Origin of the sequence: Enterobacter cloacae complex sp. 277I4 (assembly GCF_050031465.1) — a bacterium.
Taxonomy (GTDB): domain Bacteria; phylum Pseudomonadota; class Gammaproteobacteria; order Enterobacterales; family Enterobacteriaceae; genus Enterobacter; species Enterobacter cloacae.
In genome coordinates this window covers 1-56,340 of the sequence record NZ_JBLGWC010000001.1, presented here as the reverse complement: position 1 = coordinate 56,340, position 56,340 = coordinate 1, and the positions used below count along the sequence as shown (strand labels likewise).

At 56.8% G+C, this 56,340-nt stretch carries 55 protein-coding genes and 1 other annotated feature (1 of these 56 only partly in view); of the genes, 19 read left to right on the top strand and 36 right to left on the bottom strand.

The genetic code is table 11. The features are described from left to right. From ACQG19_RS00275 to ACQG19_RS00265, 3 genes are all read left to right on the top strand, one after another. Positions 1–1,027 carry the 3' portion of an efflux RND transporter permease subunit gene (locus ACQG19_RS00275; protein WP_029881863.1) on the top strand. Its footprint begins 2,084 nt before the window's first position, so only the last 1,027 of its 3,111 coding nucleotides appear in the window; its start codon lies off the left edge, out of view; the stop codon is at positions 1,025–1,027. Then, positions 1,027–2,391, top strand: a complete 1,365-nt coding sequence (locus ACQG19_RS00270) for an efflux transporter outer membrane subunit (protein ID WP_038418274.1) — start codon at positions 1,027–1,029, stop codon at positions 2,389–2,391. Before ACQG19_RS00275 ends, ACQG19_RS00270 begins: the two co-directional genes overlap by 1 nt. Before the next feature lie 119 nt (positions 2,392–2,510). After that, positions 2,511–2,807 (top strand): YicS family protein, encoded by a 297-nt coding sequence (locus ACQG19_RS00265; RefSeq protein ID WP_013094824.1) that lies wholly within the window; start codon positions 2,511–2,513, stop codon positions 2,805–2,807. 61 nt (positions 2,808–2,868) lie between these two features. On the opposite strand, the gene ACQG19_RS00260 is transcribed toward ACQG19_RS00265, so the two are convergent. Beyond that, positions 2,869–3,819: a LacI family DNA-binding transcriptional regulator gene (locus ACQG19_RS00260; RefSeq protein WP_013094823.1), complete on the bottom strand. Its 951-nt coding sequence runs from the start codon at positions 3,817–3,819 to the stop codon at positions 2,869–2,871. 293 nt (positions 3,820–4,112) lie between these two features. Here ACQG19_RS00260 and ACQG19_RS00255 point away from each other — a divergent pair, with 293 nt between their 5' ends. The 6 genes from ACQG19_RS00255 (at position 4,113) to ACQG19_RS00230 (ending at position 10,033) form a co-directional block, all read left to right on the top strand. Continuing rightward, positions 4,113–4,427 (top strand): PTS sugar transporter subunit IIB, encoded by a 315-nt coding sequence (locus ACQG19_RS00255; protein ID WP_013094822.1) that lies wholly within the window; start codon positions 4,113–4,115, stop codon positions 4,425–4,427. An 11-nt stretch (positions 4,428–4,438) separates the two neighbouring features. Beyond that, positions 4,439–5,764 carry a PTS cellobiose transporter subunit IIC gene (locus tag ACQG19_RS00250; RefSeq protein ID WP_013094821.1) on the top strand — a complete coding sequence of 442 codons (1,326 nt, stop codon included), beginning with the start codon at positions 4,439–4,441 and terminating at the stop codon, positions 5,762–5,764. A 17-nt stretch (positions 5,765–5,781) separates the two neighbouring features. Then, positions 5,782–7,155 carry a glycoside hydrolase family 1 protein gene (locus tag ACQG19_RS00245; RefSeq protein ID WP_013094820.1) on the top strand — a complete coding sequence of 458 codons (1,374 nt, stop codon included), beginning with the start codon at positions 5,782–5,784 and terminating at the stop codon, positions 7,153–7,155. Between the two features lie 11 nt (positions 7,156–7,166). Next, entirely contained in the window at positions 7,167–7,469 is a 303-nt protein-coding gene (locus tag ACQG19_RS00240) for a PTS lactose/cellobiose transporter subunit IIA (protein ID WP_008500136.1), read from the top strand. 134 nt (positions 7,470–7,603) lie between these two features. After that, positions 7,604–8,983 carry a carbohydrate porin gene (locus ACQG19_RS00235; RefSeq protein WP_013094819.1) on the top strand — a complete coding sequence of 460 codons (1,380 nt, stop codon included), beginning with the start codon at positions 7,604–7,606 and terminating at the stop codon, positions 8,981–8,983. Positions 8,984–9,127: 144 nt separating this feature from the next. Continuing rightward, a complete protein-coding gene (locus ACQG19_RS00230) occupies positions 9,128–10,033 on the top strand; it encodes an EamA family transporter (protein WP_023620617.1) in 906 nt (301 codons plus the stop codon). A 48-nt stretch (positions 10,034–10,081) separates the two neighbouring features. Here ACQG19_RS00230 and nepI read toward each other — a convergent pair whose 3' ends face one another. The 3 genes from nepI to ACQG19_RS00215 form a co-directional block, all read right to left on the bottom strand. Next, positions 10,082–11,272: a purine ribonucleoside efflux pump NepI gene (nepI, locus tag ACQG19_RS00225; RefSeq protein ID WP_023620618.1), complete on the bottom strand. Its 1,191-nt coding sequence runs from the start codon at positions 11,270–11,272 to the stop codon at positions 10,082–10,084. A gap of 64 nt (positions 11,273–11,336) precedes the next feature. Further along, positions 11,337–11,864: an SRPBCC domain-containing protein gene (locus tag ACQG19_RS00220; protein ID WP_048972217.1), complete on the bottom strand. Its 528-nt coding sequence runs from the start codon at positions 11,862–11,864 to the stop codon at positions 11,337–11,339. Positions 11,865–11,960: 96 nt separating this feature from the next. Then, positions 11,961–12,413 carry a DUF1198 domain-containing protein gene (locus tag ACQG19_RS00215; protein WP_014830062.1) on the bottom strand — a complete coding sequence of 151 codons (453 nt, stop codon included), beginning with the start codon at positions 12,411–12,413 and terminating at the stop codon, positions 11,961–11,963. A 99-nt stretch (positions 12,414–12,512) separates the two neighbouring features. On the opposite strand from ACQG19_RS00215, the gene ACQG19_RS00210 reads away from it, so the two are divergent. After that, positions 12,513–13,415: a LysR family transcriptional regulator gene (locus ACQG19_RS00210; protein ID WP_222168986.1), complete on the top strand. Its 903-nt coding sequence runs from the start codon at positions 12,513–12,515 to the stop codon at positions 13,413–13,415. Here ACQG19_RS00210 and ACQG19_RS00205 read toward each other — a convergent pair. The 10 genes from ACQG19_RS00205 to ACQG19_RS00160 form a co-directional block, all read right to left on the bottom strand. Next, positions 13,403–14,407 (bottom strand): alpha/beta fold hydrolase, encoded by a 1,005-nt coding sequence (locus tag ACQG19_RS00205; RefSeq protein WP_222168987.1) that lies wholly within the window; start codon positions 14,405–14,407, stop codon positions 13,403–13,405. The two genes, ACQG19_RS00210 and ACQG19_RS00205, sit on opposite strands and share 13 nt — an antisense overlap. 161 nt (positions 14,408–14,568) lie before the next feature. Next, positions 14,569–15,960, bottom strand: coding sequence for a hexose-6-phosphate:phosphate antiporter (gene uhpT / locus ACQG19_RS00200; protein ID WP_013094812.1), 1,392 nt, complete (start codon positions 15,958–15,960; stop codon positions 14,569–14,571). Between the two features lie 140 nt (positions 15,961–16,100). Next, a complete protein-coding gene (locus tag ACQG19_RS00195; RefSeq protein ID WP_246932288.1) occupies positions 16,101–17,420 on the bottom strand; it encodes an MFS transporter in 1,320 nt (439 codons plus the stop codon). Then, a complete protein-coding gene (uhpB, locus tag ACQG19_RS00190) occupies positions 17,413–18,918 on the bottom strand; it encodes a signal transduction histidine-protein kinase/phosphatase UhpB (protein WP_013094810.1) in 1,506 nt (501 codons plus the stop codon). The genes ACQG19_RS00195 and uhpB overlap by 8 nt, the downstream gene beginning before the upstream one ends. Next, entirely contained in the window at positions 18,915–19,508 is a 594-nt protein-coding gene (gene uhpA, locus ACQG19_RS00185; RefSeq protein ID WP_013094809.1) for a transcriptional regulator UhpA, read from the bottom strand. Before uhpA ends, uhpB begins: the two co-directional genes overlap by 4 nt. A gap of 82 nt (positions 19,509–19,590) precedes the next feature. Further along, positions 19,591–19,878, bottom strand: coding sequence for an acetolactate synthase small subunit (gene ilvN / locus ACQG19_RS00180; RefSeq protein WP_001171659.1), 288 nt, complete (start codon positions 19,876–19,878; stop codon positions 19,591–19,593). Positions 19,879–19,881: 3 nt separating this feature from the next. Continuing rightward, positions 19,882–21,570: an acetolactate synthase large subunit gene (gene ilvB, locus ACQG19_RS00175; RefSeq protein ID WP_222168988.1), complete on the bottom strand. Its 1,689-nt coding sequence runs from the start codon at positions 21,568–21,570 to the stop codon at positions 19,882–19,884. Between the two features lie 104 nt (positions 21,571–21,674). Then, on the bottom strand, positions 21,675–21,773 hold the full coding sequence (gene ivbL, locus ACQG19_RS00170; RefSeq protein WP_071830013.1) for an ilvB operon leader peptide IvbL: 99 nt from the start codon (positions 21,771–21,773) through the stop codon (positions 21,675–21,677). Positions 21,774–21,880: 107 nt separating this feature from the next. Continuing rightward, a complete protein-coding gene (locus tag ACQG19_RS00165) occupies positions 21,881–22,360 on the bottom strand; it encodes an Hcp family type VI secretion system effector (protein ID WP_013094807.1) in 480 nt (159 codons plus the stop codon). A 205-nt stretch (positions 22,361–22,565) separates the two neighbouring features. Further along, on the bottom strand, positions 22,566–23,270 hold the full coding sequence (locus ACQG19_RS00160; RefSeq protein ID WP_058683588.1) for a hypothetical protein: 705 nt from the start codon (positions 23,268–23,270) through the stop codon (positions 22,566–22,568). A gap of 625 nt (positions 23,271–23,895) precedes the next feature. Here ACQG19_RS00160 and tisB point away from each other — a divergent pair. From tisB to emrD, 4 genes are all read left to right on the top strand, one after another. Beyond that, complete coding sequence (tisB, locus tag ACQG19_RS00155) at positions 23,896–23,985, top strand: type I toxin-antitoxin system toxin TisB (RefSeq protein ID WP_020684667.1); 90 nt, start codon at positions 23,896–23,898, stop codon at positions 23,983–23,985. Positions 23,986–24,049: 64 nt separating this feature from the next. Next, positions 24,050–24,496 (top strand): GNAT family N-acetyltransferase, encoded by a 447-nt coding sequence (locus tag ACQG19_RS00150; RefSeq protein ID WP_013094803.1) that lies wholly within the window; start codon positions 24,050–24,052, stop codon positions 24,494–24,496. Between the two features lie 62 nt (positions 24,497–24,558). Next, positions 24,559–25,392 carry an EamA family transporter gene (locus tag ACQG19_RS00145; protein ID WP_102751821.1) on the top strand — a complete coding sequence of 278 codons (834 nt, stop codon included), beginning with the start codon at positions 24,559–24,561 and terminating at the stop codon, positions 25,390–25,392. A gap of 175 nt (positions 25,393–25,567) precedes the next feature. Next, a complete protein-coding gene (gene emrD, locus ACQG19_RS00140) occupies positions 25,568–26,752 on the top strand; it encodes a multidrug efflux MFS transporter EmrD (protein ID WP_246932289.1) in 1,185 nt (394 codons plus the stop codon). On the opposite strand, the gene ACQG19_RS00135 is transcribed toward emrD, so the two are convergent. Next, the gene (locus ACQG19_RS00135; RefSeq protein ID WP_095427758.1) at positions 26,655–27,743 is read right to left on the bottom strand and encodes a glycoside hydrolase family 5 protein; all 1,089 of its coding nucleotides are present in this window, start codon (positions 27,741–27,743) and stop codon (positions 26,655–26,657) included. The two genes, emrD and ACQG19_RS00135, sit on opposite strands and share 98 nt — an antisense overlap. Positions 27,744–27,827: 84 nt before the next feature. Further along, a complete protein-coding gene (gene dsdC / locus ACQG19_RS00130; protein ID WP_038418253.1) occupies positions 27,828–28,754 on the bottom strand; it encodes a DNA-binding transcriptional regulator DsdC in 927 nt (308 codons plus the stop codon). 204 nt (positions 28,755–28,958) lie between these two features. Here dsdC and dsdX point away from each other — a divergent pair, with 204 nt between their 5' ends. Both dsdX and dsdA read left to right on the top strand, forming a co-directional pair. Further along, positions 28,959–30,296 (top strand): D-serine transporter DsdX, encoded by a 1,338-nt coding sequence (gene dsdX, locus ACQG19_RS00125; RefSeq protein ID WP_029881850.1) that lies wholly within the window; start codon positions 28,959–28,961, stop codon positions 30,294–30,296. 17 nt (positions 30,297–30,313) lie between these two features. Beyond that, positions 30,314–31,600, top strand: coding sequence for a D-serine ammonia-lyase (gene dsdA / locus ACQG19_RS00120; RefSeq protein WP_222168989.1), 1,287 nt, complete (start codon positions 30,314–30,316; stop codon positions 31,598–31,600). A 32-nt stretch (positions 31,601–31,632) separates the two neighbouring features. On the opposite strand, the gene ACQG19_RS00115 is transcribed toward dsdA, so the two are convergent. From ACQG19_RS00115 to ACQG19_RS00100, 4 genes are all read right to left on the bottom strand, one after another. Continuing rightward, positions 31,633–31,980 carry a DUF202 domain-containing protein gene (locus tag ACQG19_RS00115; RefSeq protein ID WP_013094796.1) on the bottom strand — a complete coding sequence of 116 codons (348 nt, stop codon included), beginning with the start codon at positions 31,978–31,980 and terminating at the stop codon, positions 31,633–31,635. After that, complete coding sequence (locus tag ACQG19_RS00110; RefSeq protein WP_013094795.1) at positions 31,970–32,317, bottom strand: YidH family protein; 348 nt, start codon at positions 32,315–32,317, stop codon at positions 31,970–31,972. Before ACQG19_RS00110 ends, ACQG19_RS00115 begins: the two co-directional genes overlap by 11 nt. A gap of 92 nt (positions 32,318–32,409) precedes the next feature. After that, positions 32,410–33,732, bottom strand: a complete 1,323-nt coding sequence (locus tag ACQG19_RS00105; protein ID WP_246932291.1) for a 6-phospho-alpha-glucosidase — start codon at positions 33,730–33,732, stop codon at positions 32,410–32,412. Further along, positions 33,729–35,351, bottom strand: a complete 1,623-nt coding sequence (locus tag ACQG19_RS00100) for an alpha-glucoside-specific PTS transporter subunit IIBC (protein ID WP_013094793.1) — start codon at positions 35,349–35,351, stop codon at positions 33,729–33,731. The genes ACQG19_RS00105 and ACQG19_RS00100 overlap by 4 nt, the downstream gene beginning before the upstream one ends. A gap of 222 nt (positions 35,352–35,573) precedes the next feature. Here ACQG19_RS00100 and ACQG19_RS00095 point away from each other — a divergent pair, with 222 nt between their 5' ends. Then, entirely contained in the window at positions 35,574–36,320 is a 747-nt protein-coding gene (locus ACQG19_RS00095; protein WP_058678971.1) for a GntR family transcriptional regulator, read from the top strand. On the opposite strand, the gene ACQG19_RS00090 is transcribed toward ACQG19_RS00095, so the two are convergent. The 4 genes from ACQG19_RS00090 to ibpA form a co-directional block, all read right to left on the bottom strand. After that, positions 36,288–37,949, bottom strand: a complete 1,662-nt coding sequence (locus ACQG19_RS00090) for a putative transporter (protein WP_246932293.1) — start codon at positions 37,947–37,949, stop codon at positions 36,288–36,290. The genes ACQG19_RS00095 and ACQG19_RS00090 overlap by 33 nt on opposite strands. A 152-nt stretch (positions 37,950–38,101) precedes the next feature. After that, positions 38,102–39,277 carry an IS4 family transposase gene (locus ACQG19_RS00085; protein WP_038418736.1) on the bottom strand — a complete coding sequence of 392 codons (1,176 nt, stop codon included), beginning with the start codon at positions 39,275–39,277 and terminating at the stop codon, positions 38,102–38,104. A 125-nt stretch (positions 39,278–39,402) separates the two neighbouring features. Beyond that, positions 39,403–39,831 (bottom strand): small heat shock chaperone IbpB, encoded by a 429-nt coding sequence (gene ibpB / locus ACQG19_RS00080; protein WP_246932849.1) that lies wholly within the window; start codon positions 39,829–39,831, stop codon positions 39,403–39,405. 136 nt (positions 39,832–39,967) lie between these two features. Further along, positions 39,968–40,378, bottom strand: a complete 411-nt coding sequence (ibpA, locus tag ACQG19_RS00075) for a small heat shock chaperone IbpA (protein ID WP_006177605.1) — start codon at positions 40,376–40,378, stop codon at positions 39,968–39,970. Continuing rightward, positions 40,372–40,444, bottom strand: a sequence feature (ROSE (Repression Of Heat Shock gene Expression) occurs in the 5'-region of heat shock genes and acts as an RNA thermometer to modulate expression.). It overlaps the preceding gene by 7 nt. 248 nt (positions 40,445–40,692) lie before the next feature. On the opposite strand from ibpA, the gene ACQG19_RS00070 reads away from it, so the two are divergent. Further along, positions 40,693–41,025 carry a YceK/YidQ family lipoprotein gene (locus ACQG19_RS00070; protein ID WP_029883588.1) on the top strand — a complete coding sequence of 111 codons (333 nt, stop codon included), beginning with the start codon at positions 40,693–40,695 and terminating at the stop codon, positions 41,023–41,025. On the opposite strand, the gene ACQG19_RS00065 is transcribed toward ACQG19_RS00070, so the two are convergent. The 8 genes from ACQG19_RS00065 to ACQG19_RS00030 all read right to left on the bottom strand — a co-directional run bounded on the left by ACQG19_RS00065 (position 41,022) and on the right by ACQG19_RS00030 (position 49,245). Further along, complete coding sequence (locus ACQG19_RS00065; protein WP_129253041.1) at positions 41,022–42,251, bottom strand: DUF3748 domain-containing protein; 1,230 nt, start codon at positions 42,249–42,251, stop codon at positions 41,022–41,024. The genes ACQG19_RS00070 and ACQG19_RS00065 overlap by 4 nt on opposite strands. A 50-nt stretch (positions 42,252–42,301) precedes the next feature. After that, complete coding sequence (locus ACQG19_RS00060; RefSeq protein ID WP_161496901.1) at positions 42,302–43,639, bottom strand: MFS transporter; 1,338 nt, start codon at positions 43,637–43,639, stop codon at positions 42,302–42,304. Positions 43,640–43,755: 116 nt separating this feature from the next. Further along, positions 43,756–44,904 carry a galactonate dehydratase gene (gene dgoD / locus ACQG19_RS00055; RefSeq protein WP_013094786.1) on the bottom strand — a complete coding sequence of 383 codons (1,149 nt, stop codon included), beginning with the start codon at positions 44,902–44,904 and terminating at the stop codon, positions 43,756–43,758. Beyond that, a complete protein-coding gene (locus ACQG19_RS00050; RefSeq protein WP_013094785.1) occupies positions 44,901–45,518 on the bottom strand; it encodes a 2-dehydro-3-deoxy-6-phosphogalactonate aldolase in 618 nt (205 codons plus the stop codon). Before ACQG19_RS00050 ends, dgoD begins: the two co-directional genes overlap by 4 nt. Continuing rightward, a complete protein-coding gene (locus ACQG19_RS00045; RefSeq protein WP_222168993.1) occupies positions 45,502–46,380 on the bottom strand; it encodes a 2-dehydro-3-deoxygalactonokinase in 879 nt (292 codons plus the stop codon). Before ACQG19_RS00045 ends, ACQG19_RS00050 begins: the two co-directional genes overlap by 17 nt. Then, positions 46,377–47,066 carry a D-galactonate utilization transcriptional regulator DgoR gene (gene dgoR, locus ACQG19_RS00040; RefSeq protein WP_003861109.1) on the bottom strand — a complete coding sequence of 230 codons (690 nt, stop codon included), beginning with the start codon at positions 47,064–47,066 and terminating at the stop codon, positions 46,377–46,379. Before dgoR ends, ACQG19_RS00045 begins: the two co-directional genes overlap by 4 nt. Positions 47,067–47,292: 226 nt before the next feature. Then, positions 47,293–48,105: a sugar-phosphatase gene (yidA, locus tag ACQG19_RS00035; RefSeq protein ID WP_013094783.1), complete on the bottom strand. Its 813-nt coding sequence runs from the start codon at positions 48,103–48,105 to the stop codon at positions 47,293–47,295. A 114-nt stretch (positions 48,106–48,219) separates the two neighbouring features. Next, entirely contained in the window at positions 48,220–49,245 is a 1,026-nt protein-coding gene (locus tag ACQG19_RS00030) for a zinc-dependent alcohol dehydrogenase family protein (RefSeq protein WP_013094782.1), read from the bottom strand. Between the two features lie 110 nt (positions 49,246–49,355). On the opposite strand from ACQG19_RS00030, the gene ACQG19_RS00025 reads away from it, so the two are divergent. Then, positions 49,356–50,291: a LysR family transcriptional regulator gene (locus ACQG19_RS00025; protein WP_029883595.1), complete on the top strand. Its 936-nt coding sequence runs from the start codon at positions 49,356–49,358 to the stop codon at positions 50,289–50,291. 33 nt (positions 50,292–50,324) lie between these two features. Here ACQG19_RS00025 and gyrB read toward each other — a convergent pair whose 3' ends face one another. The 4 genes from gyrB to dnaA all read right to left on the bottom strand — a co-directional run. Then, positions 50,325–52,736 carry a DNA topoisomerase (ATP-hydrolyzing) subunit B gene (gene gyrB / locus ACQG19_RS00020; protein ID WP_013094780.1) on the bottom strand — a complete coding sequence of 804 codons (2,412 nt, stop codon included), beginning with the start codon at positions 52,734–52,736 and terminating at the stop codon, positions 50,325–50,327. Positions 52,737–52,764: 28 nt separating this feature from the next. Beyond that, entirely contained in the window at positions 52,765–53,838 is a 1,074-nt protein-coding gene (gene recF / locus ACQG19_RS00015; protein ID WP_013094779.1) for a DNA replication/repair protein RecF, read from the bottom strand. Beyond that, a complete protein-coding gene (dnaN, locus tag ACQG19_RS00010; protein WP_246932851.1) occupies positions 53,838–54,938 on the bottom strand; it encodes a DNA polymerase III subunit beta in 1,101 nt (366 codons plus the stop codon). Before dnaN ends, recF begins: the two co-directional genes overlap by 1 nt. Positions 54,939–54,942: 4 nt before the next feature. Continuing rightward, the coding region (gene dnaA, locus ACQG19_RS00005; protein ID WP_235172482.1) for a chromosomal replication initiator protein DnaA at positions 54,943–56,340 on the bottom strand (1,398 nt) is incomplete at its 5' end.

Here is a 56,340-nt window from a genome sequence, read left to right as displayed (position 1 = left end):
TAACCAGCTGATTGGCGAGGCGAATCAGGATGCCTCCCTGCACGCGGTTCGCGCCAACGATCTGCCGCAGATGCCGCAGCTTCAGGTGGATATCGACAACAATAAAGCCGTGTCGCTGGGGCTCTCCCTGAGCGACGTCACCGACACCCTCTCCAGCGCATGGGGCGGCACCTATGTGAACGACTTTATCGATCGCGGCCGCGTGAAGAAGGTCTATATCCAGGGCGACAGCGACTATCGCGCCGTGCCGTCCGATCTCAACAAATGGTATGTACGCGGTAGCGACAGCACCATGACCCCGTTCTCCGCCTTTGCCACCACCCGCTGGGAGTATGGCCCGGAAAGCCTGGTGCGCTACAACGGCTCGGCGGCGTATGAAATTCAGGGCGAGAACGCCAGTGGCGCCAGTTCCGGTACGGCGATGAGCAAAATGGAGCAGCTGGCGAATAATTTGCCGTCCGGCAGCACCTGGGCGTGGAGCGGGTTGTCCTTACAGGAAAAACTGGCGAGCGGCCAGGCCATGAGCCTGTATGCCCTCTCGATCCTGGTGGTGTTCCTGTGTCTGGCGGCGCTGTACGAGAGCTGGTCGGTACCGATTTCCGTCATCCTGGTGATCCCGCTTGGGGTGCTGGGCGCGGCGATTGCCGCCTCCCTGCGCGGCCTGAACAATGATGTCTACTTCCAGGTGGCACTGCTGACCACCATCGGCCTGTCGTCGAAGAACGCCATTCTGATTGTTGAATTTGCCGAGGCGAAAGTCGCCGAAGGCTACTCCCTGACACGTGCGGCGCTGCGTGCTGCCCAGACGCGTCTGCGCCCCATCATCATGACCTCGCTGGCGTTTATTGCAGGCGTGACGCCGCTGGCGATTGCCACCGGTGCAGGGGCCAACAGCCGGGTGGCGATCGGTACCGGCATTATTGGTGGGACGCTGGCCGCCACGCTGCTGGCGATCTTCTTCGTTCCGTTATTCTTTGTACTGGTGAAACGTCTGTTCTCCGGTAAACACAGCAACCGGAGGTCATAATGTTTCGTTTATCTGTTTTCGTGTTAGCGCTGATGAGCGCGGGCTGCGTCTCTTTAGATCCCACGTATCAGCGCCCGGCTGCGCCCGTCCCGGCGACGTTGCCGGGTGCGCACGGCGAAGCCACCGCCGTGGTGAGCCAGTGGCAACAGGTGATGAACGATGCGCGCCTGAAAGGCGTAGTGACGATGGCGCTCAACAGCAACCGCGACCTGCAAAAAGCGATTGCCGATATTGACGCCGCGCGCGCCCAGTACGGCGAAACGCGATCGTCCCTGTTCCCGACGGTGGACGCGGAGCTGAGCCACACCCGCAGCCGCACGCTGGCAAGCGGTGTCGCGACCAGCGATGAGGCCAACGGCACGGTCTCCAGCTTCGAGCTGGATCTGTTTGGCCGCAACCAGAGCCTGTCGCGCGCAGCACGTGAAACCTGGCTTGCCAGTGAATTTACCGCGCAGAACACGCGCCTGACGATGGTCAGCGAACTGACCACCGCCTGGGTGACCCTGGCGGCCGATAACAGCAACCTGGCGCTGGCAAAATCGACGATGGAGAGCGCCGCCAGCTCGCTCAGGATAGTGAAGCGTCAGCAGCAGGTCGGCGTGGCGGCAGCAACGGACGTTAGCGAGGCGATGGCGGTTTACCAGCAGGCGCGAGCCAGCGTGGCGAGCTATCAAACGCAGGTAATGCAGGACAAAAACGCCCTTAATCTGCTGGCGGGTGACACGGTGCCGGACACTCTGCTGCCGGGTACGCTGGAGAGCCTGAGCGATAACGCCATCACGCTGATCCCGGCGGGTGTCAGTTCCAGCGCGCTGCTGCGTCGCCCGGATATTAAGGAGGCGGAGCACAACCTGCTGAGCGCCAACGCCAATATCGGTGCCGCGCGCGCCAACTTCTTCCCGACCATTTCACTGACCGCCAGTGCGGGCGTCGGCAGCGATTCGCTTTCGTCCCTGTTCAGCCACGGGATGAAGGTGTGGTCATTCGCACCGTCCATCACCCTGCCGCTGTTCAGCGGCGGCAACAATCTGGCCCAGCTGCGCTACGCGGAAGCGGAGAAGAAGGGATTGATCGCCACCTACGAGAAAACCATCCAGAGCGCGTTTAAAGACGTGGCCGATGCGCTGGCACGCCGTGAAACGCTCAGCGAGCAGCTTGATGCCCAGCGTGAATACGTTGCGGCCGAGCAAAAAACGCTGGATGTGGCGACCCGCAGCTATCAGGCGGGTGCCGGGGATTATCTGACGGTACTGACCGCGCAGCGGTCGCTGTGGTCGGCGCAGGAATCACTGATATCGCTGCAGCAAACCGACCTGGAAAACCGCATCACGCTGTGGCAGTCGCTGGGGGGTGGGATTGAGTAACGCTTGCGGGGCAATCCGGATATGCGGTGAAGAGAAAATTCATACTTTCGGCTGGCGTCGCTACACTGAATGTAACGATATATTTCTGGGGAAGCATGTGTCTCTTAATGGAGGTTTCGATGAAATCTGCACACCTGGTTTGTCTGCTGGTCTGCCTGCTGTTCGCCGCGTTTGCCCATGCTCAGGAAAAGGACGACCCGGCGCGGGAGGCTCAAATCAAGCAGCAGGTACTCAAAGATGTGAAAAAAGCCTGCACGCCCCAGAAAAAACAGAGCGATAAAGCCTGGCAGGCCATGATTTTATCGTCCGAGGCCAACCAGTTGCTGATTAAAAACGCCATCACGGCCGTGAAGCGTGACAACCTGGAGGCCTACTGGGACGCGGTGAGTCAGGTGGATTGTATGGAGGATTATTGAGGGCTGGAAACGTGCTTCTCGCCGGGTGGCGGCTGCGCCTTACCCGGCCTGCACAACATTTTTAACGCTTACGCACATCCGGAATGATCAAATCCCCGCGCAGCACGTACGACCCGAGCATCTGTGTTTTTTCCGTCAACCAGCTCACGATGCGCGCCGCCATGGCATCCATGGAATACTCAATGGCCGGGATCACCGGAATGCCTGGCAGATGCAGCGATCCGGCAAGGCTGAAGACCATGATGTCCTCCGGCACCGATTTATTAAACGCCTGCAACTGCGGGATCACCCGCTGCGCTTCCTGCTCGTCCGCAACCAGTAATGCGTTGAAATTCAGCGTGCTGGCGTTATTCAGCAGCTCCTGCAGCGCCACGGACGAGGAGGTCGCATCCATAAACACGAGGTTGCGGTTGAAGGGCAGGAAATTTTTTTCCAGCGCATGTTTGTAGCCCAGCAGCACCTGATCGGCAAAGCCGCTACCGTGCGGATGGATCAGGGCAATCTGGCGGCGTCCCTGGCTGGTAAGGTAGTTACAGGCGGTTTCGGCGGCGAAGGCGTGATCGAACTGGATGCTGTTGGGATTTTCTGAGCCCATACAGTCAACCAGGATGACGTTATCCATGTCGATATCCAGTGGAAAACGCGCGCCAATCACCAGAATGTCATCGCAAAGCCCACAGGAGAGCTCTTCCAGGGCGTGCAGCACGTCCGCTTTGCTATGGGCGAAGCGCAGCAGCAGGTGTTTTTGATGCTGGCTGAGCTGTTTTTCCAGCGCGTACAGATAACCGGTCGTCTGGTTAATATTCTCCTGCGCGCAAATCACCCCGATACACCCCGTCGACTGGCTCAGCAGCGACTGCGCAATCACATTGGGCCGGTAGTTCAGTTCATCTACCGCTTTCAGAACGGCCTGACGGCTGGCTTCCTTTACGCCACGCGACCCACTCAACACTCGCGATACCGTGGCTTTCGACACCCCGGCAAGACGTGATACATCATTGATTGTCGACATCTTTTTCCCCTGACAGGCTTACCTCGCGCCTGCAAATTCCATTACCGCTACGGCTCACATTATAGCCAGTAAGGAGTATATCCGTTTCCGTTTCCCATGGAAACCGATTTTCCGTTTCCACTCAAAATGATGTCAAAACAGCCAAATTCTGTGACGCACATCGGGTTAATTAGCCTCATATATAAGGGATCTTGATGGTTGTCACACTTCTGTCTTTTATAAATGGAAACCGGTTTCCATCTGATATCCAATCATTACCGCAATATCTATTTACATTTTGAGGATGGTTGTCGATGTTCAAGATTATGCTCTGCTGCTCTGCCGGGATGTCCACCAGCCTGCTGGTCAGCAAAATGGTCGATGTGGCGAAAGAACGCGGTTTGGCGGTAAAAATTGATGCGTACGGCGTTTCCGAATTTGATACGCAGTTTCCGCAATATCAGGTGGTGCTTCTCGGACCGCAAGTGAAATACATGTTACAGACACTCTCAGACAAGGCGGCCACAAAAGGCATTCCGGTCCAGCCCATCGATATGATGGACTACGGCATGCAGCGTGGCGATAAAGTACTGGACTATGCTCTGTCGCTCATCGAAGCGGCACACTAAAAGGTGTTCACATGAGTTCGTTATATCAATCCATGGTCGCGGTGATTGAGCAGTCAATTACCCCGCTGGCCGCGAAGCTCGGCCAGCAAAAGTATGTGATTGCCATCCGCGACGGCTTTACCGCCGCGCTGCCGTTTATGATCATCGGCTCGTTTATGCTGGTGTTCATCTTCCCGCCGTTCTCGGCGGATACCACCAACAGCTTTGCCCGCGGCTGGCTGGATTTCTCCCAGACTTATCGCGAACAGCTGATGCTGCCGTTTAACCTCAGCATGGGCGTGATGACCTTCTTCATCTCGGTGGGGATCGGGGCGAGCCTGGGGCGTCAGTTTAATCTCGACCCGGTGATGTCCGGCCTGCTGGCCTTTATGGCCTTCCTGCTGGTCGCCGCGCCGTATGCGGACGGTAAGATCTCCACCCAGTACCTGTCTGGTCAGGGGATTTTCACTGCGCTGATCACCGCCATCTACGCCACCCGCGTCTATGCGTGGCTGAAGCAGAACAACGTGACCATTCGTCTGCCGAAGGAAGTCCCGACCGGCGTGGCGCGTTCGTTTGAGATCCTGATCCCGGTGATGGTGGTGATTGGCACCCTGCATCCGCTGAACCTGTTTATCGAGGCGCAGACAGGCATGATCATCCCACAGGCGATTATGCACCTGCTGGAACCGCTGGTCTCTGCGTCTGACTCGCTGCCCGCCATTCTGCTCTCCGTGCTGCTGTGCCAGATCTTCTGGTTCGCCGGTATCCACGGCTCGCTGATTGTCACCGGCATCATGAACCCGTTCTGGATGGCGAACCTGTCGGCAAACCAGGCGGCTCTGGCGGCCGGTGCGGCACTGCCACACGTTTACCTGCAGGGCTTCTGGGATCACTACCTGCTGATTGGCGGCGTAGGCTCCACACTGCCGCTGGCCTTCCTGCTGCTGCGTAGCCGGGTAACGCACTTACGCACCATCGGCAAAATGGGCGTTGTGCCAAGCTTCTTTAACATCAACGAACCGATCCTGTTCGGCGCCCCCATTATCATGAACCCGATGCTGTTTATCCCGTTCGTGTGTGTTCCGCTGGTGAATGCGTGCCTGGCGTACGCGGCAACCAAACTGGGCTGGCTGGCACAGGTGGTATCGTTAACGCCGTGGACCACGCCCGCACCAATTGGCGCCTCATGGGCTGCCAACTGGGCGCTGAGCCCGGTGGTGATGTGTCTCATCTGTATGGTGATGTCAGCGCTGATGTACCTGCCGTTCCTGCGTGCTTACGAGCGTACGTTGATGAAAAACGAAGAGCAGAAAGCTCAGGCAACCGTCGGTACCGCTGAGACCGCAAGCAATTAAGTCAAAGAGGAAGCGTCATGAAATATACATTCCCCGATAATTTCTGGTGGGGCAGCGCAAGCTCTGCTCTCCAGACCGAAGGGACACGAGAGGGTGAAACCACATGGGATTACTGGTTTGCCCGCGAGCCGAACCGTTTTCACAACGGCGTGGGGCCGCAGCATACCTCCACGTTTTATCAGCACTGGAAAACGGACATTCAGCTGTTAAAGCAGCTGAACCACAACAGCTTTCGCACTTCTATAAGCTGGGCGCGCCTGATCCCCGACGGTATCGGTGAAGTGAATCCAAAGGCGGTCGAATTTTATAACCAGGTCATTGATGAGCTGATCGAGCAGGGCATTACGCCATTTATCACCCTGTTCCATTTCGACATGCCGATGGCGATGCAGGAGATTGGCGGCTGGGAAAACCGGGAGGTGGTGGACGCTTACGCCCGCTATGCGCAGATTTGCTTCGACCTGTTTGGCGACCGCGTGCTGCACTGGTTTACCTTCAACGAGCCGATTGTCCCGGTTGAAGGCGGTTATCTGTACGATTTCCACTACCCCAACGTGGTGGATTTCCGTCGGGCGGCCACCGTGGCGTATCACACCGTGCTGGCCCACGCGAAGGCTGTCCAGGCCTACCGCGCCGGACATTACGCAGGTGAGATCGGCATCGTGCTCAACCTGACGCCGTCCTACCCGCGCTCGCAAAACCCGGCGGACGTGAAGGCGGCGCACATTGCGGATCTGATGTTTAACCGCAGCTTCCTGGACCCGGTTCTGCGCGGCGAATACCCGGCCGATCTGGTGGCGCTGCTGAAATCTTACGACCAGCTGCCCGCCTGTAAACCGGAGGACAGTTTCCTGATCGCGGAAGGGAAAATCGACCTGCTCGGCATTAACTATTACCAGCCGCGTCGCGTGAAGTGTCGCGACAGCGCGGTGAACCCGCAGGCGCCGTTTATGCCGGAGTGGTTCTTTGATAACTACGAGATGCCGGGCCGCAAGATGAACCCGTACCGTGGCTGGGAAATTTACGAGCCGGGTATTTACGATATTCTGGTTAATCTGCGCGACAATTACGGCAACCCACGCTGTTTTATTTCTGAAAACGGAATGGGCGTCGAAAATGAACAGCGTTTTATTGAAAATGGCCAAATCAACGATCAATACCGCATCGATTTTATTTCCGGACATTTAGCCTGGCTGCATAAAGGTATTAGCGAAGGGTGTCACTGTCTTGGTTACCATATGTGGACGTTTATTGATAACTGGTCGTGGTGTAATGCGTATAAAAACCGCTATGGCTTTATTCAGCTCGATTTAACTACGCAACAGCGCACCATTAAAAAGAGCGGAGAGTGGTTTGCTGCCACCTCTTTACATAATAGTTTCGAGAAATAGAGAGAAAGACGATGATTGCCTTAGAAGAAGCCGTGATGGAAATCATCGTCAATGCGGGTCAGTCGCGCAGCCTGTGCTTTGAAGCACTGCACGCTGCGCGGCAGGGCAACATTGACGAAGCCAAAAGTCTGCTGCGCGAAGCCGATGGCTACGCGCGCCAGGCGCACAAGATGCAGACCAAACTCATAGAGCAGGATGCGGGTGAAGCCCGTCAGCCGATGACGTTAATTATGGTGCACGCGCAAGATCATTTAATGAATTCATTACTGGCGCGTGAATTATCCGAAGAAATTATTCATTTATATCAGAGATAATCTATGGCGAAATAACGAGTAATACCTCTGTACCTTAAATAGAAATCCACTTGTTCTGATGATAGCGACATACTCTGTCAGATCGGAGCGGGATGGTTATTGTCTGAATAAAATTAAACTATATTGAGATAACCATGACTACCCTAAAAAAACTTCCATTAACCATGGCGGTTATCGCCGCGCTTTGCCCAATTTCTGTACTCGCACAGGAATTTACCCAGGAACAAATCGACGCCATTGTGGCAAAAGCGGTGGATAAAGCCCTCGCGGAGCGTCAGGCCAAAATGGATGCCGCGGTCGCGAAAAAAGCCGACGTGGTGACGGAGCCGCAAAGCGCGGCGCAATCCCCGGATATGGCTATTCCGTTCGGCATTAAATTTACCGGTTATGCCCGTTACGGCGCGCACTTCCAGGCCGCTGACCAGAAATACGTGGCGGTGGACGGTTCCTATAACGGGGCATCAGCCATCGGTCGTCTGGGTAACGAAGGCAACGGCGGTGAATTCCAGCTCTCCAAGGCCTTCAAGGGTGACAACGGCGCCATCTGGGACATCAACGTGATGATCGACCACTGGGGCGATGAAGTTAACCTGAAAAAAGCCTACGCGGGGGTGACCAACATTATGGCCTCCAACCCGAACGCCTACTTCTGGGCCGGTCGTGACTTCCACCAGCGTCCGCAGCAGGGCATCAACGATTACTTCTGGATGAACCATGACGGCCAGGGCGCCGGGGTGAAGAACTTCGACATCGGCGGCGTGCAGTTTGACGTGGCCGCGGTGGCGGCGGTGGAATCCTGTAGCCCGGAAGTCATGGAGGATGAAGCCAACCCGTCACGCATCACCTGTACCGGCGGGTCCGGCACGGGCGACAAAGGTAACTACGCGGCCACCTCTAAAATCCACGGCATGAAAGTCGGTCCGCTGGATCTGGAGCTGTACGCCAACTACGGCTTTGATTCAAAAGCAGTGGAGAGCGATGAGCGTCTGAATGCCTGGCAGGGTGGCGTGGTGCTGAGCCACACCAACGACAGCGGCGTGAACAAGGTGATTGCCCGTTACTCTGATAACGCGGACAACAGCGTGTTCAATAAAACCGAGGATCTGACCACGGTCTATGCCAGCTTCGAAGGGCTGTACAAATTCACCCAGGCCACGCAGGTGGAGTACATCCTCGCCTTCCACGACTACGACAACAGCCGTGATAAGACCGATAACCGTAAGAACTACAACGCCATTGTACGTCCGATGCACTGGTGGAACGACGTCCACTCCACCTGGCTGGAAGCAGGCTGGCAGCATGTGGACTACGACAACGGCGGCGACAACAAGGGCTGGAAGCTGACCCTGTCGCAGAACATGTCTATCGCCATGGGGCCGGAGTTCCGTCCGATGCTGCGCTTCTACGTCACCGGCGGCAAAGTGGATAACGAACGTACCGCCCGCGTGAACAATACCAAAGACGAAACGCTGGACGACTTCAACGTCGGCGCAATGTGGGAGGCGTGGTTCTAAGGTAAAAGCAAAACGGCAACGAGAGTTGCCGTTTTTAGTGTTTGCTCCCTCTCCCCGTGGGAGAGGGCCGGGATGAGGGCACCAGGCCGCACCCCATCATGCTATGCTGTTGACCGAATTAACGACAACATCGCAGGGGAGAACATGGGTTCCACACGTAAAGGGATGCTGAACGTCCTGATCGCCGCCGTTTTATGGGGCAGCTCAGGGGTTTGCGCGCAGTACATCATGGAGAAAAGCCAGATCTCGTCACCGTATCTGACCATGGTTCGCCTGCTGTTTACCGGCCTGATCCTGCTGACGCTTTCCTTCGTTCACGGCGACAAAATTTTCTCGGTCATCAAACATCGCAAAGACGCCCTCAGCCTGCTGTTTTTCTCCCTGGCTGGCGCGCTCACAGTGCAGCTCACCTTCCTGGTGACAATCGAGAAATCCAACGCGGCTACGGCCACCGTGCTGCAGTTTCTGTCTCCGACGATTATCGTGGCGTGGTTTGCGCTGGCGCGGAAAAAGCGGCCGGGTCTGTTTGTGCTTTCCGCGATCCTGACCTCACTGGTGGGGACATTTTTGCTGGTCACCCACGGCGACCCCACTTCACTCTCCATCTCGCCTGCGGCTTTGTTCTTTGGCATTGCCTCGGCCTTTGCCGCGGCGTTTTACACTACGTATCCGTCAACCCTGATCGCCCGTTACGGCACCTTGCCGATTGTCGGCTGGAGTATGTTGATCGCCGGCTTAACGCTGACGCCGTTCTACGCCGGACGCGGCACCGCGTTTGTCATTGACGGCAGCCTGCTGCTGGCGTTTTTCTACCTGGTGGTGATCGGCACGGCGCTGACCTTCAGCCTGTACCTGAAAGGCGCGCAGATGATCGGTGGGCCGAAGGCGAGCATTCTGAGCTGCGCCGAGCCGCTGAGCAGCGCGTTACTGTCGGTGATTTTACTGGGCGTGGCGTTTACCCTGCCGGACTGGCTGGGCACGCTGCTGATCGTGTCGTCGGTGGTGTTGATTTCGATGGATTCGAGAAAACGGGTGAAAGCCCCGGCATAGCCTGTTGCCCTCACCCCAGCCCTCTCCCACGGGAGAGGGAGAAAAGCATTACTTCGTCTTCACTTTCCCTGCCACCAGCAGCGCGGTCAGCAGCATCAGCGTGCCGGAGATGACCAGCGGCGACGTCAGCCCCAGGTGGTCGAGCGCCACGCCGCCCACCGCCGCTCCGCAGGTGTTCGCCAGCTGGATCACCGCCACCTGAATCGACCCGGCTTTTTCAGCCTGATCGGCAAGCGAGCGGGTGATCCACGTCGACCAGCCCACCGGCACCAGCGCAAAGGCAAAGCCCCAGATAATCGCAATCGCCGAGGCAACCCATTTGTCGCTGCCCCACAGAATGAGCACGACGGCACTGACAGCCAGTACCAGCGGGGCGCCAGCAAGCGCCACTTTCAGGGAGCGCTTCAGGAACTGAGACGACAGCGAGGTGCCGACAAAGCTGGCGATACCGAAGCTGAGCAGCACCAGCGTCAGGCCATCCACATCAAAGCCCGCCATGGTCATAAAGACCGGGCGGATATAGGTAAAGAAGGCAAACTGCCCGGCAAAGGCCATGAAGATGGCGGTCATCCCCGCCAGCACGCCGGGGCGCTTAAGCAGACTGAACATGTTCTGTTTGTGGTGCGCCGCTTCTCCCGGCAGGGACGGCAGCGCTTTCCAAACCCACAGAATACAGAGAAAACCCATCACCGCTGCGGCGTTAAAGACGTTACGCCAGCCGATGATTCCCCCAAGGAAACTCCCCAGCGGCGCGGCAATCACCAGCGCGATGGAGACCGCGCCAAAGATAACGGAGAGGGCTTTCGGCACGGTGCGTGCCGGCACCAGACGCATGGTGAGCGAGGCGGACATTGCCCAGAAACCGCCCAACCCCAGACCCAGACAGGCGCGGCCGAGCAGCAGCAGGGTGAAGCTCTCCGCGAAAGAGACCAGCAGACAGGAGAGCGTCAGGAGCACGCTGAAGAGAATGACCACTTTGCGGCGATCAATCGCGCCAATAACCTGCGTGATAAACAGGCTGGCAAACATCGCCACAAACGCGGTCACGGTAACGGACTGCCCTGCCACGCCTTCGGAAATGCCCAGATCCTGCGCCATCGGCGTCAGCAGGCTGACCGGTAAAAACTCGACGGTAATAAGACAGGCGACGCAGAACGCCACGGAAAAAACCGCCGACCAGTTGGGGCGAGAAACCTCTTTGGTCTGCGGTCTGGTCGTGGGCTGGATATGTTCTGTCATGGTGTCACCTGAGATAAAAACGTGCGGGAAAGTCGCGCAGTTTATCATCAAAAGTGTGACGAATTTAACGTTTCGACAACTTTTCTTGCATCGCCGCCTTTGCCAGCCCGACGATCCACTCCTGATGCCCGTTGATCATCGGGTTCGGTAGGGTACGTGCTAATTCCTCTGCCGGAACGCCTTTCTGCGACTCCTGAGTCAAAATACGGACGCGGTTACCCGGTAAGTCTTCAAACAGCCAGGCGTGGTAGGCATCCAGACGCGCGCTCTCCTCCCCTTCCACCCAGCCGTGCCAGGCGATACGCGCCGCCTCGCCATCGACCGGCGGAACATACTCCGTCACCTGCGCCTCAACCGGAAAGCCAAAGGTGGTGAAGCGGAAGCGGGCGTTGGCGCTCAGTTCCGGACCGCTGCCGTCATGGAAACGAATATCGCTGGCGTTACTGTAATAGCCCGGCCACAGGCTGGTGTCGTTGAGTTGCGCCCAGATCGCTTTCGCGCTCAGTCCGGCGACAATGATTTCATTGGACGCAAAGTTATCGGTAGTGCCTGGCAGGTAATCGTCTGGCCAGATAATGGCGGATTGTTTCATGGTTCACCTCATCGTGAGTGGATGAGGTGATGATGCGCCCGTGAGTGGTATAAATCTAATGATGATGCCTTATACTCATCATCACGGTGCGTGATATCAGTGCAGGTAAAACACACCCTCTTCTGGCAGAAAGAGCTGGTTGTAACGCAGCTGGAAAGCGTTCAGCTCCTGCGGATCCGGCTCCATCTCGCGCATAAAGCCGAGGGCGAGGCGGATTTGCGCATCGGTAATGGGCGCGGCCAGACGGGCTTTACGCAGCATGCGGTGCCAGGTGTGCAGGTTCTCTTCGCTACCGTCGACGATACAGACCTGCCAGATGAGCAGCACCTGGGCAGCGTTTTGCAGATGCGCCTCGTCCGGGCGTTCAAGATAGCGGATAAACTCATTGCCGGGCGTTTTACCGAACTGATCGATCATCGATTCTACCGGCATCGGGGTGATACCCAGCCGTTCGCTCAAGCGTTTGATGGCGCGGCGGGAATCCGAGGTCAGGACACGAAACCCAACCACAAACACCACGGCAAGCGTTGCCAGCATTATCCAGACCATGCGTTCTCCTTTGAATAGCCGCTCATCATAGCGGGAAACGCAGGGTATCGACAGCGGGCACGGCCATAATAGTGAACTGAAAAAAGGTAGAACATCGTCATGAAAACGGATCTGCGCACGCTGGATCTTAACCTGCTGAAAACGCTCGACGCCCTGCTGGATGAACGCAGCGTCACCCGCGCGGCGGCGCGTCTGGCCCTGACCCAGCCGGCGGTCAGCGGCATGCTGAACCGCCTGCGGGATTACTTCGACGACCCGCTGTTTATCCGAGCGCCCCACGGCATCGTACCCACGACGCGTGCGGAAGAGCTGGCCGCGCCGGTGAAGCGCATCCTGGCAGATATCGACCTCCTGCTGCAGCCGGTGGCGTTTGACCCACTGCAGACCACCCTCACCTTCACGCTTGCTGCCACCGATTACGCGCTCCGCGCGATCGCGGTGCCGTTTATCGCGGCACTGAAGGTGCGGGCACCGGCAATACGCGTGCGGGTTATACCTGTCGATTCCGAGCGCATGATGAACCAGCTTGAACGCGGGAACGTTGACGTGGCGCTGATCACGCCCCACACCACGCCAGACGACCTGCACAGCCGGGCGCTTTATGATGAACGGTACGTTTGCATGATGCGTGCCGACCACCCGGACGCGGGCAAACCGCTCTCTCTGGCGCGCTTTTGCGCCCTTGAGCACGTGCTGGTCTCTTATGAGGGTGACAGTTTTCGCGGCGTGACGGATGGCGCGCTGGAAAAAATGGGCCGGACGCGGCACGTAGGGTTATCGGTGAGCAACTTCCTGGTACTGCCGGATGTACTGGCGATAAGCGATATGATCGCCGTGGTACCGTCACGGATAGCGGAAAACCAGACGGGAATGTTTGTCTGCGACACACCGGTTCCGGTGCCGGGTTTCACCAAGTGCATGGCCTGGCACGCAAGAACACACCGTGATCCCGCGCAGATGTGGCTGCGCGGGTTGTTGCTGGAAACCAGTCAGCGCGCCTGAAGCCCTTTCAGCAGTGCCTCGTGGAAGCGTGCAGGATCCTGCATCTGCGGCGCGTGCCCCATGTCGCTGAACTCGACCAGCGCCGCGTGCGGGATGCGTTTCGCCGTCTCCTTCCCCAGCACCGCATAGTTGCCGAGCGTTTTGCGGATCTCAGGCGGGGCGAGATCTTTCCCGATAGCGGTGTTGTCCTTCGTGCCGATCATCAATAATACCGGCATCTTTAGTTCACTAAATTCGTAGATCACCGGCTGGGTGTAAATCATGTCGTAGAGCAGCGCCGAGTTCCAGGCCACACGTTCTTTTCCCGGCCCGTTGTTAAGCCCGGCAAGCATGGTGACCCAACGCTCGTACTCCGGCTTCCACTCTCCGGCGTAGTAGGTATTTTTCTCGTACTGACGAATGCCGTCGGCGCTGACCTTCAGCTCGCGCTGATACCACTGGTCGACCGTAATATGCGGCACACCGCGCGCTTTCCAGTCTTCCAGACCAATTGGGTTGACCATCACCAGCTGCTCCACCTGCTGCGGCCACATCAGCGCGTAGCGGGTCGCCAGCATGCCGCCAGTCGAGTGGCCGATAACCGTCACGCGATCGACGCCGAGCGTTTTCAGCAAGGCGTGGGTGTTATCAGCCAGCTGCTGAAAGGTGTACTGATAGTGCTCCGGTTTGGTGGATTTACAAAAGCCAATCTGGTCGGGAGCAATCACCCGATAACCGCTGGCTGAGAGCGCACGGATAGTGCCGTCCCAGGTACCGGCGCAGAAGTTTTTGCCGTGCATCAGCACCACGGTGCGGCCGTTGGGTTTTTCCGGCTTCACGTCCAGATAAGCCATATCCAGAGAATGTTCCTGGGAGATAAACGTAAAGTGTTTTACCGGCCAGCCGTAGTCGAAACCTTCCAGCTTCTCGCCGTAGGTGGGCGCATCCGTAGCCATTGCGGGGGTTGCCAGCGCCATCAACAACGCCAGGCAGGATAATCGTCGGGTCAACATGCAAGCTCTCCCATAGCAAAAGGAATAAGGCTGCGCGAAAGGCGGCAGCAAAAAAAACTGTAGAGCAAGGAGAGGGGCGAGTGTGTAAAGCGGGGTAAAAACTGGAATTTAAAACAAAAAAGCCCGGCATCACACACCGGGCAAAGAAGTCACCTGCACACTCAGGCTGCTTTTAATTTCTGCACACGATTTTCACGGCGAATTTTACGTTCTTCGAGCACCGCAACCATTGCCATCAGGACGATACAGCCGATGGCGGCGGCATCCAGCGCCGCAAAGGTGCCTGCCCAGCCGGTGAGGCCGAAAATCGGCGTGCCGTCGGCAATCATCCCCAGACCCAGCTTGGCGAAGCTGTCGCCAATCAGGTAGGCGAAGGTGCCTTTAATCCCATCGGCGGCGCCGATCGCTTTTTTCGGTACAAAACCTACCGCCGCTACGCCGATCAACAGCTGCGGACCAAACACCAGGAAGCCGAGCGCAAACAGAGACGCCAGGTAAACGTACTGGTTGCTGGCGTGCTGGTAGACGCCCAGGGTAGCGATAATCAGCGCCAGCGCGACGCAGGCCACCAGCGCACGACGACCGTTGGCGAGGTCAGAGAGCCAGCCCCACAGCAGCGTACCGACCAGCGCACCCACCTCAAACAGGGTGAAGCCCTGAATCGCGACTTCTTTAGAGAGCTTCAGCTCCTGGAAGGCATACACGGTCGACCACTGGTCAATACCGATGCGCACCACGTACAGGAAAATGTTGGAGAAGCAGAGCAGCCAGATCACTTTGTTTTTCAGCACATACTCAACAAAGATCTGCCATTTTGTCATCTCGTTCTCTTCGGTCTCTTTGTCCTCTTCGCTGATCGCCTCGCCAAACAGCTCTTCGGCTTTGCCGAGGCCGTAAGATTCCGGAGAGTCACTGCCGAAACGCAGACCGATAAAGCCGACAATCAGGGCGATAATCGACGGGAAGATAAACATGCCGATGACGTGACCGTCAAACAGGTAGTTAGCACCGAACAGCGCCACGCCTGCTGCCCCCGCCCCGCCGAGGTTGTGGGAGATGTTCCACATGCCAAGGTATGAACCACGCTTACGGCGCGGGGTCCATTTGGTGATGGTGGAGTAGCTGCACGACCCACCGGTACTCTGGAAGAAACCGCTCAGGGCGTAGAAGGCGATCATCAGGAACAGGCTGACGGAGCCCGCGCCCATGCTGGCGCTGAAGCCGAGCATACAGATGGCGGAGAGGATCAGCATAAACGGCAGGAATTGCTTGGTGTTTTTGCCGTCTGCATAGTACGAGACAACGGTTTTGCCCACGCCGTAGGTGATGGAGAAGCCCAGGCCAATCATCCCCAGCTGCGTCATGCTCAGCCCGTAGGTGGAGATCATGTCGTTCTGCGCGATGTTAAAGTTTTTGCGGATCAGGTACATGGTCAGGTAGCCGATAAAGACCACCAGATAGGACTGCATGAACGGTTTGAACCACATTTTGCGCCGCACGTCGAGCGGCAGATCCAGGGTCGGCTTGCGCACCTGATTAAGGAAGGCCAGCATGGTTTGCTCCTGAGCTGATTTTTACCTGCGAATGGCAGGCATTGTAAAAATCAGCCAGGAGAGATGCCTGAGACAGCGTCCAGGTAAAACCGGGAAAATTTCTTAGTTTTGCGCCACTCGGAGTGAAAAGGTGAGGCGCATCACATCACACTGGCTTCACGCGGCGCCTGCGCATGCAAAAACGGCAGCAGCAGCAGGGCCGATATCCCCGCCGCGATGGCGATCACGGCAAAGAAACCGCTCCAGTGCCAGATGTCGATCACCCGCGCCAGCGGCCAGCCGGAGAGGGACGCGCCCAGGTAGGCGAACAACCCGACGAAGCCCGTCGCCGCACCCGCCGCCTCTTTATGCGAGCATTCTGCCGCCGCCATGCCGATCAGCATCTGCGGGCCAAACACGAAGAAGCCGATGGTAAAGAAGCACGCCGCCTGCATCACGTAGCTGGCGAACGGCATCAGCCACAGCGAACCGACGGAGAGTAAGATTCCTGCCGCAAAGATTAGGTTCATTGGGCCACGGTTGCCGTTGAAGAGCTTATCCGAGCCCCAGCCCGCCACCAGCGCGCCGATAAACCCGCCCAGCTCGAACATCGTCACCGCCAAGTTGGCGGTCACCAGGTCCACCCCCAGCGTCTCGGACATGTACAGGTTACCCCAGTCGTTGATGGCCGCGCGCACCACGTAGACCAGCACGTAGCAAAGCGACAGCAGCCAGATATACGGGTTTAACAGCACGTATTTGGTGAGGATCTCTTTGCGCGTCAGCCCCGCCCCCTCAAGCTGTTGCGCCACTTCCATTTCATCGTGCCGCCAGTCGCCCACCGCGGGCAGCCCCACGGTTTGTGGCCTGTCGCGCAGCCGCCAGCAGAGGAACAACCCGGCCAGGATCGCCAGACCACCGGCAATCATCATCCCCGCGCGCCAGCCGTAGTGCAGCGCCGCTGCGCCCACCACCATTGGGATCAGCGCTCCACCGACGTTATGCGCGGTGTTCCAGATAGCCCACCAGCCGCCGCGCTCGTTGCGCGAATACCACGCCGTGAGCAGGCGGGCGCAGACCGGCGCGCCCCAGCCCTGGAAAAAGGCGTTCAACGCCCACAGCAGGGCAAACGCCCAGAGCGAGGTGGAAAAGCCAAACAGAATGTTCACCACGCCGGTGGCGATTAGCCCAAAACCCATAAAATAGCGGGCGTTGGAGCGGTCGCTGACGATGCCGGAGAAGAACTTCGACAGGCCGTAGGTGATGTAGAACAGCGTCGCCAGCAGGCCGATATCGGTGCGCGTCATCACGCCGCTGGCAAGGATTTCCGGCGCGGCGGCGTTGAAACTTTTGCGGGTAAAGTAGAACAACGCGTAGCCGAGCCAGATAGTGATCAGGATATGACGACGCCAGTAGCGGTAGCGGGCGTCGATCTCCGCTTTGTTGCCTATCGGCGCGGCGTTTGCGGGGGTTTTAAACATGATGGCTCCTTAGCGGCAGGCTGACGCTGACGCGCGTCCCGTGGGTGCAGGAGATATTCAGCGTGCCACCCAGCGCCTTCACGCGCTCGCGCATGCCCGCCAGGCCAAACCCCTGCTGCCCCGAGCCCGGCGGCAGGCCGCAGCCGTCGTCCTCAATCACCAGCCTGAGGCTTTCATCCTGCTGCCAGCCCTGCAGCGTCACCGCGCTGGCGTTGGCGTGTTTGACGATATTGTTCAGCCCTTCCTGACAGACGCGGAACAGCGTGACGCGCTGGCCTTCACTCAGCAATGATTCATCAATGCGCCAGTCGAGATGGCTGACAATTCCGCGGCTTTCCAGCTCCATCTCGCGCATCAGGGAGCGCACCGCCTGTTCAAGAGAGAGATCGTCCAGCTGGCGCGGACGCAGCCTGCCCAGCAGGCGACGCACCGAATCGTACACGCCAAGAGAAAGCTGTTCGATATGCGCCCCGCCCTGCTTCACCCCGGCGTTATCCGCCGCCAGGCGCTGAACAATGCCCGCCTGGGTGCGAATGGCGGTAATGGTCTGGCCGATGTCGTCATGCAGTTCGCGCGCCACCTCCTGGCGCACGCTCTCTTCGGTCTCCAGCAGGCGTTCTGCCAGGCGGCGATTGCGCGACAGTTCGGTTTGCAGGGACTGGTTCAGCTCACGCAGGCGCTGAATACCTGCCCCGAGCAGCAGCCCGGTCAGGCTCTGCGCCAGCAGAGAGAGCAGTAAATCGACCGGGTGATCGTGCCAGGTCTGGCTGGCAATCAGCGCGATGGCGTTCATCAGTGTGGCGATCAGCGCCCCCTGCCAGCCGTAATGCCAGGCGAGAGCAATGATCGGCAGCGCCAGACAAAACGGGGTAAAACGGGAAAGCTCAGCAGGCAGGCCAAGCTGCAGCCACAGGCTCACCACAAACAGCAGCAGATACCAGATGAGATGCCGGGCGCGCCAGTTAACCGGCTGGGAGACCAGCGATGGCCCGAGCGGCTGCCAGACAGTGCTGGTGAGATAGTGCCAGAAAACCAGACAGGTGGGTGCCAGCGTCAGGCCGCCGGTCAGGGTCAGCAGCAGGGCGTTAAGCATCTCCTTTTCGCCTACCCACGGCAGGGATTGCAGCAGCGCGGCGGCAATCAGCGCCGCCCCCTGGCGCAGCAGCGTGCGCCAGTCGCGCTGGTGACGATAGCGGGAAATCAACGCAACCGGGAGGAGCGTGAGCAGGCTTCCGGTCATCAATAAGGGCAGATGCGCGAGGGCGACTTCCTGCGACAACCAGATCAGCATCAACCACTCTGCGCCCAACAAAACCGGCCAGTAGCCGCGCGGGCATTGCAACATCAGCCCCAGACGCAGGCCAAAGGGAAACAGCAGCACCGCCAGCTCCGGGCGTTCCACCAGATGCAGGCTGATGCTCCACAGGCAGAACCAGGCGGCAGAGAAGATAAAAAAGCTGGCAACAACGGCGATCAGCCGCGAAATCAGCGGGTTCATTGCCAGCTATCGAACATACGGCGCGCCAGCTCGACGTCGTTGCTGACGCCGAGTTTTTCCATCAGGTTAGCGCGGTGAACGTGCACGGTTTTGGGCGACAAACCCAGTTCGGCGGCAATCTCTTTCACCGCCATCCCCTGAGCGAGTTTTTCTGCCACCTGACGCTCACGCCGGGTAAGCGGATCCTGACGTCCGGCCGCCAGCTTGAGGGCGATATCCGGCGTCAGGTAGCAGCCGCCCGTCGAGACGGTGCGCACAGCGGCGATCAGCTCATCCGGGCTACAGCGTTTTGACAGAAACCCACGCGCACCGGCATTGAGCGCCTGCTCCACCAGCGCCGGGCTGTCATGAACCGAGAGCATGATAATCGCCATCCCTTTCGGTAACTGACTTAGCAGCTCCAGCCCGGAGAGATCTGGCATTGAGATGTCACAGATACAGACCTGTACGCCACGCCCCGGCAGGCCTGCCAGCGCCTCGCGCCCCGAGCCGAACTCTGCCACCACCTGAAAATCTGGTTCGAGGTTTAGAAGCTGGGCAAAGCCGGAGCGAACGATAAGGTGGTCGTCGATGAGAGCGATGGTGGTCATGTCTGTTCCTGCGGTCTGAAAACGCCGGATGGCGCTGCGCTTATCCGGCCTACAAGAGCGAAAGACGCTTACCTTAAGCGATCTATTCGAAGAACACCGCAATTTTGTTAAACATGGTGGGATCGGACTGGTTGCGCGCCACTCTGGTGACGTCTTCCAGCTTGTCGATCTGGGCCATCATCTGCTCCAGACGCTGATCGTCGTTCACCAGTAGCCAGATGCGGCTGTGCTCGCTGCCCTGAATCGGCAGACAGAGAATGCCTTCGACGTTAAACGCGCGGCGGGCAAACAGCCCGCAGACGTGGGTCATGACGCCAGGGTGGTTGCGGACGGTGAGTTCCAGAATGACGTTTTCATGTTGTTTCTGCATGGCTTATTCCCCCACCATCTCAGTATTTGCCGCACCCGGCGGCACCATCGGATACACTTTTTGTTCAGGGTCAATACGGACGTGGATCAGCGCCGGGCCCGGACGAGAGATCGCCGCCTGCAGCACTGCGTGGGCGTCCTCTTCCGCGTTCAGATCGCAGGTATGCAGGCCAAAACCGGCGGCAATTTGCATAAAGTTAATCATCCCCGGATAGGTCGCCGCAAACACTCCCTGCTTGTAGAACAGGCTCTGCTGCTGATGTACCAGCCCCAGCGCCTCGTTGTTCATCAGGATGATTTTAACGTCTAATTGATTTTCGGCCGCGGTGGCCATCTCCTGAATGTTCATCATCAGGCTGCCGTCACCGGAGAAGCAGATCACCTTGCGGTCCGGGTTCGCCAGCGCCGCACCAACTGCCGCAGGCAGACCAAAGCCCATGGTTCCCAGGCCGCCGGAGGTCAGCCACTGACGCGGACGGTTCAGCGGATAGGCCTGGGCGGTCCACATCTGGTGCTGCCCAACGTCGGTGGTAATAATCGCGCTGTCGTCCACGCAGGCGGCCACGGCGTTAATCAGCCCGTAGTGGCTCAGCGGGTCGCCTTCGGTTGGGATCGCGCCCGGGAACTCGCGTTGCAGATCCGCCACCATCTGACGCCAGTCGGCGCGATCAGTTGCGTCCGTTTGCGGGATCAGCTGTGCCAGCACGTCGGCCACGTCCCCCTGAATCGCCACGTGCGGTTGTTTGATTTTACCCAGCTCGGCGCGGTCGATATCCACGTGAATGATTTTTGCGTTCGGACAGAACTGCTCGGTTTTACCAATCGCCCGGTCATCAAAACGCGCGCCCATCACAATCAGCAAATCCGCCTCTTGCAGGATGTAGTTAGTGCTGCGCGCGCCGTGCATGCCCAGCATTCCTAATGACAGCGGGTGTGCTTTGGGCAGCATGCCAAGCGCCATCAGGGTCATGGTGGTAGGCAGGTTGGCTTTTTCAGCGAACTGACGGATTTCATCTGCGGCATTGATTGCCCCGCCGCCCAGATAGAGCACCGGACGTTTCGCGGCGTTGATCATGGCCGCGGCATCGCGCACGCTCTCAGCGCTGAATTCTGGCGCAGGTGCCCGCTCGCCCGGCTCCGGCAGGACGTCGATCTCAATTTCTGCGGTCTGGACATTCTTAGGAATGTCTATCCACACCGGGCCTGGACGACCGGACTGCGCAATGCGGAACGCATCGCTGATAACCTGAGGAAGCTCGGTAATATCGCGAACTAAATAGTTATGTTTGGTGATGGGGATAGAGATGCCGTAGGTATCCACTTCCTGAAACGCATCGGTACCGATCATTGAGGACGGCACCTGGCCGGTAATGCAAATCAGCGGAATGGAGTCGAGACGCGCGTCGGCGATGGCGGTTACCAGGTTGGTCGCCCCCGGACCGCTACAGGCCATACAGACTGCCGGTTTACCCTGCGTACGCGCCATGCCCTGAGCGATAAACCCCGCTCCCTGCTCGTGACGCGCCAGCACGTGGCGGATCTGCGTGCTTTGGCTTAACGCGTCATACAGCGGCAGCACCGTACCGCCCGGAATACCCGCAACCGTGGTAATGCCCTGTCGTTCCAGTAAATGAACAATCAGCTGCGCGCCCGTAAAACGCGTCTTGGTGGATGTTGTGCCCGAACTTGCCATGCTCCAGTCCTTTTATGGGCCGACTTTCCGGGGAGGGGTCCTAAACGAAAAACCCCGCCCGGTTTGCGCCGGCGGGGTTTTGGATTCGTGTGTTGATCCAGTCCCTACGGCGCATTGCCGACGACCACCACCACACGCACGACGACCACTGCGGCTGGTTGCGCAGTTTTTAGTAGGGTCGCGGTGTTCATGGATGCAGTCATGGGGGACCTGTGTTTGGAATCATTGATTGAATTTATACAAACACAGGTTTTCGGGCGTGACAATGGAAATATTTTCATCTGCGCAAAAATGCGTCAGGGATCACGTTTTAGTATGTTGCTCGCTCATTCCAGGCGTCACTATAGATGACATTTCCGTCGCAATGTTTCCAGGTGATTTTCTCATAGCGTATGAGAACCGTTTCGAGGTGTGTTCCGGTGTTGGCACCTGGATACAAATCGGGTGTAATAGAAGTTATTTTTACATTCTCCATAATGATATTAAAATACTCCTGCTCTAAACCAGCCTCATTAATCTGATACATCTTTATGGTGGCTGACTGAAGCGTTCTCCCCGTACTCAACGCCCGAAATAAAAACGGAGTGACACGATCAAATTCCTTCTGGAACATGACGGGCATATGTATGCGCGTGCCCGTCAATTTCCCGGTATTCCCGTCGACCGGGATATTGACATTATGAGTGAACGATTTGAGTTCAATTGCGCCTTCACGCCCTGAAACCAGGCAGGGACCTACCATTGGCGAACCATTTTCATCTGTCAGAAACAAATAAGCCGGATTTGACATACAAACTCCTTTTTATAAAACTCAATCGTACTTATCAAAGCGGCCGAAAATTATCGGATGAACAATAATAAATACGACGATAGCAATGAATGTTAATAATACCCAGTGGTTGGGCACCAGCCAGAGAAACAAAGAGGCGCAAGCAAAAATATAAACGGGGAATAAAACATCTGTAAAAAGAATGGATAGCAGACTCTTAAACATGCTATTTATCCTTTAAGTCGTTATAGATCGCATCAAAATCCTTGTAGAATCCCGTTTGCACTTTCTTAATGATTTCAGCCAGGAATGGTTCAAAAAAGTAGTAAAGCATCTCCAGTTGTGCGGCATAAAGGGTGGCGTAATACTTAGGATCCAACACTTTCAGACGACGGGCAGCAAGAGCGCACTTCTGGTCCGTACCCATCAGCTGCAGAGCCATAACAACATTGGGTACACGGCGCGCAAGCCGTTCGACGACGATCTCTGAAAGTAAGCCGGATTCCGAAAGGGATTTGGCCAGCGTCCATGCTATCGCTAAACGCGCTGCCTTGCTTGCTGGGATGTTTTTAACAAGGCCGGTTACGTTTGAATCCGTCTTGCGAACGCGATTTTTTTCATTCCCATTTTCAGAATCAGTCATAATGCTTTCAAAATAAAGATAGAGCATGTGTGCTATTACATTGCGATAACGGTAAATAGACACAATTGAGAGGTACATCCTTTTTTCTTCTGAGAGTAACTCTTCACACACATCGTGATAGCTGGGGATTAAGCATGATGAATACCAACTAACACGCTCCATTCCTGAGTAAATATCAGAACCGATCCCCTTTAATGCTTTCCATGTCCCAGCAACGCCTTGTTGTCCATAAATAGCTAACTGCCTGTCGCTCTGGAACTTCATCTTCAAGTAATCAGATGCTTGCATAACGTATCCATACTTTTTTTATGGTTATATGGATATACGTTGAAAAACCGGGCAATTCAAATCCGTTAATTTTATTTAAATACTCATTCACGTTAAAAATAAACAGACTTAATTTTATTTAAAAAATCTATATTTAAGGATTATTAACTGAAACATTAATATTTACCTTATTTCTGCCGAGTACGTTGTCAATAAATCAACTGGCATCCCGTTCTGTACAGAAAGCAGAAAACAAAAAACCCCGCCGGAGCGAGGTTTTTTCAGGGTTTTGCGGTTGGTTGCCGCAGAACACACTGTGTTACGTCAACGCACGAAGTATATGCGATCGAAGACGAACGCGCAATTCCGGCACGGATTTTGACGTTTTTGAGTATGGAATGGGTTTCGAATTTTGTCCACAAAATACTGTTCATACATACAGTGTTTATCTATACTGAGGATGTTCGCAGTGAGCGAGGGGGCCGCAGTTCTACCGGCGCAACGAAGTCCTGGCTGAAACGGGTGGTGCCGTCAGTGCCTTAACCCTCTGAAGTGAGCACACTGTGTTACGTCAATCGAGGTGCTGGCAACAGGCGGCGGAAAGGTACGCCAGCATCGTGCTCCTTTTTACCAAAAGGAGACGCGTATGAGCGTAGTGGATATGGTGATACTTATCCTCAAACTCATTGTTGCTGTTCTGCAACTGCTTGATGCTGTCCTGAAATACCTTCGGTGATTCAGGTTCAAGTCGCACCTGAGAGGGGCGGGCAACCGCCCCTCTTTAATAACGAGGGAATGCTATGTCGCGTCTGTTAATTGAACCCATCACGCCGGAAGAGCCCGGGTATATCGCGCTGAAAGCCGAAAGCATCGCGGCGAATTTCAATATGCTGCGCAGGCTGGAAGAGAACTGGCAGCGTGGTGAAAACCGCTTTAACGCGCCGGGTGAAAAGCTGCTGGGTGCCTTTTTAAACGGCAAGCTGGTGGGCGTCTGCGGCCTTAACCGCGATCCGTTCAGCCAGCAGCCGCGTGCCGGACGTATTCGCCATCTTTATGTCAGCGAGAAGTGCCGCGGTCTGGGCATTGGTAAACAGCTGTTAACGGTGGTGATGGCCGATGCCAGCATCTGGTTTGATTTCCTCAATACCCATGCCCCCGATACGGCCTGCGGCTTCTACCGTCGGGCAGGCTTCAGGCTGGTGTCAGACGAGCCACGGGTTACCCATCGTCTCTTTTGCGCGGTGTAGCTGGCTGGCGACATCAGGTCGTGAATGTTACAGTTGAGTGACAATTCACCGCCAAAGACGCCATGACCATCTCCGTTTTCTGTATTTTGCTGTTCGCCGCACTGCTGCATGCCAGCTGGAACGCCATCGTCAAAGCCGGAACGGATAAGCTTTACTCGGCGATCAGCGTTAGCGGCTCCGCCACACTCATTGCGCTGGTTTTATTGCCATTTTCTCCTCAACCCTCCGTAGCCAGCTGGCCATTTTTAGTGGTCTCCTGCGCGCTGCAGGTGGTGTATACGGTACTGGTGGCGAAGACGTATCAGGTCTCAGACATGAGCCAGACCTATCCGCTGATGCGCGGAACAGCCCCACTGCTGGTGGCGCTGATCAGCGTGCTGGTGCTCGGGGATAGCCTCTCCTGGCTCGCCTGGGCGGGCATCGGGGTGATCTGCCTGTCGATCCTCGCGATGGCGATGAATGGCCGATTGCAGTCCCGCAAGGGGATCTGGCTGGCACTGCTGAACGCCTGCTTTATCGCCGGCTATACGCTGGTGGACGGAACGGGCGTACGTTTATCGGATACCGCGCTGGGCTATACGCTGTGGACCTTCTTTATGAACGGCTTCTGCCTGCTGTGCTGGGCAATGGTGGCGCGACGCCGCGAAGCTTCCAGCTACCTGCGTTTGTACTGGAAAAAGGGGTTGCTCGGCGGGGTTGGAACCATGGGCTCGTATGGCCTGGCCTTATGGGCGATGACGCAGGCTCCGCTGGCGGTTGTCGCTGCGCTACGTGAAACCTCCATACTCTTCGGTGCGCTGATCGCATTTGTGCTTTTAAAAGAAAAGGTTGCCGGTCTGCGTATCGCTGCCGCGTTGGGTATTGCAGCCGGTGCGATCCTGCTGCGTCTGGCGTAATTCACTGGCAACATTAGTTGCCGTTCTTGTTTACAAAACCTGCCTTAATCCTCTTCTTCACTCATCATGACAATGCTTAATTTGTCATCTCATTGTGGTAGATTCCTCGTGCATTTATGGGAATGCGTAGTCACTTATTCTTCATTTTTCTCTTTTGGCAAAAGTATTCAGCGACATGAAAAAACAAAGGAACGTTAACTTATTGTTGATGCTGGTGTTACTGGTGGCCGTCGGTCAGATGGCGCAAACCATCTACATTCCGGCGATTGCCGACATGGCAAAGGAACTCAACGTCCGCGAGGGCGCGGTACAAAGCGTGATGGCCGCCTACCTGCTGACCTATGGCGTTTCGCAGCTGTTCTACGGACCATTGTCCGACCGCATTGGCCGCCGTCCGATCATTCTGACCGGCATGTGCATTTTCATGGTCGCGACGGTGATTGCTATTACCACCCATAGCCTGACCGTACTGATTGCCGCCAGCGCACTGCAGGGGGTAGGCACGGGCGTCGGTGGGGTGATGGCGCGTACCTTACCGCGCGATATGTATCAGGGCACGCAACTCCGCCATGCCAACAGCCTGTTGAATATGGGTATTCTGGTCAGCCCGCTGCTGGCACCGCTGATTGGCGGCCTGCTGGACACAATGTGGTCATGGCGCGCCTGCTATGCCTTCCTGCTGGTGCTGTGCGTGATTGTCACCTTCAGCATGGCGCGCTGGATGCCGGAAACCCGTCCCCAGGACGCACCGCGCACGAAGCTTCTCGCCAGCTACAAAACGCTGTTCGGCAACGGGGCTTTTACTTGTTACCTGCTGATGCTGATCGGCGGTCTGGCGGGCATTGCGGTGTTCGAAGCCTGCTCCGGCGTACTGCTGGGAGCGGGGCTTGGCCTGAGCAGCATGGTGGTAAGTATTCTGTTTATCCTGCCGATCCCGGCGGCGTTCTTTGGGGCCTGGTTCGCCGGACGTCAGAACAAACGCTTCTCAACGCTGATGTGGCAGTCTGTTATCAGCTGCCTGCTGGCTGGCCTGATGATGTGGATCCCGGGTCTGTTTGGCATAATGACCGTCTGGACGCTGCTGATCCCGGCGGCGCTGTTCTTCTTCGGCGCGGGGATGCTGTTCCCGCTTGCCACCAGCGGCGCCATGGAGCCGTTCCCGTTCCTCGCGGGTACGGCGGGTGCACTGGTGGGCGGTTTGCAAAACATCGGTTCCGGCGCGCTGGCCTGGCTCTCCGCCATGATGCCGCAAACCGGGCAGGCTAGTTTGGGTTTACTGATGACGCTGATGGGGCTGCTGATTTTGCTGTGCTGGCTGCCGCTGGCGTCGCGTGTTCCCCACCACGAGCAGCCTGTTTAACCGCATGATGGCCCGGCTTCTCGCCGGGCTTTTCACACGCCGGGGCAATCATCGCCTCCAGCAGCGGCTCTGGCGCTGGCCGCCAGGCCCCCTCCTCTCCGTCATAAAACTGGAAATCGGCGTTAATCGCGTAGGGTATTTTCGCCTTTTGCAGCTCGCAGGCCATAAACGTGGCAAAGGCCATTTGCGACGCGGTGGGTGTAAAGCGGTTTGACTCCCCCACGCCCCAGCCCCCGACCCAGCTGACGTGTCCGGTTTTTTGTTGCCAGCGCAGCGCCGTCGCGATGCGATTGTGAATCGCCGCTTTCTCCGCCGCCGTACCGGAGGTCCACGGGTATTTGCCGTTATTTTTCAGCGGCCCCCAGGGGAAGATATGCCACTCCGCCAGCAGAAAGTTTTGGCTGTGCGCAGGCAGCTTGAGGCTGGGGAGATCTTCGGGGGCCGCACGCAGGCGGGGAGCGATGAAGATCATCCGGTCCGCATCAATGCTGTGGATGACCTTAATGGTTTTCTCATACACCCGGTTGAGCGAGGCTGCGTTGTGGTTGAGCTTGTCCGCAGGCTCATAAATCAGGTCAAAGCCCAGCAGCGGCGAACGTTTGCCGAAATAGTGCGCCACGGCAATCCACCAGTCGGTAACCTCTTTTTCGTTATCGGCTTTCGGATCGTTTTTATAGCTGTCCGCCTGATACGCGATAATCGGGATCACGCCGTACTGCTCGCAGGCTTCCACCAGCTTACGCAGGTGGATCAGCCGTGCTTCGGTCGGCTCATCGGCCACGCGAATACGCACATGGCTGATGCCTTTCGCGCGAAAGTCGCGTACCACCAGCGGGTCGAATTCCCGTATCCCGCGCTCGGTGCGCGCCCAGTCCACGTCCATACCCACACCCAGCTTTTGCGCATAAAGCGCAGCCGTCAGCGGCGGCTCGGCGGCTATCGCCCAGCCGGAAGAGAGAAGTAAAGCGGTCGCAATAAGAGGCTTTAACACGGCTTACCCTGGATAAATCAAAAGCATTACCTGTATTTAGCACGCTTTTTTGTATTTGGTGTAGCGCCAAAGCGTAATAATTCTTCAGCCTGCCAGTTCTCTTAGCCAGCCAATAAAGGCGTCAATTTTCGGCCACTGACGGCCGGGAAGCGTTGAGATGTAATAGTGCTGATGGCATTTGAGGGTCTTGTTGCCAAACGGGGCGATAAGCTCGCCCCGCTCAAGGCGCTTTTGCACCAGCCGCTTTCTCCCCATCGCCACGCCCACATGATTCATGGCTGCCACTATCGCTAAATCGGAACGATCGAAGCCAATACCCGATGATGACGGCATATTCATCGCAAAATGCTGCGCCCAGCTGAGCCACTCATCCGTACCGGAATCATTACTCCAGGCCTGACGGTCGTGCAGTAACGTGCAGTGGCTGAGGTTATCGGGGTTTTTCAACAGCGCATGCTCGCGAGCATATGCGGGCGAGCAGACGGGCAAAATCTCCTCGTCCATCAAGAAATGATGAGAAAGGTAGTTTGGCGGCGTATCGTCGAAATAGATGGCCAGATCGATGCCGGTTCGCTGCATATTGACGTACTCATTACCGGTGAGAATGGTGAGAGATATCGACGGATAGCGGCGGGTAAAATCCCCCAGCATGGGGACGAGCCAGCACTGGGCGATTGACGGCCGGGAATACACCGTCAGCGTACCGGACAGCGCCTGGTTTTTAATATCCAGGATCTCCTGATTCAGGGTGTCGAGGGATGATTTTAGGGTCCAGTAAACGCGCTTTCCTTCCTGCGTTAGCTCAACTTTACGGTGCGAGCGGACAAACAGCTGAATGCCCAGCTCCTCTTCCAGCAGGTTGATGCGGTGGCTCACCGCGCTGGGGCTGAGCGACAGTTCCGCCGCCGCCAGCGCGAAGGATTCATGCCGGGCAGCCACTTCAAAAGTGTACATCTTTGACAGTTGCCAGCCATTTAGCAGCCGGTTTCTGACTTCATTCGCATCGGTCATCACAATTCTCACACGTTATTTCTGCGCCCAGCATACCGCCCAGGCATGAATTTATGTGAACCAACAGCGAAATAAGTGCGCTTTTTTGAGTTCAGTCACTCATTTGATCCAATCTAGCTCACCTGAACGGCAATTTTTATCGTTTGTCAGCTCACGCCGTTTTTTCGTCCAATACCCACAGATGACATAAGGGTGAGGTGAGATATGGGATCGCCGGTCTGGGTTGTGGTAACGCTGCTTGTCAGCATTGTGTTGATTGTTTTAACCATCGTAAAACTGAAGTTTCACCCGTTCCTTGCGCTGCTGCTGGCGAGCTTTTTCGTCGGCGCGATGATGGGGATGAGCCCGCTGGATATGGTGAATGCCATTGAAAGCGGGATTGGCGGTACGCTGGGCTTCCTGGCAGCAGTCATCGGCCTGGGTACCATTCTGGGTAAGATGATGGAAGTCTCCGGTGCGGCGGAGCGCATCGGGATCACCCTACAGCGCTGCCGCTGGCTGTCAGCGGACGTAATTATGGTGCTGGTGGGTCTTATCTGCGGTATTACGTTGTTCGTGGAAGTGGGCGTGGTACTGCTGATCCCACTGGCGTTTTCCATCGCCAAAAAGACGAATACGTCGCTGCTTAAGCTTGCCATTCCGCTCTGTACCGCACTGATGGCGGTGCACTGCGTGGTACCGCCGCATCCGGCTGCGTTGTTTGTCACCAACAAATTAGGTGCGGACGTCGGAACGGTGATTGTTTACGGCCTGCTGGTGGGTCTGGTGGCATCTCTGGTTGGTGGCCCGCTGTTCCTGAAACTGCTCGGCAACCGTCTGCCGTATAAACCGGTTCCGGCAGAATTTTCCGACCTGAAGGTGCGGGAGGAGCATACCCTGCCGTCGCTGGGGGCAACGCTGTTTACGGTGCTGCTGCCGATTGTTCTGATGCTGGTGAAGACCCTCGCTGAGCTCAATATGGCGAAGGAAGGCACGCTGTATACCCTGCTGGAGTTTATCGGCAACCCGATCACGGCAATGTTTATCGCTGTATTTGTCGCCTACTACCTGCTGGGGATCCGCCAGCATATGGGCATGGGCGCAATGCTGACCCATACGGAGCACGGCTTTGGCTCTATCGCGAACATATTGTTAATTATTGGTGCCGGTGGCGCGTTCAACGCTATTCTCAAAACCAGCGGGCTGGCAGATTCGCTGGCGCATATTCTCTCGAACCTGCACATGCATCCGATCCTGCTCGCCTGGCTGGTGGCGCTGGTGCTGCATGCCGCTGTAGGCTCCGCTACGGTCGCGATGATGGGGGCGACCGCAATAGTGGCGCCGATGCTGCCGCTCTATCCGAACGTAAGCCCGGAGATCATCACCATTGCCATCGGTTCCGGCGCTATTGGCTGCACGATCGTGACCGATTCGCTCTTCTGGCTGGTCAAGCAATACTGCGGCGCGACCCTGAATGAGACCTTCAAATACTATACGACGGCGACGTTTATCGCCTCGGTGCTTGCACTTGGCGGCACATTCCTGCTTTCTTTCATTATCTGAGCGCGACGAGACATATTATGGAAAACGCAACTATCACTGCTTTAACCGCACAGTTTCCTCTGGTTGAGGATCTGATGGCTCTGAAAGAGACCAGGTGGCTTAACCCGCGAACCACTTCGCTTGCAGAAGGGCTGCCCTATGTCGGGCTGACCAAAGCCGACGTGGACGACGCGCATGCGCGCCTCAACCGCTTCGCGCCGTATCTGGCGAAAGCCTTCCCGGAAACCGCGGCAACGGGCGGGATTATCGAATCTGAGCTGGTTGCTATTCCGGCCATGAAAAAACGGCTGGAGAGAGAATCTGGCAAGGCTCTTCCCGGAACGCTGCTGCTGAAAAAAGACAGTCATCTGCCCATCTCCGGCTCGATTAAAGCGCGTGGCGGCATCTACGAGGTGCTGACCCACGCGGAAAAACTGGCGCTGGAAGCGGGATTGCTGAGCACTGATGATGACTACAGCATCCTGCTGGAACCGCGCTTTAAAGACTTCTTTAGCCAGTACAGCATTGCGGTGGGTTCAACCGGCAACCTGGGAATGTCCATCGGCATCATGAGCGCACGCATCGGCTTTAAGGTGACGGTACATATGTCCGCCGACGCCCGCGAGTGGAAGAAAGCCAAACTGCGCAGCCATGGCGTTACCGTCGTGGAATATGAGCAGGATTATGGCGTGGCGGTGGAACAAGGGCGAAAAGCGGCGGAAAACGACCCGAACTGCTTCTTTATCGACGATGAAAACTCCCGCACCCTGTTCCTGGGCTATGCCGTTGCCGGCGAGCGCCTGAAGGCGCAGTTTGCCGAACAGGGCCGTGTGGTGGATGCAGAGCACCCGCTGTATGTCTATCTGCCGTGCGGCGTTGGCGGGGGTCCTGGCGGTGTGGCGTTTGGTCTGAAGCTGGCGTTTGGCGACAACGTTCACTGCTTCTTTGCCGAGCCCACGCACTCCCCGTGCATGCTGCTGGGGGTTTATACCGGCCTGCACGATGAGATTGCCGTGCAGGATCTGGGTATCGACAACGTGACGGCAGCGGACGGGCTGGCGGTCGGACGCGCGTCGGGCTTCGTCGGCCGCGCGATGGAACGTCTGCTCGACGGGTTCTATACCCTTTCCGATCAAAGCATGTACGACATGCTCGGCTGGCTGGCGCAGGAGGAAGGGATTCGTCTGGAGCCATCGGCGCTGGCGGGCATGGCCGGGCCGCTGCGTGTTCAGGCTGATGCCAACGTCACCCATCTGGTGTGGGCGACCGGCGGCGGCATGGTGCCGGAAGACGAGATGGCGAAGTATCTGGCGAAAGGGAAGTAATTATGCCGAGTGGCGGCTGCGCCTTACCCGGCCTACAGGTGCACAATTTGTTGAATGTGGGTTACCGCAAACAGCAGTGATAGCGACAGCACAGCCAGGGCGATGAGGAACTTATCCCGCACCGCCTTCGGCTGCACAAAATCGTCCTGCGCCACGTCCATCACGTTACGGCTGCGGGTATAGCGCCATAAAATGATGGCCACCAGCGCCAGCACAACCAGTGAGATCCAGAAGGGTAGCCCCGTGCGGTGCCAGTTGTGCTTAATCGCCAGGGCAATCAGCGCGCCATACCCCAGCAGCGTGCGCAGCCACGCCAGCGACGTCCGCTCCGGCTGCAGGCCGGGGTCCGCTTCGCGCCGCGCTTTGCGACTATCCGCCATACACCACCAGCACCATCACCACGCCCGCCACTGTTAGCAAAATCGCACTGATGATCAGTAACCCACGCGTATAGGGCAGATCCTGCTTCAGGCGCATCGCCTTTTCGTTACGCAGCCAGCGCAGATAGCCGTAAATCGCCAGTACGCCCGCAAACAGGCACAGCAACAGCGCCAGCACTTCACGAATCAACGGCGTGGCGAAATCGGGCGCGAGCTGATCAAGACCGACGCCGGCGGCCAGAAAGCCCAGCGCGGTACGGATCCACGCCAGATATGTACGTTCATTGGCCAGCGAGAAGCGGTAGTCCGGGGCTTCACCGAGGCGGGAAATTTTCATGAAGGCTCCTTGTCATGCTGCAGGCAGGCTTCAGCATAGCGTAAATCGGCCAGGACAAGGAGACCGGCATCAGGCGATGCCGGTCAGGAGGGTTAATGCAGCTCTGGCCAGTAATCCTTATTAGCCTCGATCAGGTCATCCAGAATCGCTTTCGCGACCGACGCGCTCGGTACGGTTTTTGACAGGGTGATTGCCTGCCAGAGTTTCTGATACGAGCGTTGTTCCCAGGCATCCACCACCAGTTTTTCCACCGCCACCTGCTGGCTCATCAGCCCTTTCTGGAAGTGCGGGATATCGCCCACGGTGAGAGGCTCCGGCCCGTTATGGCCCACCAGACACGGAATTTCCACCATCGCGTCGGCATCAAAGTTATGAATGGCCCCGTTGTTTGGCACAATCAGCAGCATCCGCTCCTGGGTATTAAAGGCAATCGCCGTCGCCAGATCGACGATGTACGAGGCATGTTCGTCGATCTCCAGCTCCCCGGCAGAGGATTTTCCGGCTTCTATAATCGCCCGGCACGAACTGAATACATGCTTCTCACGGTGATCCATAACTTCATTGGCGCGGGTCCGCTCCGGGTTGGCGTGCGCGACCACGTAGTCCGGGAACAGGTAATACTTCAGATAGGTGTTTGGCATGGTATCTGGATCGAGCGCCTGCACGTCTTTGGCTTTGGCGAAGGTATCGTTCCAGCTCGCTTCGGTATGCGCATCTTCCGAAGGCGGAACATAGCCGTGTTTCGCCACGTATTCGCGCAGTTTCGGCATCAGATCGTTACCGTTCAGATCTTCAATCGATGTCCACCAGCCGAAGTGGTTCAGGCCGTAGTAACGCACGCGCATCTGTTTGCGGTCTTTCAGGCCCACAATCTGCGCCATGCGCCCTTCAATACCGATTGGCATATCGCAGATGTTGAGAATTTTGGCATGCGGACGCAGGCGGCGCGTCGCTTCCGCCACAATCGCCGCCGGGTTGGAGTAGTTCAGCATCCACGCGTTCGGGGAGTACTGCTCCATATAATCCACCAGTTCCAGTACGCCGCCGATTGAGCGCATGCCGTAAGAGATCCCACCCGGGCCGCAGGTTTCCTGACCCAGCACACCGTGACGCAGCGGAATTTTCTCGTCTTTTTCGCGCATCGGGTATTTGCCCACGCGGATGTGCGCCATCACGAAATCCACATCGGTAAACGCCGCTTTTGGATCGGTGGTGTAGCTAAACTCAATCTCCGGTGCCTTTTCCTTAAGGATAATTTTGCACGCCTCGGCGATGGTTTCCTGACGTGCGCCATCGTTGTCATAAAACTTCAGGGCACGCAGCGGGAAACGGTCACGGTTGGCTAACAGCATCAGGACGATACCAGGCGTAAAGGTGCTGCCGCCGCCTGCAATGACAACTGAGAATTTTTTCATGATATAGCCTCTGTCAGGGTGGTTTGTTCATTCGTTAAAGGGGTTTTCATCAGCGATTCCAGCTGGTCTCGCACCTGCGGAACGTGCAGGCCAACGATCACCTGTATGCCGTTGCCGCGTCGCACTACGCCGTGTGCGCCGAGGGCTTTGAACACCTCATCGCTTTGGGTTTGCGCCATGTCGACCAGCGCGATACGCAAGCGGGTGGCGCAGTTGTTGATGCTTTCGATGTTGGCCGCGCCGCCCAGCGCCTGCAGGAATCCGGCGGCTTGGCCGACCTGCTGGCTGGCGGCAGCCGGGGCGGTGGTTTGTCCGCGCGCCGCCTTATAGTCCGCCTTGCTGTAGAGTTTGATTTCACTCTCTTCACGACCCGGGGTTTTGAGGTTCAGACGCTCAATCAGCGTTTTGAAGACCACGAAGTAAAGGCCGGTAAAGCAGACGCCGATGCCGATCTGGGTGAATACCGTTGAAGCGTGGTTATGGAACATGGGGATCCAATTTTGCGGCAGGAACTGGTCCAGCAGGCCACCGCCCATGTTGCCCACCACGCCAAAGGTGTACATCACCGTCGCCATGGTGGCCGCCAGCACGGCGTGAATGGCAAACAGCAGCGGCGAGATAAACAGGAAAGTAAACTCCAGCGGTTCGGTAATCCCCACCAGCACGGCGGTAAGCGTGGCCGGGATCAGCAGGCCCGCGACCTTGACGCGGTTTTCTGGTGAGGCGGTGTACCAGATCGCCAGCGCAATCCCGACCGATCCAAACACCTTAGCGTTACCGTGCAGCGCGAAACCACCTTCCGGGAACAGGGTTTTCAGCGGCAGCGTGCTCTGGCTGAACGCCTGAAGATGCTGCGCCCAGTAGACCTGAATCCCGCCCTCAACGGCGGCCGGGCCAAAGATAAACGGACCGTAGACGAAGTGGTGCAGCCCGGTTGGGATCAGAATGCGTTCCAGGAAGGTATACACCCAGACACCGAGCGCACCGGCGGAGCGTAAGAACGCCTGCAGGGACTCAATGCCCATCTGCACTTTCGGCCAGCCCAGCAGCGTCAGCCAGGCGCAGGGGATCATGACGAAAAACGCGATAATCACCACAAACGAGGTGCCCTGGAAAATGCCCAGGAAAACCGGCAGTGGTTTCTCGAAAAAGCGGTTATGGATCGCAGTGACAATACCGGAAATCGCAATCGCCCCAATAATGCTGGTATCAAGGGTTTTGATCCCGGCAATCATCGCCAGCCCGCTTCCCGCCGTCGGTTCGGCGGAAAAGTCGACGCCAAAGAAGTGGCCCCAGGTCATCCCCATCGCGTTGATGAAGTAGTTCCAGGTCAGGAAGCTGATCAGCACCGCCAGACAGGCGCGGCCCTGCGCCTGTTTCGCCAGACCAATCGGTAAGCCAACGGCAAAAATCAGCGGCATATTGCGGAACACCGCCCAGCCGCCCTCTTCAATGATGTGCACGATCTGCGCGAACAGATTATCAGGAGCCGTTAAGGCTTCGCCCACGAAAAGCGGATTGCGAAGCATGATGGCGATTCCCACCACGATCCCGGCAAAGGGAAACAGCAACACCGGGGTAAACATGGCACCACCAAAACGTTGTATTTGACTGAGCATTTTTAAATCCTCACGTAACAACCTGTAGGGGAGAGAGGCCTTTATGGTTTTGTGCTGGCCTGAGGTGAGCATAAGAACTTACTGATGCGCGAACATGGCGTGCCGCTGCGATTCGTGATCGCATTCATGGTTTTATTTTGACCAATCAGGTCTACTTTTCGACGTAAATATGGACATGTCAGGATGCAATCCACACCCTGATACGGGCAGAGAGGTCTACTGGTGATCTACAAATCCATTGCCGACCGATTACGGCTACGGCTGAATTCATCGGACTACAACATCGGCAGCCCCATTCCGGGTGAGAAAGCGCTGGCGCAGGAGTTTGGCGTGGCGCGCATGACCATTCGCAAGGCGCTGGATCTGCTGGTGAACTGGGGGCTGGTTGAGCGGCGGCACGGCAGCGGGACGTTTGTAGCACGCAAAGATGTGCACCATGAAACCACCAACCTCACCGGGCTGGTGGAGGTACTGCGTCAGCAGGGCAAAGAGGTACAGAGCAAGGTGTTGCAGTTTGAAGTGATGCCCGCCCCGCCCGCCATCGCCAGCCAGCTGCGGATCCAGGTGGATGAGCGGATCTACTTTTCCCGCCGGGTGCGCTACGTGGACGGAAAACCGCTGATGCTGGAGGACAGCTTTATGCCCGTGAAGCTGTTTCGCAACCTCTCGCTGGCGCATCTGGAAGGGTCAAAGTTTGATTACATCGAGAAGGAGTGCGGAATTACAATCAGCGGCAATTACGAGAGCCTGACGCCGGTACTGGCCGATAAACAACTCGCTGGTTACATGAACCTGCCGGAGCAAACGCCGCTGCTGCGCATTACCTCTCTCTCCTACAGCGACAGCGGCGAGTTCCTTAACTATTCCGTGATGTTCCGAAATACCAGTGATTACCAGGTGGACTACCATCTGCGGCGCATCCACCCGGACGACCTGCTAACTCATCCCCCAGAACAGCACCGCCAGTAGCTGCGGGGTGATGATGCGCAGGAACATGACCAGCGGATAGACCGTAGCGTACGACAGCGCCGCCGCGCCGCTGGTGGCGTGCAGGCTATTGGCAAAGGCCAGCGCCGGTGGATCCGTCATTGACCCCGCCAGCATGCCGCACAGCGTCAGATAGTTCATTTTAGCGAACATTCGCGCCAGTATGCCGACCGTCAGCAGCGGGATCGCGGTGATGAAGATGCCGTAGCCGACCCAACTCATCCCTTCCCCCCTGACCAGCGTATCGACAAAATCGCCACCGGATTTTAGCCCGACGACCGCCAGAAACAGCACAATGCCCAGCTCGCGCAGCGCCAGGTTGGCGCTCGGCGGCATAAACCAGTAGAGCTTACCGACACAGCCGATTCGCCCGAGGATCAGCGCTATAATCAGCGGCCCGCCCGCCAGACCCAGCTTGAGGGCCACCGGGAACCCCGGTATATACAGCGGAATGGAGCCAAGCAGCACGCCCAGCCCGATACCGATAAACACCGGCAGCATTTGGACCTGCTGCAGTTTTTGCTGAGCGTTACCGACCATATCCGCCACGGCGTCAATGGACGACGGACGCCCGACCAGGTTAAGAATATCGCCGAACTGCAGGCTGGCTTCCGGGCTGGCGACCAGTTCAACACCGGCGCGATTGAGACGAGAGATAACCACGTCGTAACGTTCTTTTACCTGCAAATCGCGTATTTTCTTGCCCAGAACGTGCTCGTTAGTTACCACCACACGCTCCACGCGCATGTCGGTGCCGCGGGTAGAGAGCGAGGTATCCACTTCCTGACCAATCACCAGCCGCGCGTTGTTTAAATCCCCGGGCTGCCCGACAAGGTGCAGCAGATCGCCTTGCCGGATAATGGTGCCAGGCGCGGGCACCATCAGCATTTCGTCACGTTTCAGGCGCGAGCAGATAATATTGGCGCTGTTCAGGATCGGCACGTCCTGAATCGCCATGTTGTTCAGATTGGGGTTATCGACGCGGATGTTGATGGTTTTGATCGGCATATGGCCGTTGGTGAGCGTGGTTTCGTGGTCCTTCGCCTCTTTGTCGACGTTAATGCGAAAGAGCACCCGAACCAGCCACATGGAGAGCAGAATGCCGCAAATCCCGAACGGATAAGCCATCGCATAGCTCATCCCCATCTGATCGACAATGCCGGGTTCGATACCTAAATCGCGCAGAATTTGCTGGCCCGCCCCCAACGCGGGCGTGTTAGTCACGGCCCCGGAGAAAATGCCCAGCACCACGGGCAGCGGAATTGCAAAGAGTTTATGCAGGATAGCGGTGACCAGCCCGCCCATTACGACGATGCCGAGGGCAAACAGATTGAGGCGTAATCCGGAAACCCGCAATGAGGCGAAAAAGCCCGGCCCGACCTGAATGCCGATGGTATAGACGAAGAGGATCAGGCCGAACTCCTGCGTAAAGTGGAGCATATCGGCGCTGAGAACCAGCCCGAGTTTGTCAGCAAAGTGCCCGACAAAAATGCCGCCAAACAGCACCCCACCGATCCCAAACCCGACGCCACGGATTTTGATGTTGCCAATCCATAATCCAACAATAGCGACCAGGGCCAACACGCTGACGGTTAACGCGATATCACTCATGATCCACTTCCTTGCATAACCTTAGTTATGTTAAGGATTCTCTCAGAGGTGAAGGGCGTTGTATGGGTGATGGCGCACAAAAAAGCCCTGCCGGGGCAGGGCTTTAACTTTTCACCCTCTCCCACAGGGCTGAGGGATCCCCAGTAATATGGTCATGCCACCATGACCATATTACTGTACTCTTTTCCCAGCTTTTTCATCTCGTTAACTATATTCAGCCGTCTCACTTTCCCGGGCTCATGCCGGATGACTTCTTCTGCCAGACTCAGGTATGACAGCACCCGTCTGTGCCTGATGCTGCTTGCCTGATAGTGCCAGTGTAAACACTGCCTTTCTGCCCTGTAACCTGCCAGCCACATCACCAGGCTTGCCATTGCCGCGACCATATTCAGCACTTCCAGTCGCCCTTTTCCCTGACTCCGGCTCAGCCTCAGACCGAACCCGAAGCGTGGACTTTTGTCGTCCCGGAAGTTTTGTTCTATCTGCATTCTGCGGCTGTACAGGGCCATTATCTGGTGCGGCTCCAGTCCCTCTGCATTACTGAACAGCAGCCAGGGCTCCCGCGCGCTACTGCGGTGTTCCCGCTGTGTTTTCGGCATCCCCCCTTTTCCCTGACGCCCTGCGTCAGGGCGCTTATGCAGATAGAACCGGCCGTAACAGGGCGTTCGTGGTTTACGGGACAGGACACCGTAACCCACGCAGACCGGTTGTCCGGTAGCCTCAAGCTCACTGATTTTCATCCATTTTTTATCTCCGTCCAGCCGGAAGCTGATGCAGCCCCTGACCCTGCCGGTGAAGCTCCAGCCCAGCTGGCTGACATGCCGGAACCAGTCTGTCCGGAAGCCTGCATCCGTAATGATGGTGACGGCTTTATCTTTCGGGATGGCATCATGCAGGCGGTCAAGGAAGCGGCACTGTACATCACTGTTCTGCGCCAGCTCTGCGGGGACAACCTCACTCATAAGCGGCAGTGAGCGACCATTACAGACCAGGCTTGCCCGCAGAAGATACCAGTTCCTGTCATGCCAGCCTGTCCAGTCGACAGCAATCACACAGAAGGGCATCAGGGAGGTGATGGTATGTGTGAGCAGGTGCTGAATACGGGGAATATCCCGGTGAAGGGCGGTATTACCCAGGGCACGGTCAACACGTTTAATTTTATTTTTGACGTGCGCTCTGCCGGGAAGAGTGCGACCAAGGCTGGTCAGGGTCAGATCCGCACCGTGCGTGAGGGCAACGGCCATGGAAACAAGGACATTAATCCGGAAGCTGTGAACATCCGGTAAAGACGCGGAGAAAAATTTCTGGCAGACTGTCTGTAAAGGCACGATGAGGTCTCTTCTGATTTGTTAGCGCAACCAGTAGATCACACTTCATCGTGCTTTTCATTTTTCTGGGGAACCCTCAGCCCACAGGGAGAGGGCTGGGGGTGAGGGCACCAGCCCGCACAGCATTAGCTATTCAGCGCCGGCCGCTCGCTAATGGCGATACGCTGTGGCGCGATGGCTTCCGGCACGTTACGGACCAGGTCAATATGCAGCAACCCGTTGGTAAAGGTCGCGCCGGAGACTTCCATATGATCTGCCAGGGTAAAGCTCAGGCTAAACGGCTGAGTCACCAGACCCTGATGCAGCCATTTGGTCTCGGTTTCTTGTTTTTCCGGCGTCCCTTTCACGGTCAGACGCGTGCCTTCGAGCTGGATATCCAGATCGTCCTGGCGGAACCCGGCCAGCGCCAGCGTGATGCGATAGTGGTTATCGTCGCTTTTTTCGATGTTGTACGGCGGAAACGTCTGGTGCTCAGTGGTGCTCTGCAGGGCGTTAGCCAGTTTGTCAAAACCAATCCACTGACGCAGCAGGGGGGATAAATCGTAGTTACGCATACTAAATCTCCTTCTGAGAAGCGAGTTCGGCACAGTTTATTTTTGTGCACAGTTGTTCCTGCAAATCCTTGTGGATTCGCATATGCTCCCGGTTCGGCAAGCAATTCTGAGTGGGCCGCTGACGCGACCCGCGGCATTAATTAATTTCGATACGGCGCGGTTTTTTCTCTTCCGGAATCACACGTTCCAGCTCGATAAACAGCAGACCGTTGACCAGATTCGCGCCTTTAACGTGAATGTTCTCCGCTAACTGGAACTTGCGTTCAAAGTTGCGCTCGGCGATGCCCTGGTAAAGGTAGGTACGTTCTTTCTGCTCGGCCGTATGTGAACCTTTCACCACCAGCAGGTTGTCCTGCGCGGTGATCTCCAGTTCGCTCTCTGCAAAACCGGCGACAGCAATGGCAATGCGGTAGTGGTTTTCATCAACCAGCTCAACATTGTATGGAGGGTAGCCGTTGCTCTGGCTTTGGTTATTTTCTAAATGATTAAACAGGCGGTCAAAACCAATTGCAGAACGGTATAGCGGGGAAAGATCGAAGTTACGCATAAATAAAAGCTCCTGAAATCAGCGAGAAATTTTAGCCTTCCACCATGGACAGGCCATTGCGCCCCCGAACACCCATCAGGCGTGCTCGTTATCGGGTTACATTCTTAAAATGGGTCTGGAAACGGTGTTTTCAACCGCGACGTTCGCACTTTTTTTTGCACTTTTGAGCTTCTCGCTTAGACTGGGACAACAGCACAAAGGGTTAAATTGCGATGGCTGCCACAGTGCGGGGTTATTGGGCTATTCATTTTCAACAAGGCTCGCTATAACCCAGAGTTGCAGGTCTATGCAGTGCCATTAACGATGACTGAGTGATGATGAAAAATGTTCTGATTAAGCTGACGACGTTCAGCGGGGTGGTTTTACTTTGCGGGTGTTCGAGCGTGATGTCTCACACCGGCGGTAAAGAAGGAACATATCCGGGGACGCGCGCCAGCGCGGCGATGATCTCCGATGATGACACGAACTGGGGCACCAAATCCCTGGTGATCCTCGATATGCCGTTCACGGCAGTGGCCGATACGCTTTTGCTGCCCTGGGATATGTTCCGCACGGACAGCTCCGTACGCTCGCGCGTTGAGAAAAGCGAGCAGCAAAATCTGGCAACCAACGCCGTTATCCCGCCCGCCGAGATGCCGCGACGCTAATCCTGTACGGTTTCCGTTAGCCACAGCTGGCGGAAACCCTCTTTCTCCTCCATCCATGCAATAGCGCGCCCGTCCGGGGAAAAGACGACCGCATCGGCAGACGGCGGATTGCCGTGATCGGACGTCAAAAACGTGACCTCTCCGGTCTGCGCATCGCAGCAGGCGATACGATTTTCCAGCACAAATCCCAGACTGTCGCCCGAAGGATGCCAGTTGAATGCCGACTGGATACCGCTTTCGGTATGCGTTAACTGACGCGGCTCGCCCCCCTCCGGTGAGACCAGCCACAGCTGGACAATGCCGTTATCATCACGCATCAGAAAAGCAATCTGCGTACCCTGCGGGTTGCTGCGCACCCAGTGGCGCGGCACGTTCACCAGCCCCGGATACACCTTTTGATGGGTAAAGGTCAGACGGCGCTGCAGCACGCCAGCAGGCGGTGCTGGCATCGTCTCTGGCGTGCCCTGCAATGGCGCATCGCCTGCCTGTTTCCAGCCCTGCTCGTCTTTGGGCAGATCGACAATAAACAGTTCAGGCACTTTTTCGCCTTTCACAGACAGGGTATCGCCAATAAACGCCAGCCTGCCGTTGCCCACCCAGCCCTCTTCATAGGCGCGGTTGATCTCATCGCTGCCCGGCTGTGGGTTCGGCGTCGTGCGGCTTACCAGCACGCTCCAGAAGGTGCCCGGATATTCATGAGGATGGTTGCCCTGCGGGATGACCGGGCCAAAGGGTGCGGCGACGCCAACGTTACGTAAATCGAGCTTTGGATCGCGCTCATGCAACACATGGTCGTTATAGGTGAAGCTGACGAACTGCCCGTTCGGGCTAAAGACGTGTACATGGCTACCGCCACGGAGTGCGCCTGCGGTATAGGGCGCGGTGATATCCATGGCATCGAGGTTGCTCGCCTGGCCGTTATGGACAATCACGCCCTGGCGATGGTGAAAATCGTATTGCCAGTCTGCATCCGGGTTTTTCGGGCCGTGGATAAAGACGTATTTGTCTTGTGCAGGATGAACGGTCACCACCCCGACATGCGCGCCGTGCGTGGCACGATAAATCACCTCAACCTCGCCCGTACCGACGTTTACCCGCTCTATGGTTTCGCCGGTGAACGATGCCCCGGACGGGCGCACATCGTAGACCAGCCACTGGCTGTCCGGTGTCCAGGTATTGGTATTGGTGAGCTGGTGGTTGCGGGAAGCAAAGGTGATTTGTTTCATGGGATACCCTGATGCGCAGTTATCGCATCAGGGTAAAACATCCGCAGGGATTAGCCTACTCGTTTCACGTCGCCGACCAGCAGGATGTAGGAGAGCGCGCCAATCAACGCCACGGCAGAGATGTAGACCAGGGCCGGGCCAAAGCCGTAGTCCTGCGCCAGGTAGCCGATGACCAGCGGCACAGTGATCCCGCCGAGTCCACCGACGAAGTTGAACACACCACCGGTCAGGCCAATCAGACGCATCGGCGCCAGAGACGACACCAGCGACCAGGTGATAGAGGCAAAACCGTTGCCGAAGAACGCGAGCGCCATCAGGGTCATAATCCACACCGGATCGTTGGTGTAGTTGGCGCCCATGATACAGGTTGAGATCAGCAGCCCGCAGATAATCGGCGTTTTACGCGCAACACCTAATGAGACGCCTTTTTTGACCAGCTTATCCGCCAGCCAGCCCGAGAGCAGCACGCCAAAGAATGCGGCAAGGAACGGTACGGTGGTCATAAAGCCCGCTTTCAGCGCGGTAATCCCCTTTTCCTGGGTGAGGTAATTCGGGAACCAGGTCAGGAAGAACCACAGCGTCGACGTAACCGCAAACTGACCGAGATAAACCCCCACCAGCTTACGATGGAAGACCAGCTTCCAGTCCGCGCGGGTCAGCGGTTGACGCGCCTCTTTTTTCACTGGCGCATCGCCGTCTACCAGGCCGCCACCGTCGCGGATGTAGTCCAGTTCCGCTTTGGTGATATTTTTTGTCAGACGCGGCGGTTGATAGACCTTGAACCAGATCAGGGACCAGATAATGCCGATCCCACCGGTGACGATAAACACCCAGTGCCAGCTTAGCAGCTCCTGGATCCAGATTAACAGCGGGGTCAGGAACGCCAGGCCGACAAACTGCCCGGAGGTGTAAAAGCCCACCGCAGAGGCACGTTCATGCTCCGGGAACCAACTGGTGACCATACGGTTGTTGGTGGGGAACGCGGGTGCCTCGAAAACGCCGGTGATAGCACGCAGGCCAATCAGTGACATCAGCCCGGTCGCGAAGCCCTGGAACAGGGTCGCCACGGACCAGCCTAAAATGGCGATGAAGTAGGTCAGACGCGACCCCACGCGGTCGAGGAACCAGCCGCCGGGGATCTGGCAGAGCGTATAGAGCCAGGCAAACGCCGAGAAGACGTAGCCCATTTCCGCCTTGGTGATCCCAAACTCTTCCTGAATATGGGCCGAGGCCACGGCAAGGTTGGCGCGGTCAACATAGCAAATGACCACGGTAATAAAGATCATGATTAGCGTCAGGTAGCGGCGACGCCCGGTCTTTGTAGCAGTAACTGGAATATCCATCGCAATCTGTCTCCAGATTTTGGGCATAGCGAAGCCGCTCACCATGCCCTGTAATTTACAGAGGGTTATATTTTTGTATGTACGTTTTTATTGCCCGGTGTCGCTTCGCTTACCGGGCCTACGAGAGAGTAGGCCGGATAAGCGTAGCGCCATCCGGCGATTTACCACTCGGCTACGGAGCCATCTTCATGACGCCACAGCGGGTTACGCCAGTCCGGCGCATTTTTACTGAGCTCAATGACTTTGGCTTCGTCAATGTCTACGCCAAGGCCCGGCTTCATTAATGGTTTGAAGAAACCGCCTTCCATGCTGAAGTCTTCTTTGTTTTTCACAAAGTCGAGCAATTCCGCGCCCTTGTTATAGTGAATACCCATGCTCTGTTCCTGGAACACGGCATTGCGGGAGACAAAATCCACGTGCAGGCAGGCCGCCAGCGCGACGGGCCCCAGCGGACAGTGCGGTGCCAGCGCCACATCGTAGGCTTCTGCCATCCCGGCAATTTTGTAGCATTCGGTGATACCGCCCGCATGGGAGAGATCCGGTTGCAGGATCGCAATACCGCCCGCCTCCAGCACACGTTTGAACTCGAAGCGCGAGAACATACGCTCACCTGCGGCGATAGGAATATGGGTCTGTTCAGCCAGTTTTGGATAGTATTCCGCCTGCTCGGCCAGGACGGGCTCTTCAATAAACAGCGGACGATAGGGCTCCAGCTCTTTAATCAGCACTTTGGCCATTGGCGCACTGACGCGTCCGTGGAAGTCCAGACCAAACTCAATCTCGTTACCGAAAGCTTCACGGATTTGCGCCACGGTATTCACCGCCCGGTCCACCGCGCGCGAGTTGTCAATCACGCCCATCTCTTCACAGCCGTTAAGCTTAAAAGTATCGAAGCCGATATTGCGCAGCTGCGTAATGCCGTCGATCACTTCCGCAGGGCGGTCGCCACCCACCCAGCTGTAGGCTTTGATTTTGTCGCGTACCAGGCCTCCCATCAGCTGCCAGACCGGGGCATTCAGCACTTTGCCTTTGATATCCCACAGCGCCTGGTCAATACCGGCGATGGCGCTCATCAGGATTGGGCCACCGCGATAAAAGCCCGCCCGGTACATCACCTGCCACAGGTCGTTAATGCGTGCCGGATCCTGACCAATCAGGTATTCCCCCAGTTCATGCACCGCGGCCTCCACGGTGCGTGCGCGCCCTTCTATCACCGGTTCACCCCAGCCAACCACGCCTTCATCGGTTTCGATTTTCAGGAACATCCAGCGCGGGGGTAAACGGTACGTGGTGAGTTTGGTTATTTTCATTGCACTGCCTCTCGATACGCTTTCACAAATGCTGCCGCCTGCTGCGCGGTACGCTCAACGGACTGTCCGGCGCGATAGAGATCGCTGCCCAGCCCCGCGCCCACACAACCGGCGTTAATCCACTGCGCCAGGTTTTCTGGCGTCACGCCGCCCACGGCAAAGACCGGCACGCTGGCGGGCAAGACCGCTTTCAGTGCTTTGATATAGTCAGGACCAAAGGCCGAAGAGGGGAAAATTTTGAGCGACTGCGCACCCGCCTCGAGGGCGGTAAAGGCTTCGGTTGCCGTCGCGCATCCTGGACACACGGTCATTCCATGGCTCACCGCGCGGCGGATCACCTCGGGGTTGATGTTGGGGGTGACGATGAGCTTGCAGCCCATCTTTGCCAGCCTCTCCACCTGCTCCGGCTGCAAGACGGTTCCTGCGCCAATCAGCGCTTTATCACCAAAGGCCTCTACCACTGTCGGAATACTTTTTTCCCATTCGGGGGAGTTGAGCGGGATTTCCACCGCGTCGAATCCGGCGTCGATCACGGCACCGACGTGCGCCAGCGCCTCGTCGGGGGTAATGCCGCGCAAGATTGCGATAAGGGGAAGACTAGTTTGCCACTGCATGAGCGATGCTCCTTATTCCTGCCTGAAATGCCGTGTCGCCGGATACCGTTGATACTTCACGGCCAATCGCGCGAAACGCCTGCTCGTAGCGCGACGTCAGCGCTGCACCAGCGACAATCGTGACAGCCTGCTCGCACCCGACGAACTCACGCATGCTGGCGACTTCTGCGCCAATCAGCAGGCCAGAAAGAAACTCGCTGACCTGCTCGCGCGGGAGATTTCCCAGCACGTGCGAGGCGCGAACCTCAAAAAGTTGCGGCAAAACATCAGGAAAAGCGATCCCACGAGCAAGGCCAGCAGCAAACGCCTCCGGCGACGGAACCTGCTCCGGTAAACCGGCCCCCAACAGCGAATGATTAAGCAGCAAATGGTGCAATTCGCCGGTCATTACGGTGCGAAAATCGTGGATATGCTCTGCATCTGACTGGACCCACTTGCAGTGCGTGCCGGGCATGACGTAGACAGAAGAAGGAGAAAGCGTGCGCGCACCGAGCAGCTGTGTCTCTTCACCGCGCATCACGTTATGGTTATCGTCGCGCGAGACGCACAAACCGGGAACAATCAAGATATTGTCGCCAACGGACGTTAACTGCTTGCCAATGGCGGAGAAAGAGACAGGAACAGGCAGATAAGGCGCGATTTTCCAGCCCACGTTGCTGCCCACCATCCCCGCCATCACCACGGGCGTGGCGCTGTCGCGCCAGTTTTGTGTGACCTCTGCTAACACCGCCTCGGGGGATTTTCCGTTCAGACGCGTCACGCCTGCTTCTGATTGCCTGCTCTCCAGGCACTGCTCGCCCTGGTACAGCCAGGCGCGCAGATTGGTCGATCCCCAGTCAATTGCGATGTAGCGTGATGTCATGTGATTTCCTTCAGCCTTCGTGTTGAGCTGGCAATCATGGTGAGCGCCGCCTGCTCTGCCGCATCGCCGTCCTGATGCCGTATCGCATCGAACAGCGCTTTATGTTCCTGGAGCGTTTTTGGCATATTGGCCTCATCACCCATCCAGGTACGTTCAAATACTGCTCGCTGTAGCGAGCTGATCGCCACGCTAAGCTGCTGTAAGACCGGGTTATGCACCGACTGCAGTACCGCCTCGTGGTAGCGAATATCCGCCTCGTTAAATGCCTCACGGTTCTGGTTATTGGCGATCATGTCGTTCAGCGCCGACTCAATCTGCGCCAGGTCACCTGAGGTGGCGCGCTCTGCCGCCCAGCGGGCGATAGCCGGTTCTACCAGGTTTCGTACCTCGCTCATGGCGCCAATCAGCCGCGGGTCGTAATCGTTTTCCAGTACCCACTGCAGAACATCGGTATCGAGGTAGTTCCACTGGTTGCGCGGGGCAACAAACGCGCCGCGATAGCGTTTCATTTCAATCAGCCGCTTCGCCATCAGCGAACGGAACACTTCCCGGATGATGTTGCGGGAGGTTTCAAACTCCTCACACAGTTCTGCCTCTGCCGGCAGCGGCGAGCCGGGAACATATTTGCCACCCACAATCTGTGTACCCAGCGTGATGACAATGCGATCGGTTTTATTGAGAGTCATGGAGAGTCCTTGTGCTCTGTAAGTCCATCACTACTTTACCGCGACCGCTGAATTTCGCCTCACTTTTGCAGTACAAACGTGAGGCCTTTCGCCTTTGCTGTGGTGACAATGTAGTACAATCAATTAATGTTGTACTACAATCCAGATCACAAAAAGAACAATTCAATAAACTCAGGGCCAAAAAAAGCCCCGGTTGATAACCGAGGCTGATGATTAAGGGCGACTGTTAGGAGAGGACAAATTTCTCAATCGCGTAAGCCACGCCGTCTTCCAGGTTAGATTTGGTGACGAAGTTCGCCACTTCTTTCACTGACGGGATGGCGTTTTCCATCGCCACGCCCATACCCGCGTATTCAATCATTGCGATGTCGTTTTCCTGATCGCCCAGGGCCATGATCTCTTCAGGCTTAATGCCCAGCGCGTCGGCAAGCGACTTCACGCCGGTGCCCTTATTGACGCGTTTATCGAGGATTTCGAGGAAGTACGGCGCGCTTTTCAGCACGGTGTATTTCTCTTTGACCTCCGCCGGGATGCGCGCAATGGCTTTATCGAGGACCTCAGGCTCATCGATCATCATCACTTTCAGGAACTGAGTGTTCGGATCCATTTTTTCTGCTTCACAGAACACCAGCGGAATGGTGGCGACATATGATTCGTGCACGGTGTAATAGCTGATGTCGCGGTTAGCGGTGTAGAGCGTTGTACGATCGAGCGCGTGGAAGTGAGACCCGACTTCACGGGACAGTTTTTCCAGGAACAGATAGTCATCGTAATTCAGCGCGGTTTGCGCAACCGTGCTGCCGTCCGCCGCTTTCTGCACCAGCGCGCCGTTATAGGTGATGCAGTAATCGCCCGGCTGATTCATGTGTAGCTCTTTGAGGTAGCTGTGCACGCCCGCATACGGACGCCCGGTGGTCAGTACCACATTCACGCCCTTTGCGCGCGCCGCGGCGATTGCGTTTTTAACGGCTGGAGAGATAGTGTGGTCTGGCAGCAGCAACGTGCCGTCCATATCGATTGCAATGAGTTTGATAGCCATGAGGTCCCCGGGATAAATGAGTGCTACCTCATGCTAACGCGATTAAGCACACAAAAATAGAGCTACATTGCGCAACAGAAAACCCCTTTTTCCGCAATCCCGGGGAACGTTGACTCACTCGCGGGTGAGGACGATTTTACCAAACGCGCCGCGATCGAGGTGTTCCAGCGCCTGCTCCAGCTGGTCAAAACGGTAGCGCTGCTCAATGACCGGTTTCAGCCCTGTCACCTCCACGGCGCGGACAAACTCTTCCAGCGCACGGCGATGCCCGACACCAATCCCCTGAATAACCGGGGATTTCAGCAACAACTCACCCGCTGATAGCGTAATCTCGCTCCCGGCCAGCACGCCAATCACCGAGATGCGTCCATGAACGGCAACGGCACGCAGGGAGTGCTGCAAGTTTTCTCCCCCCACGGTTTCAATAATGTGGTCAATGCCGCGATCCTGAGTCAGCGTTAAAAGCGCTTCAGCCCAGTCGCCTTTCAGCCGGTTGATACCCCGATCGGCTCCCAGTTTTTTGGCCCGCGCCAGCTTTTCATCACTCCCCGAGGTCACGTAAACCTCTGCACCGAGTGCTTTTGCAATTTGCAGTGCGAAAATCGCCACCCCGCCGGTGCCTTGTACCAGCACCGATTGTCCGGCTCGCAAGTTCCCGCGCTCCACCAGCGCAAACCAGGCGGTTAGCCCTGCACAAGGTAATGTGCTGGCCTCAACGTCATCCAGGGTTTCCGGAGCGGCCACCAGCCCGTTTTCATTCACGATCACGTACTCAGCCAGCATCCCCGGGAAGTACCCTCCGCTCGTTTTATAGGGCAAATGACGGGCATCCGCCTGCGGCCTGCCGTCGATCCACTCCGGGAAGAACGTCGAGATGACGCGAGCGCCGGGTTGAAAACGCGTCACGCCTTCACCAATGCTGTCCACCACGCCGGCCATGTCAGACGCCGGTGTGAACGGGAAGGAAAGCGGGATCGGCATCATGCCTTCAATCACCATTTTATCGCGATAGTTGAGCGCAACGGCATTCACCCGCACGCGCACTTCGCCTGGACCTGGCTTCGGAACAGGTTCCTGGGTGAGTTTAAGATTCTCCCGTCCGAGAGCGTTCATTGACCAGCGTTGCATTGTCTCTGCCATTGTTTTTCTCCTGCCGTTAAATAAGCTTCAGTATCGACAGTCTACCGTTGACTCCTTGTTGCCAGTGGCGATAACTTTTCCCACTATTGACGCCATAATGGAAACAATCCATGACCAGTACGCTGAAGGATATTCCCGTTTTCGTGGCCGCCGTGGAGGCGGGCAGTTTTGCGCAGGCCGCGATCCGCCTGCATTTGTCGCGCTCCGCGGTGGGAAAAAGCATCGCTCGACTGGAAGAGCGGCTGGGAGTCCGTCTGTTTCACCGCACCACCCGCAGCCAAAGCCTGACCGATAACGGGGCGCTTTTTTACGAGCGCTGCCTGCGTGCGCTGGAGGAGATTAGGGGCGCGGAGTCGCTGCTGGAAACGGGGAAGCAGCAGGTCAGCGGCCGCCTGCGTGTGGCCATGCCGGTGCTGTTTGGTCGCCAGTGCGTCGCGCCACTGCTGATAGAACTGGCGCAGGAACATCCCGGTCTTGAACTGGAAATGTCATTCAGCGACCGCGTGGTGGATCTCGTAGAGGAAGGGTTTGATATGGCGGTGCGCAACGGCACGCTGCAGGACAGTAGCGTTCTGGTCGCCAGAAGGCTGGGAGAACACCGCATGGTGCTCTGTGCTGCGCCAGAATATCTGCAAAAAAGCGGTCAGCCAGACACCGTTGCTGATTTACCCCACCATACTGCCATTAACTATCTGCGAGCAGGCAGAGTGTTACCCTGGCAGCTAATGGATAACGAAGGGAGATCGCACACCTTTACTCCCCGCTCATCCCTCAATATGGATGATTTACAGGCGATTTGCGACGCAGCGCTGGCAGGATACGGCATTGCATGGTTGCCCTGCTGGATGGCCCGCAGAGAAATACAGCAGGGGAAACTCATCCCGCTTTTAAAGCAGGCGCCGGACGTACGCTTCGACGTTCATGCAGTCTGGCAACAGACGCCGCATCTGCCACTCAGAGTCAGAATTGCCATCGATACGCTTGCCAGCCGTTTACCGTCAGTGCTGTCGCTGGATATGCCTGCGCCCAAAAAAAAGCCGCGCTAAATGCGCGGCCTGAGTCGTGCTGTATAACAACGATTAAATATCGATATTCGCCGCTTTCAGTGCGTTCTCTTCGATGAAGGCACGACGAGGTTCAACCGCATCGCCCATCAGGGTCGTGAACAGCTGGTCGGCAGCAATCGCGTCTTTAACGGTAACGCGCAGCATGCGACGGCTTTCCGGATCCATGGTGGTTTCCCACAGCTGATCCGGGTTCATTTCGCCCAGACCTTTATAACGCTGGATTGAGAGGCCGCGACGGGACTCTTTCACCAGCCATTCCAGCGCCTGTTCGAAGCTGGCCACCGGCTGACGACGTTCACCACGTTCGATGAACGCATCGTCTTCAATCAGACCACGCAGCTTCTCGCCGAGAGTGCAGATACGACGGTATTCCGGGCCGGTCACAAACTCGTGCTCCAGCGGGTAATCGGTATCGACGCCGTGGGTACGCACGCGAATAATCGGCTCAAACTGCTGCGCCGCGTTCTGCTGAACGTCGAATTTCCACTGGCTACCGTGCTGCTCTTTCTCGTTCAGCTCGCTCACCAGAGCGTTCACCCAGCGGGTCACCGCCTGCTCGTTGCTCAGATCGGCTTCAGTCAGGGTTGGCTGATAGATCAGCTCCTTCAGCAGCGCTTTTGGATAGCGACGCTCCATACGACCAATCATTTTCTGCGTGGCGTTGAACTCAGACACCAGACGCTCCAGCGGCTCACCTGCCAGTGCCGGAGCGCTGGAGTTCGCATGCAGGGTCGCACCATCAAGCGCGATCGCGATTTGGTACTGATCCATCGCGTCGTCATCTTTGATGTACTGTTCCTGTTTGCCTTTCTTCACTTTGTACAGCGGCGGCTGTGCAATGTAGACGTGGCCGCGTTCAACGATTTCCGGCATCTGACGGTAGAAGAAGGTCAACAGCAGCGTACGGATGTGCGAGCCGTCGACGTCCGCATCGGTCATGATGATGATGCTGTGATAGCGCAGCTTGTCCGGGTTGTATTCGTCACGACCAATGCCGCAGCCCAGCGCGGTGATCAGCGTCGCCACTTCCTGAGAAGAGAGCATTTTATCGAAACGCGCTTTCTCAACGTTGAGGATTTTACCTTTCAACGGCAGGATGGCCTGGTTCTTACGGTTACGGCCCTGCTTCGCAGAACCGCCCGCGGAGTCCCCTTCCACAAGGTACAGTTCGGACAGCGCCGGGTCGCGTTCCTGGCAGTCAGCCAGTTTGCCCGGCAGACCCGCTAAGTCCAGCGCGCCTTTACGGCGGGTCATTTCACGGGCTTTACGCGCCGCTTCACGGGCACGCGCTGCATCGATAATTTTACCGACAACAATTTTCGCGTCGTTCGGGTTTTCCTGCAGGTAGTCGCTCAGCAGTTCGTTCATCTGCTGTTCAACCGCCGATTTCACCTCAGAGGAGACCAGCTTGTCTTTGGTCTGTGAGGAGAACTTCGGATCCGGCACTTTCACGGAGACAACAGCAATCAGGCCTTCACGGGCGTCATCACCGGTGGCGCTGACTTTCGCTTTTTTGCTGTAGCCTTCTTTGTCCATGTAGGCGTTCAGGGTACGGGTCATCGCCGCACGGAAGCCCGCAAGGTGCGTACCACCGTCACGCTGTGGAATGTTGTTGGTGAAGCAGTAGATGTTTTCCTGGAAACCGTCGTTCCACTGCAGAGCCACTTCCACGCCGATACCGTCTTTTTCCGTAGAGAAATAGAAGATATTTGGGTGAATTGGCGTTTTGTTCTTGTTCAGGTATTCAACGAACGCTTTGATACCACCTTCATAGTGGAAGTGGTCTTCTTTGTTGTCGCGTTTGTCACGCAGACGAATTGAGACGCCGGAGTTCAGGAACGACAGTTCACGCAGGCGTTTTGCCAGGATGTCGTACTCGAACTCGGTGACGTTGGTGAAGGTTTCGAGGCTCGGCCAGAAACGCACCATGGTACCGGTTTTTTCGGTATCGCCGGTCACGGCCAGCGGCGCTTCAGGCACGCCGTGCTGATAGATCTGGCGGTGAATTTTGCCTTCGCGCTGGATAACCAGTTCCAGTTTCTGCGACAGGGCGTTTACCACGGAAACACCTACGCCGTGCAGGCCGCCGGAGACTTTATAGGAGTTATCGTCAAATTTACCGCCTGCGTGCAGAACGGTCATGATCACTTCTGCAGCAGACACGCCCTCTTCCGGGTGGATACCGGTCGGGATACCACGGCCGTCATCCTGTACGGAAACGGAGTTATCGGCGTGGATGGTGACGATAATGTCTTTACAGTGACCCGCGAGCGCTTCGTCGATAGCGTTATCTACCACCTCGAATACCATGTGGTGCAGACCGGTGCCGTCATCCGTATCGCCGATATACATACCCGGGCGCTTACGCACCGCATCCAGCCCTTTCAGGACTTTGATACTGGAGGAGTCATAAGAATTCGACATCAACGTTTCTCGCTCATTTCAACTTGGGTTAATCCGTTATTTTACCCTTTTCCACGGTAAACATCTTCGAATTTTCGTCCGACATGTCCATAACGTGTTCAGCGCTAATGGCGCTGACGAAAACCTGCGACTGCGTGGCTTTCAGGCGGCTGGCAAGCAGCCCGCGCCGCGCGTCGTCAAGTTCCGAGGCAAAATCATCTATCAGGTACAGGCAGCGTCGCCCGCTTTCGCGGGTGAGGAACTCCCCCTGCGCCAGGCGCAGCGCGCACATCAGGAGCTTGAGCTGCCCGCGCGACAGGGTGTCTTCTACCGGCGCACCGTCAGCACGAATGCGGAAATCCGCCTTGTGCGGGCCGTGCGCGGTGTAGGTCAACATACGGTCGCGCTCGAAGTTTCTCTCCAGCACCTCGGCATAATCCGTCTCTTTTTCCCAGCCGCGCTGGAAGGAGAAGGTGAGAGAAAATTCAGGTAAAAACTGTTTGCAGGTGTCGGCCATATCTTCGGCGATGCCTGCGCTGTATTCGGCACGCCAGCGGCTGATTTGTTCCGCAAGAGGAATTAATTCCATGTCCCACGGGCGCAGCTGGGCGTAGCGCGTGACCTGGCGCAATGCGGCGTTACGCTGCTTAAGCAGACGCTTCAGGTTGCTCCAGGCGTTAAAGAAACCGGCTTCGTTGTGAAAGCATCCCCAGTCGAGGAACGCTCTTCTGTATTTGGGGCCGCCGTTGAGTAAAGTAAACCCCTCCGGCGTGATCAGCTGCATCGGCATCAGCAGCGCCAGCTCCGCCACTTTGTGGCCGTCGGTACCGTCGATGCGCACCTTGCTGTCGCCCTGCTTGTCTTTGGTCAGGCCAATGGCGGTTTCCCGCTCCTCACCCTGCAAACGCCCGTGCAGGACAAAGGATTCCTGTTCGTGGCGAATCACGCGACCAATCTGCAAACTGCGAAACGCCCGGCCATGGCCGAGCGTATAGATGGCTTCAAGCACGCTGGTTTTGCCGCTGCCGTTCGCGCCAACCAGGAAGTTAAAGCCAGGGGATAAAGCGAGATCCGCGCTTTCGATATTGCGAAAGTCGCGGATCAACAGACGAGTGAGCGACATTACAGTCTCATTGGCATAACAACATACGCAGCCGACTGTGATGCGGCATCTTCAATCTGTACGCTCGATACGGAGTCAGTCAGCAGAATGCGAACGTTCTCGCATTTCAGTGCATTCAGCACGTCCAGCACGTAGCTGACGTTAAACCCGATTTCCATCTCCGCCCCGGCGTAGGTGACGTCCAGAATCTCTTCTGCCTCTTCCTGCTCCGGGTTGTTGGCGGTGATTTTGATCTGGTTTTCACTTACGTACAGGCGCACACCGCGGAATTTCTCGTTCGAGAGAATGGCCGCACGGGCAAATGCCTGCTTGAGGCTATCGCAACCCGCTTCCAGCGTTTTGTCCGGGTTCTTCGGCAATACGCGGCGATAATCCGGGAAACGACCGTCAACCAGCTTGGATGTGAAGACGAAATCGCCCACGTGAGCGCGGATGTTGTTGCTGCCAATCTGCACGCGCAGCGGCGTGTCGCCACCGTCGAGCATACGCATCAGCTCAATTACGCCTTTACGCGGCACGATCACCGAATGGTTTGGTAGTGAGTCGCCAATTGGCATGGAACAGACCGCCAGACGGTGGCCGTCGGTGGCCACAGTACGCAGCTCTTCCCCTTCGGTTTCGAACAGCATGCCGTTTAAATAGTAACGAACATCCTGGTGCGCCATAGAGAACTGCGTGGCTTCAATCAGACGCTTCATCGTCGCCTGCGGCAGGGTGAATTCGACTTCACTTTGCCAGTCGTCCAGGTTCGGGAATTCCGCAGCAGGCAGCGTGGAGAGGGAGAAACGGCTGCGGCCAGAACGCACCAGCATGCGGTCGCCTTCCAGCTGCACCGCGATCTCTGCGCCTTCCGGCAGCCCGCGGCAGATATCAAAGAATTTACGTGCCGGAACCGTGGTCGCGCCTGCGTCATGCGGCTGAGTCAGCGTAACGCGCGCGATCATTTCCATTTCCAGGTCTGTGCCGGTCAGCGACAGCGTACCGTCCGCGACCTGAAGCAGCAGGTTTCCAAGAATAGGCAGCGTTGGGCGGCCACCTAATGGGCCACTCACCTGTTGCAGCGGTTTTAATAAATGTTCACGTTCAACGGTAAATTTCATAGCGTCACGATGATAATGTTCTGATTAAATTGGAAAAATCTTCTTTTATGTCGTGGCTTTCTTCGCGTAACTGCTCAATCTTGCGACAAGCGTGCAGCACGGTCGTATGGTCACGGCCACCAAACGCATCGCCGATCTCCGGCAGACTGTGGTTGGTTAACTCCTTTGCCAGCGCCATCGCCATCTGACGCGGGCGCGCCACCGAGCGGGAACGACGTTTAGACAGTAAATCTGCCACTTTGATTTTGTAGTACTCGGCCACCGTCTTCTGAATGTTGTCGATAGTGACCAGTTTTTCCTGCAGTGCCAGCAGATCGCGCAGCGCTTCACGCACAAAATCGATAGTGATCGCGCGGCCGGTAAAGTTGGCATTGGCGATGACGCGGTTCAGCGCCCCTTCCAGCTCACGAACGTTGGAACGCAGACGCTTGGCAATAAAGAACGCCACTTCACCCGGCAGGCGAATGTCGTTCTCATCGGCTTTTTTCATCAGGATCGCGACGCGGGTTTCCAGTTCCGGCGGCTCGATCGCCACGGTCAGGCCCCAGCCGAAGCGGGATTTCAGACGATCTTCCACACCGTTGATCTCTTTTGGATAACGATCCGAGGTCAAAATGATCTGCTGGTTACCTTCCAGCAGCGCATTGAAGGTGTGGAAAAACTCCTCCTGCGATCGTTCTTTATTCGCAAAGAACTGAATGTCATCGATCAGCAGCGCATCAACAGAACGATAATAGCGTTTAAACTCTTCGATCGCATTGTTTTGCAGGGCCTTTACCATGTCCTGAACGAAGCGCTCGGAGTGCATATACACCACTTTCGCATTTGGCTTGCGCGCCATAATGCCGTTACCCACCGCGTGCAGAAGGTGCGTTTTACCCAGACCCGTGCCGCCATAGAGGAACAGCGGGTTATAGGCTCCACCGGGGTTGTCTGCCACCTGGCGAGCCGCCGCGCGTGCCAGCTGGTTCGATTTACCTTCCACGAAGTTATCGAAGGTGTGTTTGACGTTAACGTTAGAGCGGTAGGTCGGTTCTGCCGGGGCAGGCACATTATCCCAACCCGGACGTGCAGCAGGAGCAACGCGAGGAGCCGGAGCGGGTGCCGCCTGAGCAGGCGCTGCCACGTTTACGGTTTCGCGCACCGTCTGGGTGACCGGCTTTGTGCCCACTTCAAAGCGCAGCTGCGGGGCATCTGACCCGCAGAAATCATTCAGCAGTCCGTTGATGTTATTAAGGTACTTGTCCCTTACCCAATCGAGCACAAAACGGTTTGGCGCATACAAAGCCAGCGTGTTATCGCTCAGTTCCGCCTGCAACGGGCGGATCCACATACTGAATTCTGTGGCTGGTAACTCATCCTGCAATCGGGCAAGACACTGCTGCCAAAGCGAAAGTGACAC

What these genes read in the sequence shown, in the direction of transcription:
- ACQG19_RS00270 (WP_038418274.1), top strand. Translation starts at nt 1,027, where the DNA reads ATGTTTCGTTTATCTGTTTTCGTGTTAGCGCTGATGAGCGCGGGCTGC.
- ACQG19_RS00265 (WP_013094824.1), top strand. Translation starts at nt 2,511, where the DNA reads ATGAAATCTGCACACCTGGTTTGTCTGCTGGTCTGCCTGCTGTTCGCC.
- ACQG19_RS00260 (WP_013094823.1), bottom strand. Translation starts at nt 3,819, where the DNA reads ATGTCGACAATCAATGATGTATCACGTCTTGCCGGGGTGTCGAAAGCC.
- ACQG19_RS00255 (WP_013094822.1), top strand. Translation starts at nt 4,113, where the DNA reads ATGTTCAAGATTATGCTCTGCTGCTCTGCCGGGATGTCCACCAGCCTG.
- ACQG19_RS00250 (WP_013094821.1), top strand. Translation starts at nt 4,439, where the DNA reads ATGAGTTCGTTATATCAATCCATGGTCGCGGTGATTGAGCAGTCAATT.
- ACQG19_RS00245 (WP_013094820.1), top strand. Translation starts at nt 5,782, where the DNA reads ATGAAATATACATTCCCCGATAATTTCTGGTGGGGCAGCGCAAGCTCT.
- ACQG19_RS00240 (WP_008500136.1), top strand. Translation starts at nt 7,167, where the DNA reads ATGATTGCCTTAGAAGAAGCCGTGATGGAAATCATCGTCAATGCGGGT.
- ACQG19_RS00235 (WP_013094819.1), top strand. Translation starts at nt 7,604, where the DNA reads ATGACTACCCTAAAAAAACTTCCATTAACCATGGCGGTTATCGCCGCG.
- ACQG19_RS00230 (WP_023620617.1), top strand. Translation starts at nt 9,128, where the DNA reads ATGGGTTCCACACGTAAAGGGATGCTGAACGTCCTGATCGCCGCCGTT.
- nepI (WP_023620618.1), bottom strand. Translation starts at nt 11,272, where the DNA reads ATGACAGAACATATCCAGCCCACGACCAGACCGCAGACCAAAGAGGTT.
- ACQG19_RS00220 (WP_048972217.1), bottom strand. Translation starts at nt 11,864, where the DNA reads ATGAAACAATCCGCCATTATCTGGCCAGACGATTACCTGCCAGGCACT.
- ACQG19_RS00215 (WP_014830062.1), bottom strand. Translation starts at nt 12,413, where the DNA reads ATGGTCTGGATAATGCTGGCAACGCTTGCCGTGGTGTTTGTGGTTGGG.
- ACQG19_RS00210 (WP_222168986.1), top strand. Translation starts at nt 12,513, where the DNA reads ATGAAAACGGATCTGCGCACGCTGGATCTTAACCTGCTGAAAACGCTC.
- ACQG19_RS00205 (WP_222168987.1), bottom strand. Translation starts at nt 14,407, where the DNA reads ATGTTGACCCGACGATTATCCTGCCTGGCGTTGTTGATGGCGCTGGCA.
- uhpT (WP_013094812.1), bottom strand. Translation starts at nt 15,960, where the DNA reads ATGCTGGCCTTCCTTAATCAGGTGCGCAAGCCGACCCTGGATCTGCCG.
- ACQG19_RS00195 (WP_246932288.1), bottom strand. Translation starts at nt 17,420, where the DNA reads ATGTTTAAAACCCCCGCAAACGCCGCGCCGATAGGCAACAAAGCGGAG.
- uhpB (WP_013094810.1), bottom strand. Translation starts at nt 18,918, where the DNA reads ATGAACCCGCTGATTTCGCGGCTGATCGCCGTTGTTGCCAGCTTTTTT.
- uhpA (WP_013094809.1), bottom strand. Translation starts at nt 19,508, where the DNA reads ATGACCACCATCGCTCTCATCGACGACCACCTTATCGTTCGCTCCGGC.
- ilvN (WP_001171659.1), bottom strand. Translation starts at nt 19,878, where the DNA reads ATGCAGAAACAACATGAAAACGTCATTCTGGAACTCACCGTCCGCAAC.
- ilvB (WP_222168988.1), bottom strand. Translation starts at nt 21,570, where the DNA reads ATGGCAAGTTCGGGCACAACATCCACCAAGACGCGTTTTACGGGCGCG.
- ivbL (WP_071830013.1), bottom strand. Translation starts at nt 21,773, where the DNA reads ATGACTGCATCCATGAACACCGCGACCCTACTAAAAACTGCGCAACCA.
- ACQG19_RS00165 (WP_013094807.1), bottom strand. Translation starts at nt 22,360, where the DNA reads ATGTCAAATCCGGCTTATTTGTTTCTGACAGATGAAAATGGTTCGCCA.
- ACQG19_RS00160 (WP_058683588.1), bottom strand. Translation starts at nt 23,270, where the DNA reads ATGCAAGCATCTGATTACTTGAAGATGAAGTTCCAGAGCGACAGGCAG.
- tisB (WP_020684667.1), top strand. Translation starts at nt 23,896, where the DNA reads ATGAGCGTAGTGGATATGGTGATACTTATCCTCAAACTCATTGTTGCT.
- ACQG19_RS00150 (WP_013094803.1), top strand. Translation starts at nt 24,050, where the DNA reads ATGTCGCGTCTGTTAATTGAACCCATCACGCCGGAAGAGCCCGGGTAT.
- ACQG19_RS00145 (WP_102751821.1), top strand. Translation starts at nt 24,559, where the DNA reads ATGACCATCTCCGTTTTCTGTATTTTGCTGTTCGCCGCACTGCTGCAT.
- emrD (WP_246932289.1), top strand. Translation starts at nt 25,568, where the DNA reads ATGAAAAAACAAAGGAACGTTAACTTATTGTTGATGCTGGTGTTACTG.
- dsdC (WP_038418253.1), bottom strand. Translation starts at nt 28,754, where the DNA reads ATGACCGATGCGAATGAAGTCAGAAACCGGCTGCTAAATGGCTGGCAA.
- dsdX (WP_029881850.1), top strand. Translation starts at nt 28,959, where the DNA reads ATGGGATCGCCGGTCTGGGTTGTGGTAACGCTGCTTGTCAGCATTGTG.
- dsdA (WP_222168989.1), top strand. Translation starts at nt 30,314, where the DNA reads ATGGAAAACGCAACTATCACTGCTTTAACCGCACAGTTTCCTCTGGTT.
- ACQG19_RS00115 (WP_013094796.1), bottom strand. Translation starts at nt 31,980, where the DNA reads ATGGCGGATAGTCGCAAAGCGCGGCGCGAAGCGGACCCCGGCCTGCAG.
- ACQG19_RS00110 (WP_013094795.1), bottom strand. Translation starts at nt 32,317, where the DNA reads ATGAAAATTTCCCGCCTCGGTGAAGCCCCGGACTACCGCTTCTCGCTG.
- ACQG19_RS00105 (WP_246932291.1), bottom strand. Translation starts at nt 33,732, where the DNA reads ATGAAAAAATTCTCAGTTGTCATTGCAGGCGGCGGCAGCACCTTTACG.
- ACQG19_RS00100 (WP_013094793.1), bottom strand. Translation starts at nt 35,351, where the DNA reads ATGCTCAGTCAAATACAACGTTTTGGTGGTGCCATGTTTACCCCGGTG.
- ACQG19_RS00090 (WP_246932293.1), bottom strand. Translation starts at nt 37,949, where the DNA reads ATGAGTGATATCGCGTTAACCGTCAGCGTGTTGGCCCTGGTCGCTATT.
- ibpB (WP_246932849.1), bottom strand. Translation starts at nt 39,831, where the DNA reads ATGCGTAACTACGATTTATCCCCCCTGCTGCGTCAGTGGATTGGTTTT.
- ibpA (WP_006177605.1), bottom strand. Translation starts at nt 40,378, where the DNA reads ATGCGTAACTTCGATCTTTCCCCGCTATACCGTTCTGCAATTGGTTTT.
- ACQG19_RS00070 (WP_029883588.1), top strand. Translation starts at nt 40,693, where the DNA reads ATGATGAAAAATGTTCTGATTAAGCTGACGACGTTCAGCGGGGTGGTT.
- ACQG19_RS00065 (WP_129253041.1), bottom strand. Translation starts at nt 42,251, where the DNA reads ATGAAACAAATCACCTTTGCTTCCCGCAACCACCAGCTCACCAATACC.
- ACQG19_RS00060 (WP_161496901.1), bottom strand. Translation starts at nt 43,639, where the DNA reads ATGGTGAGCGGCTTCGCTATGCCCAAAATCTGGAGACAGATTGCGATG.
- dgoD (WP_013094786.1), bottom strand. Translation starts at nt 44,904, where the DNA reads ATGAAAATAACCAAACTCACCACGTACCGTTTACCCCCGCGCTGGATG.
- ACQG19_RS00050 (WP_013094785.1), bottom strand. Translation starts at nt 45,518, where the DNA reads ATGCAGTGGCAAACTAGTCTTCCCCTTATCGCAATCTTGCGCGGCATT.
- ACQG19_RS00045 (WP_222168993.1), bottom strand. Translation starts at nt 46,380, where the DNA reads ATGACATCACGCTACATCGCAATTGACTGGGGATCGACCAATCTGCGC.
- dgoR (WP_003861109.1), bottom strand. Translation starts at nt 47,066, where the DNA reads ATGACTCTCAATAAAACCGATCGCATTGTCATCACGCTGGGTACACAG.
- yidA (WP_013094783.1), bottom strand. Translation starts at nt 48,105, where the DNA reads ATGGCTATCAAACTCATTGCAATCGATATGGACGGCACGTTGCTGCTG.
- ACQG19_RS00030 (WP_013094782.1), bottom strand. Translation starts at nt 49,245, where the DNA reads ATGGCAGAGACAATGCAACGCTGGTCAATGAACGCTCTCGGACGGGAG.
- ACQG19_RS00025 (WP_029883595.1), top strand. Translation starts at nt 49,356, where the DNA reads ATGACCAGTACGCTGAAGGATATTCCCGTTTTCGTGGCCGCCGTGGAG.
- gyrB (WP_013094780.1), bottom strand. Translation starts at nt 52,736, where the DNA reads ATGTCGAATTCTTATGACTCCTCCAGTATCAAAGTCCTGAAAGGGCTG.
- recF (WP_013094779.1), bottom strand. Translation starts at nt 53,838, where the DNA reads ATGTCGCTCACTCGTCTGTTGATCCGCGACTTTCGCAATATCGAAAGC.
- dnaN (WP_246932851.1), bottom strand. Translation starts at nt 54,938, where the DNA reads ATGAAATTTACCGTTGAACGTGAACATTTATTAAAACCGCTGCAACAG.